Consider the following 56,702-nt stretch of genomic DNA (forward strand, 5'->3'; position numbering starts at 1 on the left):
TTACCCGGCCGCCGGGACGGACTCCCGGCAATGCAGCGATGAAGCACATGCTCCGCCAAAGCAACCCACGCGAGTAGCGAGCCCATGAAACTCGACCCCCGCCCCCTCGCACTGCTGGCAGCAATCATGCTTCTAGCCCNGCGGCGCCGCGATCGTGTGCGGTTCAGGGCCTCTTCTTTGGTGACTTTCTTCTGGCCCCGCAGAAGAAAGTTACCCGGCCGCCGGGACGGACTCCCGGCAATGCAGCGAGCAGACGCGCCCTACGAAAAGCAACCCGCCAATCCACCAACCCTCACATCTGCCTAAACAGATGCGCACAGCTCTCCGCAACCAACAGCATCTCCGAGCCATGCTTCAACTTGATCTGCATGCGCCCCCGAAAGTCCCGGCTGACGGTGGCAATCGAGTTCACATTGACCAGCGTCGAGCGGTGGATCTGCCAGAACTGCTGCGGGTCGAGCTCGTCGATGAGCTCCTTCAGCGGCTTGCGGATCAGCGCCTCACCGTCTTTCAATCCCAGCCGCGTGTACTTGTTGTCGCTCTGGAAGAACATGACTTCGTCGACCGTGATGAGGCGCAGCGTCTGGCCCACCGAGGCATTGATCCAGCGCAGCGGCGCCCGTGTGGCGGACGGCATGGCCGCCGGGCGGGCCACGAGCTCGTCCAGCACATTGCCCAACGGCGCCGGTGCCTGGCCCAGCCGCGCCTTCAGCCGCGTGATGGCGGTGAACAGACGCGCGCCGGCGAGCGGCTTGAGCAGATAGTCGACAGCGCCCTGGTCAAAGGCGGCGATGGCGTACTGGTCGTAGGCGGTCACGAAGACGACATGGGCGCGGCCATTGACCTGGCGGGCCACTTCGATGCCGGTGGCGCCAGGCATCTCGATGTCCAGGAAGAGGATGTCGGGCTGGTGCCGGTCCAGCAGGCGCAGCGCCTCCAGGCCGTCGGCCGCTTCGCCAACGATGCTGAGTTCAGGCCACAGCTTGCCCAACTGCTCGACAAGCTCGCCGCGCAGCGCGGCTTCGTCTTCTGCAACGACCGCAGTGGGAGCGAAGAGACTCATGCAGGTAGATCCAGAATGAATTCGGTGCGGCCGTTGCCGCTCGTGCAGACAAGTTTCGCGCCGAGCACGGCCAGGCGCTCGCGCAGTGACGCGAGGTCGGCGTCATCGCTGCACAGGCCCTCCTGATCGAAGCCCAGCGTGATGCTGCCATCGACGCTGAGCCAGCAGCGGCCCGGGTGGCCCAACCGCACCGCGCGCTGCACCAGGGGCAGCAGCAGCATCGGTGGCAGCTGGGTCGCGCCGCGCGGGCCGAGCTCGCAGTCGAAGGCGGGTGGGTTGCCGTTGAGATCGCGCAGCAGGTCAAGGTAGCTGGCGATCAGCTCGGCCTCGCTGCCCAGCGTGGCGCCGGCATCGCGAAGCCGCGGCAGGGCCACACGCAGATGGCGGATCAGCCGCTCCAGCCGTGCGCTGGCAGTCGGGTCCTCGCGGCCATAGGCCTGCTCGACAGAGACGAGGGCGTCGAACAGCAAGGCCGGGTCGACCTGGGCCTGCAGGGCGGCCAGGCGCGAGGCCAACGCGTGGCGACGCAACTGGCTGTGCTCGCGCAACAGGTCCTGCGCCGCCTGGTCCTGGCGGCGGCGCAGCGTGCGGAACTCCAGCACGCCGACGATCATCAGTGCCGGCATGAAGACCCACAGCGTGTCGCCGATGACGGCGTTGACGCGGAACATCGTGCACTTGATCTTGCCGTGCGTCTGCGCATAGATGTCGCACAGCGACGGCCAGGGCAGGGCGGCGGCCAGCGGGTAGATGACGGCCATGGCCAGCACCGAGCCCAGCAAGGTGGCCGCCACGAGGCGCTGGCGGCGTGCTGGATGGATGGGGCTGCTGCGTGCGGCCGGCAGCCAGCACAGCAGCAACACGGCGCAGCTGATCAGGGGCAGGCTGAGCTGGCGGGCCAGCACCTGGGGCAACTGGTCGCCGACGCGCAGCTCCAGCAGCGAGGTCAGGTCGATGGCGCCGAACAACAGGGCCGCGGAGACGAAGACCACGGCTTCGTTCAGGCGTAGCGAACGCCAGGACTGCAGCACGTGACGGAGTGCGTTCATGCCAGGGCCTCCGCTGGCAGGTGCACGCGGGCAACGACGCCGCGCGGCTGGGCGGCCTCCAGCGCCAGCGTGGCTGCGTCGCCAAAGCGCGCCGCAAGCCGTGCGCGCGTGTTGGCCAGGCCCACACCGGCACCGCCACTGGCCGTGCCGAAGCCCTGGCCGTTGTCGGCCACTTCGACGGTCAGGCCGCCGTCGGCCGCGTGTGCCGCACGGATCTCGATGCGCCCGCCCTCGGGCAGCGGCGAGAGGCCGTGCTTGATGGCGTTCTCCACCAGCGTCGGCAGCACCAGCGTCGGCAGGCGGGCCGCCAGCAGTTCGTTTGGCGCGCTGATGTCGAAGGACAGGCGCTCGCCCATGCGCATCTGCAGGATGGCGAGGTAGTGGCGCACCAGCTCCAGCTCTTCGGCCAGCGTGGACTCATGCCGGCGCATGCCGGGCAGGGCGGCGCGCAGATAGGCGATCAGGGCCACCAGCATGTTGCGGCCTCGCTCGGGCTGGGTCTCGTACAGGCGCTTGACGTTGGCCAGCGTGTTGAACAGGAAGTGGGGCTCGATCTGGGCGTTCAGCGCCGACAGCTGGGCCTCGGTCTGCTGGGTCTTGAGCGCCTCGCGCTCGCGGAACAGCTGGGTCAGCTCGTCGCGGCCCTGGCGCTGGGCCCGGCTGACGAGCAGCAGCGCATAGGCGATGCCGCCGAGCAGGGCCCACAGCAAGATGGTGGACATGACCCAGGCGGGCTTGACCTTGTTGCCGGGATCGCCCATCGACGAGACCACATAGCGCAGCCATGTGCCAAGGGCCGCGCCGAAACCAACGGCGCCGGCCTGCACCGTCAGCGCGGCCGGCAGCTTCCAGCGCCGGCCGGCCAGCAGTGCTTCGGCCAGGGCCACCATCAGCAGCAGGGAGATGCCGGTCAGCAGGCATTGGCGGCTGAAGCGGACCAGATCGAAGAGGGCTTCGTCCAGGCCGCCGTCGCCCTCGCCGAACCAGGTCAGTGCACGTGAGATGGCGTAGAACAGGCAGAAGTAGTAGACGCCCGCCAGCATGCGCAGATTGCAGACGCGGCGAAAGGCTTGCAGCGGGCTGAGGTCCTCCATTGGGGCGATTCTCGGCGGGCCACCGCCGCCCGGGGGGGGGATGCGACGAACTGCCCTCAGGCGCTGCCGGCCGCGGCAATCAGCGCCTTGAGTTCCCGCTCCGATGCCGACGGATCGCCGAGGTTCACTTCGATGAGGCGGCGCAGATGAGTGATGGATTCAATGTCGATGCTGCGGCACTGCACGCCGGCATGGCTGCCTTCGACATGGGCCAGCTCGCCGGCCATCGAGATGACGATGTCACCCGGCGCGTCAGTGCCTTTGCTTTCGCCCAAAGGCAGCTTGACGAGGCAGGGCATGCCGACCTGGGGCGGATGCCCAGCCGGCAGCTGCAGCAGCACGCCTTTGAGGGAGATGTCCAGCACCTGGCAAAGCAGATGCTCCTGGGTCGTGATCAGCTCCGCGCCGGAGGCGAAGGCGACGCGGGTAAATTGGCGGCGTTCGGTGCTGATGATGGTCTCCCTGATCGGGCGAGCCCGGGCGAATGGGTTGCGCTGATCCTAGACGAAAGGTTCCAGCGCAACGCCGCTGCTGAAGACGGTGCTGTGCTCCACGGCCTGCTGCAGCCGCTCTGGCGCCAGCGAGGCCAGGCCCATGGCTTCGAGCATGAACCAGGCGGCGCGCAGCAGGGCGACGATCTCGTCGCGCGTGCCGTCGACCTCGACCGGCGAGTCATCCCAGCCGCGCTCCTGCTGGGCCTGGCGCGGCGCGACCACGGCGGGCCGGTGCGCCCGCGCAATGCGGGCCAGCAGCTCGCGGGTGTCGACCGTTGCACTGGGGGCATCAATGAGCCGGACCAGATCGCCGAGCTGCTGCTCGGCCGCGGCGGCCAGCAGGCGTGCGGCCTGGTCGGCTCCGCCCGCCAGATAGAGGCCGGCGGCGAGGTCGGCGTATTCGAGGGCGGCAGACAGCCGCTGGAGGTCGGGGTTGGACGACATGATCGTCGAGTCTAGGTTGTGTGCAGGGGCAACGGGCGGCCAAACTTCACGCTGCTTTGTTTATGCTGCCCCCTCCAATGAGGGCCTCAAGGAGAGCTGAAGTGATCGATCGTCGCCAGCATCTGCAACACCTCGCCGCCCTGGCATCCGCCACGGCCCTGCCTGCTTTTGCCGCGGACGACAAGGACAGCACCTATGACGAGGAGTCCGTCCTGAAGGCTGCAACCGATTTCTTCGGCCAGACGACGGAAGGCCTTGCCAAGGTCATCGAGAAGGCCTTCAAGGAGCAGGGGCGGCCCAATGCCTACATCAAGGGCGAGGAAGCCGGCGCGGCCATCACCGTGGGCCTGCGCTATGGCGACGGTGAGTTGCTGATGAAGGGCGGCGGCGCGTCCAGGGTCTACTGGGCCGGCCCGTCCATCGGCTTCGACCTGGGCGCCAACGCGTCCAAGGTCTTCACGCTGGTCTACAAGCTGCCCAAGGTGAGCGCGATCTACCAGCGCTTCCCGGGCGTGGATGGCAGCCTCTACTACATCGGTGGCGCCGGCATCAATTACCAGCGCCTGAACGGCATCACGCTGGCGCCCATCCGCCTGGGCGTGGGCCTGCGCGCCGGGGCCAGCGTCGGCTACATCCATTACCGTCGCGAGAAGAGCATCAATCCGTTCTGAAGCGAAGCCGACGGCTAAAACGCCGTGCCATGCGGGCCGTCAAAGCGCCTTGCAATTGCCGCAGGCAAGCTCGCTTTCCCAGTTCTACCGCCTGTGCGACAAGGCGTAGACTGTAAATTCATCCAGTATTCGAGGTCCATCTTGAGCAGCACCACCGACCTGCCCGTGCAGGACATTTCCAGCGAAGTCCTGATCGAGAAGTACGCCAAGGGCGGCGAGCAGACGCCCGACGAACTGCGTGAGCGCGTCGCCCGGGCCCTGGCCCAGGCCGAGAAGCCGGCCGATCGCGTGCGCTGGGCGGCCGCTTTCCTCGATGCGCAAAAGCGCGGCTTCGTGCCCGCCGGCCGCATCATGTCCGCAGCCGGCACGGAGTTGTCCGCCACGCTGATCAACTGCTTCGTGCAGCCCGTCGGCGACTCCATCGCCACGCCCGAGGACGGCGTGCCGGGTATCTATACCGCGTTGACCGAAGCCGCCGAGACCATGCGCCGCGGCGGCGGCGTCGGCTACGACTTCAGCCGCATTCGCCCGATGGGTGCCTGGGTGGGCTCAACGCGCAGCCATGCCTCCGGCCCCATCAGCTACATGCGCGTGTTCGACCGCAGCTGCGAGACGGTGGAGAGCGCCGGCAGCCGCCGCGGCGCGCAGATGGGCGTGCTGCGCTGCGACCACCCCGACATCGAGGCCTTCATCCACGCCAAGGACCAGGGTGACCTGCGCAACTTCAACATCTCCATCGGCGTGACCGACGCCTTCATGGAGGCCGTGCAGTCCGACGGCACGGTGGAGCTGGCGCACAAGGCGCAACCCAGCGCCGAGCAGATCGAGGCCGGCGCCTACCAGCGCGGTGACGGCCAATGGGTCTACCGCAAGGTGCGCGCCCGCGAGCTGTGGGACCAGGTCATGCGCTCCACCTACGACCACGCCGAGCCGGGCGTGCTCTTCCTGGACCGCATCAACGCCGACAACAACCTGCATTACTGCGAGACGATTGCGGCGACCAACCCGTGCGTGACGGGCGATACGCGGCTGGCGACCCAGCACGGCCTTGTGCCCATCGCCTGGCTGCAAGCCAATGGCGCGGCGTTGGATTGCACGGTGGACCGGCGCGCCCTTGGCGCCGAAGAACGCGGCACCGTGGTTCGCCCCGCCGTACCCGCCTTCCTGAGCGCCGGCCAGGCCGAGGTCTTCAAGGTCACGACAGCGGAAGGCTATGAGATCAAGGCAACGGCCTGGCACGAGTTCTACACAGCACGCGGCAAGCTCAAGCTGTCCGAGTTGAAGCCGGGCGACGAGCTGTGGGTGCAGTCCGGCAAGGGCCAGTTCGGTGCCCAGGGTAGCGAGGCACTTGGCACGTTGCTCGGCTTGATCACCGGCGACGGCCATTTCACCAATCGCGGCAAGGGCGAGCAGGCCGCAGTCGTCAACCTGTGGAACGAAGAGCGCCAGCTTGCCGACGGCATCGCCGGCTTCGTCAACACCTTGATTGCTGGCATCGCCCAGGCACCGCGTGAGTACCACGTCAAGCCGGTCGCCATTGCCGAACGCAATCTGGTGATGATTCGCTCCATCATGCTGGCCCGCGTGCTGGACGGCTATGGCTTCAACGCGAAGACCAAGCTGGCCGTGCCCGAGGTCGTCTGGCAGGGCAGCGAGGACTGCATGCGCGGTTATCTGCGCGCGCTGTTCCAGACCGACGGCACGGTCAATGTGTCTTCGTTCAGCCAGAGCTGCTCGGTGCGGCTGTCGTCCATTCATCGGCGCCTGCTGCAGGACGTGCAGGTGCTGCTCGCCAACTTCGGCGTGTTCTCGCGCATTCACGAGCGGCGCCAAGGCGGCGCGCGCAGCCTGCCGGATGGCCACGGTGGCCGACGCGACTATCTCTGCCAGACGCTGCATGAGCTGATCGTCGATGGCGAGTCGCGCGAAGTCTTCATGCGCGAAGTCGGCTTCCTGCTACCAACCAAGCGAGAGAAGTACGAGGCCTGGGTTGAAGGCAAGGCGCTGCTGAAGACCCAGCGCTTCGCCGCGAAGATCACATCCATCGAGGCTGCCGGCATCGAGCCCGTCTACGACACGACGCAAGCCGACGGCAACACGGTCATCTTCAATGGCCTGGTGACCGGGCAATGCGCTGAACAACCGCTTCCGCCCTACGGCTGCTGCTGCCTCGGTTCCATCGACCTGACGCGCTTTGTGCGCGACCCGTTCAGCGCCAAGCCGGTGTTCGACGAGGCCGGCTTTGCCGAGGTCGTCGCCGTGGCCACGCGCATGCTGGACAACGTGCTCGACGTGACGCCGTGGCCGCTGCCCGCGCAGGCACAGGAGGCGTCCAACAAGCGCCGCGTGGGCCTGGGCTTCACGGGCCTGGGCGATGCCCTTGTCATGCTCAACCTGCGCTATGACACGCAGGAGGCGCGCGACATGGCCAGCCATATCAGCGAGGTCATGCGCGACGCGGCCTACTCGGCCTCCAGCGACATCGCTGCCGAGCGTGGCAGCTTCCCGCTGTTCAATGCCGATCTCTATCTCTCCGGCGGCAGCTTCGCGTCGCGCCTGCCGCAGGGGCTGAAGGACAAGATCCGTTCGCAAGGGCTGCGCAACTCCCATTTGCTGTCCATTGCTCCCACCGGCACCATCAGCCTGGCCTTTGCCGACAACGCCAGCAACGGCATCGAGCCGGCGTTCTCGTGGACCTACACACGCAAGAAGCGCCTGCCGCAGACCGAGGGTGGTGGCTTCAAAGAGTATGCCGTCGAGGACCACGCCTGGCGCCTGTACCGCCACCTGTTCGGCGCCGACGCGCCACTGAGCGACGCCTTCGTCACTGCGCTCGAACTGAGCGCGGCCGACCATGCCTCCATGGTTGCGGCCGTCGCCCCGTACATCGACACGTCGATCAGCAAGACGGTCAATGTGCCGGCCGACTATCCCTATGAGGACTTCCAGAATCTCTACATCCAGGCCTGGCAGACCAAGCTGAAGGGTCTGGCCACGTATCGGCCCAACAGCGTGCTCGGTTCGGTGCTGTCGGTCACGCCGGAGGTCAAGCAACCGGAGCCATTGCGAGCCGACGTGGGCGGCGCCAACCAGCGCCTGCGCGTCGAGCGCCTGCCCAATGCCGTCGTCGCTTCGCTGCGCTGGCCCAGCCGCCCCGACATGCCCGGCGGCAACCCGGCCTGGAGCTATCTGATCCAGCATCCACACGGTGACTTCGCCCTCTTCATCGGCGAGCTGCCGCTGGAGGGGCCAGACGCCGGCCTGTTCGGGCGCAACCTGCCCTTCGAGGTGTGGGTCAACGGTGCCGAGCAGCCGCGTGGCCTGTCGGCCCTGGCCAAGACCCTCTCCATGGACCTGCGCACCAACGACGCGGCCTGGCTGCGCCTGAAGCTCGACGCGCTGGCCACTGTCGCCGAAGAGCGCGCCTTCGAAATGCCCATGCCGCCCAGCGGCGAGAAGCGCCTCTTCCCCGGCGTCGTCGCAGCGACCGCCGCCGTCATCCGCTGGCGCTGCGAGCAGCTCGGCGCGCTGGCCGAAGGCGGCGCCACGCCGGTGGTGGACGCCATGTTCAGCCGCAACGAGCCGCGCACCGGTGTGTCCGGCACGCTGGCCTGGGCCGTGGACGTGGACAACCCGGCCACCAACGAGCAGTTCACGCTGACGCTGAAGGAAGTGGTGTTGCCCACGCCCGAGGGCGGCAGCGTCATGCGGCCTTGCGCGATGGGCTTCTCGGGCAACTATCCCAAGGCCCTGGACGGCCTGGCCCGCCTGCTGTCGCTGGACATGCGCGTGATGGACCCTGGCTGGATCGCGATGAAGCTGCGCAAGCTGCTGAACGTCGGCGAGCCGCTGGGCCACTTCATGGCCCCGGTGCCGTCACTGAACGGCGAGCGTCGCCAGCAGGTCTGGCCGTCGACGGTGGCCTATGTGGCCCGCCTCGTCATCCACCGCTACGCCATGCTCGGCATCCTCGACGAAGCCGGCCAGCCACTGACCGACATGGGCCTGTTGCAGACGCCCGCTCCGAAGCTCGCCGCGGCGGCCGGCTCGCTGCAGGTCCAGGCCGGCAAGCCCTGCCCGGAATGCGGCAACGCGACCATGATCCACAAGGATGGTTGCGATTTCTGCACGGCTTGTGGGTATGTGGGGCAGTGCGGGTGAGGGTACGAGGGTACGCGCTGGACCAATTTATGAAAGCACGACGCATGACGCGAAAGTGCTTTTCCAGGAGGCTGAGGGCGAGCAACTAGCCAAACTGTGAAAGTTGCTCTGCGGCCAACTCGAACTTACACATTTTCGGGTCAGGTACACCCTGCAAACCCATGGACGAAAGCCCTCTGTTCTTCTTCTTCTGCGACGCCAATTCGGCGGTTTATGACACCCATCTGCTCGTGAAGCGAGGCGGGCTTCAGGTCGTGCGCCTGCTTCGCGAGTTGCGGGGGCAGATTGCCTTGCCGGATGTATCTCAGACGGAATATCTGTCCAACTATGCGAAGGGGGCAGTAAAGGCGCTCAAAGACGCAGATGTGGCGCTGTCGCAGCTTGAGACGTTGAGTGGCCAGCGGATGAGGCATGTCCTACCGCAGGGCAAATTTTGGGAGTCACGGGGGCCGAAAATCCTGGAAGCGCTGAAGGACGTCACCTTTGAAATCGTGGCCACACACGCTTTGAAGGCTGCTGCCCTGGACCGCGCCGTTGAAGGCCGTAAGCCAGCCAGAAGCCCGAACCAAGACATCAAGGATTGCTTGATCTGGGAGTGCATCCTGAGCGTGCCTCGGGGCTCAGAAATCATTTTTGCGTCTCGCGATCAGAAGGCGTTCTATCGTGATGGCAAGTTCGATGAGTCCTTGCTCGCGGAAGCCGAGGCTAGAGGACTGCGGATAACACCTGTCGACCCAACTCGGCAGGATCTATGGGCAGTAGTGGAGCTGCTCAAGTCGCGGGTTGCAGATGTTGACTCGCTCAGGCTCAACGAGTTGAGGTTCGAGGATCCGCATTTGGAGCCTGAGCCGGACGTCAATTCGGGCCCCGTCGTGCCGGTCATCCTGCCGGACGAGGTCAATCCGAACCCGGTCGGAGAAATAGCTGAGGTTGAGAAGCGTGGAGACGGGCTCGATGCCGTCGCACCGGCGAGAGACTTTTTCCGGTCACTGGAAGAGAAGGCGCTTGGTTTTGTCAGCTACCTTGGCCGTACTGGCAAGCAGGCGGTCCTCACGCTGCTCGTTCAATCGGGCGCGCCTGCGGACGCTGCGCGAAACGTGCTGGAGCGGCTCGCACTGGCCGGCATGATTCGAGACACCGGCAACAACTACCTGCGTGTTGACGGCCCCCATGCTCAGCGAGCAGTGGAACTCGTCGAGGAAGAGATGATTAAGCTCACTGGTCTGGGAGGCTGACGCAGTGGATTTCGAAACGCGCATCAAGGTACTTGGGCGTCTGGCCCAGTCGCGAACGCCTGCCGCTGAGGAGGCGGTGGGTCGAGCCTGCACAGAAGCCTTCGCTGTGTTGAAAGAAGGCACTGACTACGACCTACTTGAGTTCGCCCTCGAAGTACTCGGCGTTGTGGGATTCCGCCGGAGCGAACAAGCGGTGGCCACGCTGAGCCAGTTCCTACGCTCCGTTGGGAATCGTGAGCTGCAGCACCCTGAGCACTTAAGTGGCTGGGGCGACTCGCTGAGCAAATATCGCGGTCCGCACACGCTGATTTCCAAGGCCATCAAGGTTCTGTCTGGGCTTCGGTACTTGGAGACACGGGCGGTCACTGACGTCCTGCTGTGGGCTGCTGCTCACTCCGAAGAGTCTGTGAGGAAGAGCGCCACCGAGGGTCTGCGTACTCTCGCGAAGTACAACTTGTCCGTGTTCTATGGGACTGAAGACGACTCGAGACAAGGGATGGGCGCGGCGCCTCAGATCGCGGTGCTGAACACCCTTGAGAGCAAGGAGTCCGAGTTCCTGATAGAGAACCTGAGTGCTGTCCTGACGCTGCTAGAGGGGTTGCTTTCAACTTCGATGGAGTCCGCCAGGTGGTCCTCAACCGCAGTCACTCTGACGCGCGCGGTAACCCCTGCAGAAGGTGAGATTCCTTCGGTAAGGCGCAGAAGCCTGGACCTGCTGAAGCGCATCTACGGTCTTGCTGAGACCAAGAGCCAAAAGCTCGCTGTTATCAGGACGCTGAACGCGGCGACGCGTGCGGAGAGCCGTTCCGCGGTCGACAAAGACTACGCGGAAATGATTGCGACCAACGCTCAAGAGGTCCTTGGCGTCTTTGCGCAGATCGCGGAGCGGGAGCCGGATTTACAGATAGTCCAGAAGATTGAGCACGACAGCTACTGGATTCACTATCACAGCCCTTCTGGTGAGGTGAGGTCAGCTGCACTAGCGGTCAAGGCAATCATTGATGCCAACGCTGAGTACGCCATCTACAAGGTTCTTGTAGGGTTCGAAGGAATCTTCTCGGATTGGTCGGACTCTCGACGAGAAGGTTCGTACTCTGTCGCGGGCCAGGACCGAAGAGTGGAAGACGCCAAAGCTATGGCGTCTCGAATCCCCGACGACGGATTCGATGTCTGGAAGCAAAGAGTCCTGACGTTTGCTCAGACCGAGTCGAACGACATGGCGACCTTCCCGGTCTTTTATGAGTTCCTTGCAGAGGTCGCGGGGCTTCACCCGGATTTCGCTTTGAATCTGCTCGCATCCGAGTCAGAGCGACTCTCTAGGTTCTTGATTCCGCTTCTTCGTGGAGTCTGGGATGGCAGCAAGAGGAGTGAGCTGCTTCCGCTCATGGAGACTTGGATTCAGAACGCTTCGTTGAGCAACACGTCGCCTCTGTACGCGTGCGCGAAACTGTTCTTGTCGACAAAGACTGTGGACATGGATGTTCTGGAGCGAATTCTTGTCAAGGCCGTTGAGCTGAAAGATCCCCATGTAATGCGCCAGGTTGCATCGGTTGGAATCGCCAGGTCAACCGACAGCGACCAACGCGAAGAGCTGAAGAATCTATTTCTGAGTGCCCTCGACGAGCTGACTAAGCTTCGGAACGCTAACTGGGTCAGTGACATCTGGTACCGCAAGGAGGTGAAGGAGGCCGTTGCAGAGTTCTCCATGTCCGAGCGGCAACGGGTGCTGAACAACCTGCGGTTCCTTCCGCTGATCGACTACCAAGCCGAGGATGTGCTTGCGGTCATTGCTCGGCGCGAGCCAGCTGACGTCGTCGACTTCCTGTGCGCGCGGGTCTACAAGTCTGACGAGATGGCCAAAGCCGAAGCAGAGAACGACGGTGACCGGTACGAAGAACTGCCTTATCAGTTCCATTCACTCAATGAGCCGCTGGCAGCAAACCCGGCGATGGTCGTCCAGAAGGTTCTGGACTGGTACCGCAGGGACTCGTCGCTGTTCCTGTACCGAGGTGCCAAGCTGCTCCAGCTGGTTTTCCCAGAGTTTCCCGAAGCCTTTCAGGCGTCTCTGGTTCGGCTGATACGCACTGCGGGCGGGCCAGAGCTTGAATTTGTGTCTAACGTGCTTCGCGCCTACAACGGGCAGAGCTTCATCCTTCCTGTTGCCAGGCAGCTCATCCAGGCACTCTCCCCTGAGAGCGAGCTCGTCAACGAGGTCGAGATTGCTTTACAGAGCACAGGAGTGGTCTCGGGTGAGTATGGGATGTCAGAGGCTTACGAGCGTAAGCGCCTGGAGGTTTTGGATTGGCTCCAGGATCCGCATGAGCGAGTCCGCGCGTTCGCGGCAAAGTACATCGCGGATTTGGAGGCAATGAGGGACGCTGAGCGCCGCCGTGCCGACGAGTCCATAACGTTGCGGAAGTTTGAGTACGGCGAGGAGTAGCGGCAGGCTAGGCCTTAGGTTGTCACACCGAGGCGGGACTGCTCGAGCCCTGACGGCTAACCGACCTGCCGGATCAGATTCACCGCCACCGGCTGCCGCCCGTCCAGCACATCCGTGGTGACCTCTCGCAGCACCACGGCGCCATGCTGTTTGCGCCAGCTGTCCCAGAGATGGGCTGCATCGGCATCGATGCTGGACGGCCCGCTGAGCGCATAGGTGCGCCCGGTCTTGGTGGTCACCTCTCCGGTGTCGATGTGCACAAAGGCCACGGCCGACGAGACCTTGGCGGTAAGCGCTCAATAAACCACGTCCTTGCCTCTCCCGAGGCAATCGGGCACGTGAGCGTCAGACCGTGCTGACGTCGATGTTCCAGGGCAGCAACGAGGCGTAGTCGTCGACGGTCTGGGCGTTGGGCAGCGCGGCGAAGAGCGCGCGCAAGTAACGGTAGCCGTCGATGTTGTTGACCCGGCAGGTCTGCAGCAGCGAGTACAGGTTGGCGCTGGCGTTGGCGCCATGCACCGTGTCGGCGAACAGCCAGTTGCGCCGGCCCACGCAGAAGGGCCGGATGGCGTTCTCCTGCGCGTTGTTGTCGATGTTGTACCGGCCGTCCTCGACGTAGCGCTTGAGCTTGCTCCACTGCGACGAGAGGTAGTGCAGCGCCTGGCCCAGCAGGCTCTTGGGGAGCACGCCGTGCAAGTTAGCCAGCAGCAGCGCCTCGATGTCCGCCAGCACGGGGGCGCTGTCCTGCTGGCGTCGTCTCCCCAGTTCAGTCGCGTCGACGCCGTCGCGCCGGGCTTGCGCCTCGACGTGGTACAGCTGGCCGATTAGCGCGATGAAGCGCGCCGCGAGCTGGTGCGGCCCGCGTTGGTCCTTCGGCAAGCCCTGCAGCGCTTCGAAGAAGTACCTGCGGCAGTGCGTCCAGCAGGCCAGGTGCACAAGCTGGTGCGCCTGGGCCACGGTGTCGTAGACCTCGTAGCCGTCGGTCATCAGCACGGCCCCGGGGCGGATGCCGGCATACAACTCCATCGCCGCCCTTGTCGAGCGGCTGGGTGAGTAGGCGAACAGCCGTATCGGTGGCCCCGTGCCGTCCCGGCCGCTGCCGTCGGTCATCTGCGCCCAGATGTAGCTCTTGGCCTGGGCGCTGCGCCCGGCTTCCTTGAGCACCTGCAGCTCGGTCTCGTCGCCGAACACCAGAGGTGAGTCCAGCAGCAGGTCGCGCAGCAGGTTGATCACCGGCTGGACTGAGATTCCTGCGCGCACCATGCTGCCGGCCACGGTGTTGCGCGCAATGTCGGTGCCGCCGAAGCGGCCCAGCAGCACCGCCTGGCGGTACAGCGGCAGACCGTCCAGGTACTTGGAGGTGGCGATCCAGGCCAGGGCGGCCTCGGTGAACAGGCCCCTGGGGATGATCTGCGCCGGGCGCGGGGCCAGGCGCATGCCGCCGTCGCAGCAGGGGCAGGCGTACTTGACGCGCTCGTGGCGGATGACGCGAACCTGCTGCGGGATGATGTCCAGCTGCTCGCTGGCTTCCACGCCGATCTCGCTCAGGCGCGCGCCATCGTGCGGGCACACGCGCTGGTCCTCGGGCAGCTCATGGCGGATCACCTCGCGCGGCAGCGCCGGGTCCAGCGGCTTGCGGCCGCGCTTGACGCGCTTGTGGCCGGGCACGTCAATCTTGTCGTCGTCGGTCTCTTCGAGCGCTGGCTCGGCATGCGCGCCGAGGTGCTCGGCCTCGTTGAAGAACATGTCCTTCTGCAGCGCCGCAGCCTCGCTGCTGGCAGCGAACAGCTGCCGCGTGAACTTGCTGAGCTTCTCTTTGAGCAGGTCGCGCTCGGCTCGTGTCACACGCAGCTCGCCGGCCAACGACTCATTGCGATCGAGCGCCTCGGTCAGCGCCTGCTGCAATGCGATGACTTCGTCGGGCGTAGGCATGCTGACCATCGAGGGGCAGTGTCCCCACCCCATCTGCGCGGCGCCATTCGGATCAGCAGCAATGGCGCGTGCCGGCGCTGCTGTTCTCAGCCGGCGTGCTGGTACATGCGCTGGGGATGACGCTGCACGACGCCGATGTCGATGCCCTCCAGCAGCCAGTGCAGTTGCTCCACCGTCAGGGTCGGCGCGGCCGTCTCGCTGGGCCAGATGAAGCGGTCTTCCTCCAGCCGCTTGAGCAGCAGCCAGAAGCCGTTGCGGTCCCAGCCGAGGATCTTCACGCGGTCGCGACGCCGGTTGCTGAACACGTACACGCAGGCCGCGAACGGGTCCAGGCCGAGGGCTTGCTGCACCAGGGTGGCAAGGCCGTTGATGTTGAGCCGGAAATCCACCGGCGCCCGGTGAAGGTAGACCTTCAGATCGTCGTCGAAGCGGAACACGCCACCCTCCCGAGCGCTTGGATCACGTCCTCGATCTGGCGCAGTCCGGCGCCGCACAGCTCAATGCTCACGCCGTTGGGCAGTCGCGCCTGCAGGGTCATGCTGACCGTCTCGCTGGCATCCTGTGCGGCCGACACCGCCGCAGGCGGCAGCACCGGCACGGCCACAAAGGGCGACGCCACCGGCGTGCAGCGGGCGAGCAAGGAGCGTTTGTGCTTCTGGGCATGTTCTCGCAGCCACCGTGAGACCTGATTGGCGTTGATGCTGCACTCTCGTGCCAGGAGCGACACCGAGGCGCCTGGCTGTCGGCACATCTCGACCAACTCGGACTTCGCCGCCTCGTCGTAGATGCAGCGCCCGCCGCGTTTATGACCTACGACGAGGCGTCGCTTGAGATCTTCCAGATCACCCGCCATTACGTTCCCACTTCGATGTACGTGGGAACGTAGGCTCTCAGCTCAGGCTTGGTCGAGCAAGGGCGTGGTTTATTGACCGCTTACCCTTGGCGCAGTGCTCGTCCTCGATGTAGCCGACGAGATGCCAGGTGGGGGCGTCGTAGCTGGGCACCTGCACCTCCCAGGCCCGCCAGCGGACCAGCACGATGCGCGGCTCCTGGGAGAAGGGCGTGGAGATCCAGAAGCCGCTCATGGGCGTGCCGGCAGTGGTGGTTGCGTGCGAGTGGTGGCCGCCGGCGCCAGTCGGCGCGTTCTACGGCGCTGTTCAATGGCGCGACGCCGCAGCGGCCTCGGCGCCGCGTGCGACCGGAGCAACTCGGAGCCGAGGTTGTCGAACCAATTCGGCACGTTCAGTCGGAAGGGGGTTCTCATGCCTGAGACCTGCACTGCTCAACCTTGAGCGCCCCTCAACAATGTCCTCAGCGCCAGCGCGTGGCTGTAGGACGTTGAGCCGCTTACATACCGGCGGGCCGGCAACGGGGTAGTCCGAACTGCCGGTGCACCCCTGGTGCGCTACCGCACCGACACGACCGCAGCGCGTGGCTACCTTGCGCTGGAGCACCTCCCGGTGTGGTCTGTCGCAAAGGAATCTTCATGTCTTCACGCTCAACAGCGCTGGTCCTGTGCTTGCCCATGCTGACGCTGCTGCTGGGCGGTTGCCAGCGCAATGAACCACCGCCCACGGTCATCGTCGCCCCCGGCCCTGCGGGCGAACCGGGGCCACCCGGGGCCACCGGCGCCACGGGCGAGGCCGGCAAAGCAGGCGCCGCCGCCGTTGTCGTCGTGACACCCGCCGCTTCGGCGGCGTCGGCATGAATCAGGCCGAGCGCCTTCGCTCAAGGAGAACGTCATGAGCATCTCAACCATTCTTTTGATCGTGCTGATCCTGCTGCTGGTCGGCGCCTTTCCGACCTGGCCGCACAGCCGCAGCTGGGGCTATATGCCCTCGGGCGGCATCGGCTTGCTGCTGCTGATCCTCATCGTGCTCTGGCTGATGGGCCGGTTGTAGGCGCGCGCCATGCCTTGCACGCTTCAGGTAGCGCCCCTGAAGGGTGCGTGCGTCGCTGACGGTTGCACCGTGATGCAGTTGTTGACGCCGGCAATTCCCGGCAGATGGCGCACGCAGTTGACCGCGTCCTGGCGCTGGCAGTGCCAGCGCACTTCACCCGACAAGGTCAGCCAGCCGGCTTCAACGCGGGCCCGGACCCCGCCCGGGGGCAGGGATGGGTTCCACGTCAATGCCGCCTGCGCCATATAGGCGAGATCGGCATCGCTGGGTGCGGGCATCGCGGGCGGACGGCGCTGTGGCTCTGCTTTCATGGGGGCCTGTGCAGCAAGGGCACTGGGAGCTTGGGTGTGCACGCCGCGGCGGGTCTGTGCGGCGGCGCACGCAGCGCGGCGGCATGCCACGGGTGCGCTGCCGCACAGTCAAGCGCGCGCGGCTGCCCTAAGGTCTCGGCAGTCCCGGCAAGAAATCCTTCGTCGCCTGGACTTCAATGTCGGAGCACCCCATGAAGCAGTCGATGAAGGCCAAGAACAAGCCCGCGGAACCCGTCGGCCATCCGCCCGTGCTGGATATCAAGCCCGAATTGCCCAAGCCGTCGACCCACATGCCCGAGCGTCACAAGCACGCCGGCCGCAAGGGCCAGAAGGGGTCGCGATGAACGCCAGCCTTCCATCAAGCGCTGAAGCGGTAGCGCAGCTTGCCCAGGCGTCCGCGCCAATAGGTCTGGCGCCCGCTGAGCAGCAGCCAGGCCACCTCGCCGGCCAGAGGCACGCGCATGCCGTCGCGGGTCGTCCACTCCTTCCAGCGCCCTTCCCAGGGGGCCATTTCAATCATCCGGCCCATCTTGCGCCCGCGCGCCTCGGCGCGCACCGTGTCCACCAGGCCGGCATCGCCGAACTTGAAGCGCAGCGTCACGGAGACGGCGCCGTCGGCCAGCGTGGCATCGGCTTGGCGCGCGTCCACCGCCGCCCAGCTCACGCCCTGGCTGGGCAGCAGGGCCGTGGGGTACCAGGGCGCCTCGGCCAGGAAGCGCATCAGCTCCCCGCGCGCCAGCTCGCCCCCGCCTTGCTGGTGAGCCATGTCGAGCACGCCAAGCAGGGCCGCATGCAGCAGGCCCGCGCCGGCCAAGTAACTGTCCTGCACGCGCACGCTCAGGCCGGAGAACAGCCCGACACGGGCATTCCAAAGAAAGCCCGGCCCGCGCGTGGCGACCTGCTGCTCGGCCGTGAAGGGCTGCCAACGGTCGCCGGCGGGCGACAGGTTGAGGAAGCCGCTCTGCGTCAACCTCACGCCGCGCACCAGTGGCTGGCCGGCGGTCAGCGCGATGCGCAGATAGCGCTGCACCGGTGCCGGCAGATGGATGAGCTCCGCGGGGTCGAAATGGGTGACGCCCGCCGGGCCCGGCTCGGCATTGAGCTTGGCGATCAGAGCGCTGGACTGTGAGCGCCAGCGGCGCTGGCGACGCGCTCCCAGCAGCGTGATCGCGACGGCCAGGGCGGCGAGAAGGGCAAAAGCGGCGGGTAGCCAGTCCATGTGGTGTTTGCGGGTTCTTCGGGTGACGGGTCGCAAGGCTCCCCGAGCCTGGCGCCGACGGTCTGTGCGCTGCCGAACGCAGGGGCGTTCACGCGTCAGCGCACCAACGTCGCTGAGTCCGCCACCGTACAGACGGGTTGCCCGACACGGCACAGACTTTCCTCACGGGCCTCGCCCCGACACCGGAGAACGCCATGCATACCCCCCAAACACACTCCCTGCGCCGCAACGCCCTTGGCCTGCTGCTGGCCCTTTCGGCCAGCACGTCCGCGCTGGCGCAGATCACCTTTTATGAGCAGGCCAACTTCCAGGGCCGCTCCATGACCAGTAACGGCAGCGTCAGCAATTTCAGGAGCAACAACTTCAACGACAGGGCCTCGTCGGTAGTGGTGCGCAGCCAGCGCTGGGAGGTCTGCGTGGACCAGCGCTATTCGGGCCGTTGCCGCGTGCTGCGACCCGGCCAGTACCCGTCGCTCGAAGCCATGGGGCTGGACGAGCAGATCTCGTCGGTGCGCGCCGTGCAGCGCAATGCCCGCGATGACGAGCTGAGCTATGCGCCCTACCCGAGCGTGCCGGCCGACTACCGCCGCCGCGACCGCGAGCGCCTGTACCAGGCGACCGTGAGCGATGTGCGGGCGATCTACGGCGAGTCCGGCCAGCGGCGCTGCTGGACGGAGCGTGAGCAGGTCGGCGACGGCCGCCGCAGCGACGTCAACGTGCCCGGCACCGTCATCGGCGCGGTCATTGGCGGCATCCTCGGCCATCAGGTCGGCGGCGGCACGGGGCGCGTGCTGGCCACGGCCGGCGGTGCAGTGGCCGGTGGCGTGGTGGGCAACAACATCGGCCGCAACAACAGTGGCGAATCGGTGGTGACCCGCGACGTGCAGCGCTGCGATGACCGGCCGGTTGCGCAGAACCCCGCCTACTGGGACGTGACCTACAACTTCCGCGGCCAGCAGCACCACATGCAGGTTGCCACGCCGCCCGGCGCCACCGTGACGGTCAATGCCAACGGCGAGCCGCGCGCCTGATCCGCGGGCGGGTGCTCCAGCGCACAGACCCCGGCAATCCTGAGGGGCAGCATTTGCATGCATCCCTCCACCAGAAAGCGCTCATGATTGCTGCCGTCGTCACCCACAACCCGAGCAAGGCCGCCCTGCAGGACAACCTGCTGGCCACGCTCCACCGGACCGGCCACTTCAAGCACCTGATGGCGGCCGTCAAGGCCACCGGCCTGGCCGACATGCTCGACGGCGCGGGCCCCTACACCTTCTTCGCGCCCAACGACAAGGCCTTCGATAGGCTCGCCAGGAACGAGCTGGTCGACCTGCTCAAGCCCGAGAGCAAGGCCAGGCTGACGGCCATCCTGCTGCTGCACGTGGTGGCGGGCCATGTGAAGGCCGCTGCGGCGGGCAGCCAGCCCGCCACGCTGAAGTCGCTGCAAGGCGAAGACCTGGCCATCGACATGACCCCGGCCGGCCTGCGCGTGAACAAGGCCCGCGCCGTCGAGCGCGACATCGAGGCCACCAATGGCGTCATCCATGTGATCGACACCGTGCTGATGCCGGCCGCAAGCTGACCCGCCCCGGCTTCGCCGCAGTGCCGCCGGCGCAGTTGCGGGATGCGTGGCCTCATGAGGGAACTCCGCAGCGTCATGGGGCGACGTGGCTTGCGGATAACGCGGCCATCGGCGCATGTTCGTCAGCGTGCGGAGCGCCGTTTCCAGGGGGGAATTTCATGCCAGCGCGGTAGCTCGCCCGGTCCTGCGCATAGCAGCCGCAGGCCGCCGCCTCCAGGCCGGCGCGGTCGCTGACCGTGACCCAGCCCCGGTGGTAGCGGATCAGGCCGGCCTCCTGCAGCGCGCCCGCCGCAACCGTGACGCCGACGCGCCGCACGCCCAGCAGATGGGCCATGCCTTCCTGCGTGACCGCGAAGCCGTCGCCCCGCGCCCGGTCCTGCCCCATCAGCAGCCAGCGTGCCAGCCGCGCCTGCAGGGCATGGAAGTGCAGGCAGCCCGCGGCCGTTGCTGAAAGCCTCAGCTGCACCAGCAGATAGCGCGTCAGCAGCCGGCGCAGCCCCGGGCTGTCGGGCAACTGGCGGCGCAGCGCAGCGGCGGGCAGGCTCCAGGCCTGGCCGTCCTCTTGCACCATCACGCTCACCGGGCTGGCAGCCACGCCCAGCAGCAATTGCGCGCCCACCACGCCCTCGCAGCCCACCATGCCCACCTGCAGCGGCGGGTGAGCTTCCATGGGTGTGACCAGCGAAAGGAAACCCTGTAGCGGGAACAGCAGCACGCGGGCAGGCTGGTCCTGGGTGCCGAGCTTCTGCCCGCTGCGCAAGGGCACCTGAATGCTCTGCGCCAGCAGGCGCCGCAACTCGGCGGCGGGCAGGTGATCGAGCAACTGGTTGGCAGTCATGCACCAGTCTGCACATCACTTGTTGATTGCCGCTGTGCGCCAGCACACGCTGAGGGTCAGGGCAAGGGAATTGCCGGCCAGTTCAGCAGCCGGTCGTACTCCTGCTTGACGACGCCATAGCATTCGCAGCTGCGCTGTTCCAGCCCCGGGCGGTCCAGCACGGTGATGTGGCCCCGCGCGTAGTCGATCAGGCCGAGCTTTTGCAGGTTCAGCGCCGCCTCGGTGACGCCTTCACGGCGCACGCCCAGCATGTTGGCGATCAGCTCCTGCGTCATCACCAGCTGCTCGCCGGTAATGCGGTCCAGGCTCAGCAGCAGCCAGCGGCAAAGCTGCTGCTCCAGCAGATGGTGGCGGTTGCAGACCGCCGTCTGCGCCATCTGCGTCAGCAGCGCCTGCGTGTAGCGCAGCAGCAGGTGCATGCCCACGCCGTAGCGGTTGAACTCCACCTTGATGGCCGCCGCGCGCAGCCGGAAGGCGCCGCCGGCGCTTTGCACCACTGCACGGCTCGGGGTGGTCTCGCCGCCCATGAAGAGCGATACGCCGACCACGCCTTCGTAGCCCACCACGGCGATTTCGGCCGAGGCGCCGTCCTCCAGCACATAGAGCAGCGACACGATGGCCGTGGTGGGGAAATACACATGGCTCTGTGGCCGGCCGGACTCGTAGATGACCTGGCCCAGTTTCAATGGCACGAACTCCAGCTGGTCGGCCCAGCGGTCCCATTCCTCGCCAGGCAGGGCGGCCAGCAGGCGGTTGCTGCGAGGGGCCAGGGCGTCAGGCGGTGCAGACATCTTTCCTCCCGCGCTGGCGCGCTTTCGAAGCAGTGACTCTATCCAGCGCCTGGCCTGCCGTGTGTGCAGCAGCGAACATAAACATTTCTGGCATGCGGGGGCGTCGCCCTTATTGCGCCAGCGCCAGCGCCAGCGGTAGCCGAGGGTCGATGAAGGTGCTCACCGGCGTGCAGGCCAGCAACAGAGGCTCCACGCCGTTAGGGCGTGGCTGGACGACGTACATGGGCTGACTCCCGCAAAGACGTCGATGCTGACGGTGCCTGTTGGGCAGGACCGTGCGCCAGCGCACAGAGGCGCCGCCGGCCGCCGCGCTACGGCTGGGCAAACCAGGCACGGTTCCCAGGCTCGTTCGTGGGGCCGACGGCGCCGTCATGCTGCAAGGGCAAGGCCGCCGGCGTCTGTGCGGTGTCGCACATGGCCGGCAGGCCGGCCGCCAGCGCGGCCAGCAGGCGCATCTGTTCGGCCTGCAGCGCCAGCAGTTCGCTCCATTGCTGCTGGCGCAACTGATCCAGCTTGTCGTGCAGCAGCATGATTTCAAGTTCGGCCTTGAGGTTGACCTCGTAGTCGTGCCCTGCCGTGACGCGGTCCTTCTCGGACTGGCGGTTCTGCGACATCAGGATGATGGGCGCCTGCACCGCCGCCAGCATGGACAGGAAAAGGTTGAGCAGGATGAAGGGATAGGGGTCGAAGGTCTGGCCTCGTGCGGCCAGCAGCACGACGTTCATGCCCACCCACACCAGCATCACGGCCGCGAACAGGCCGACGAACAGCCAGGAGCCGCCAAACGCGGTGACCGCATCGGCGGCGCGCTGGCCCCGGGTCGATGGCACGGCTGCAGCGGCTTCCGGGTGCTGCGTGATGGGTTGGCGCAGGCCGATATGCCGGGCCACGCGCTGCGCGCGCACGTCGAGCTCCGCAAACGGCCGGCCCAGCAGGGCGGTGGCCTGCGCGTCGTGGGCATCGTCTGGCGGGAGCGACATGGGGGGCGAGGAAGCTGGGGGCGACGGCGAGTCTGGCCGCGGCCTGGCCGGCGCACCGTCTGCTGGCGCACACAAGAGGGCGCCTGGCCGGGCCGCTGGTGGCCGAATCCCAGGGGGTTCTAGGCACTTATTACGGCGCTTTCGCCGCGCTCGGCGGGCTGACCGACCATTGCTGCCGGTACTCGGCCCGGTAAGGCAGCAGGTCATCGACCTCCAACTGCCCGAGTTGTCGCAGCAACTCCGTCGTGACGGCGATCGGGCGGGCGACGCGGCCGCTGGGGGGCTGCCTGGCGAAGGCGCGCTTGAGCTCATCGGCCAGTTGCCAGCCGTGCTGGCCAGTGGGCTCGGCGATGGTCGCGAGCTGCTGTGAGCGACCCGAGCGGATGCGGCTCAGTGCCGTGCGTGAGCCGTCGCCGGCCGCGATGCCGACGATGTCGCGGCGGCCCAGGGCCAGCAGCGGGAAGTGCATGGAGTCCATGTAGACGTCGTTGATCGCCAGCACATGGGTCCAGCGCGTGCCGAACTGCCGATGCAGCCGCTCCAGCGCGGCCGGCATGTCCTTGGAGGCGTTCGAAATCGGCAGGTCTTCCACAGCGAGCAGTTCGCATGAGGCGCAACGCGACAAGGCCTCGCGCATGCGCAGGGTCTTGACGTTGGCGATGTCGAAGCGGCTGTCGTTGAAGATGACGACGCCCGCCCGGGCACCGCCGGGCTGGGCGACCAAGGCCGCGGCCATGTCGGCCACGACCGCGGGGTCGGTGCTGACGTTGGCGAACAGATGGGGCGTCGACCCATGGCGCGGGGCCGCGTGCCAGCCCACCAGCACGGGAAGAGGCCGCGAAGACAGGGCCAGACGGTCGGCGATGTCGGCTTCGTCAAAGCCGCCCAGCACGATGCCGTCAGGGCCGGCGCGCAAGGCTTCGTCGAACTGACGCCTGATCGTCGCCTTGTCGCCCTTGCCGTTGACGACGCTCAAGGTCCAGCCGAGTTCCTGGCAGGCCTGCTCGAAGCCACGGTAGACGGCGGTGATGCCGCCGTTGCGGAAGTCCTGGGCCAGGAAGACGACCCGCTTCGGGGCCTCGGAGGGCGGTTCGGCATGCGCTGCCGATGCCATGGCCGCGCAGGCAGCGAACAGGATCAGCACCGGGCGGCGCAGCCACCGCGGCGGCAGGCGGGGCGCCGAACGCGGTTCGGGAGAAGGGGCAGCCATGGGCGCAAGCCTAACGTGCCATGGCCCGATATGCGCGCTTGAGCACCGGACCTGGGGTAAATCACGTCGCCCGACGGCGAGCCAGTGCTTGCCCGACCGTCAATTCGCGACCAGCGGCGTGAACAGCGGCGCGGCCATGCGCACCGGGATGACGTCCAGGCGGGCCTTCAGCACCGTGTAATCCTCGCCGCCGAGGGCGCCGCTGAACCAGCCGACGAGCCCGGGCCCCTTGTAGAGACGGAACTCGAAGCCGAGTTCGGGGGAGAGGTCACCGGGGCGGGGTTTGGCGCGGTAGGCCAGGCCACGCACCTCGGGCGCGCGGCCGTCCAGCAGCTGGGCCATGGCCGTGACGATGGTGTTGTCGGCCAGGATGTCGAGGAAGTAGTTGTCGTTCTGCAGATAGGGCTTGTAGTCGCTCGCGGCCGGGTCGATCTTGGGCTCGCGCAGCTTGTGTGCGGCGGGTATCGTGACGCCGGTCTTGAGGTCGTGGCGGTCGCCGCGGTCCAGGTAGCTGATCAGCGCGCCACGCAGGTTGAAGGCCGGCAACTTGGTGTCGGCGCTGGCCTCGGACAGGTCCACCAGCAGTGCACCGCGCGCGCCGACGATCTCGACCTCGCTGCCCTTGACGACGGCCGCCGTGTTCTCTTCCACGCCCAGGCCCAGCGTATAGCCGAGTGCCCGCATGGCTGGCAGCATGCGGCCGATGCGACCGCGCTTGAGGAAATGCTGGTCGACGAACAAGTCCGGCCCGATGAAGCCCAGGCCGCGGTCGAACTCCCGCCTGTCGCGCCACTGGCCCTTGAGGACCTGCATGTTGTCCGGTGCGTCGCGGAACATCATGCGGCTCATGATGGCCGCGCCGGCGCTCGTGCCGGCCACGACGCCGCCGCCATCGAACACCTGGCGGATGGCCAACAGCATGGCCGTTGGCTCGCCGCCGGGCTGCAGCGTGTCGACGATGTGCTCCTGCGCGCCACCGGAGAAGAACACGGCTTTCGAGGCCGCGACCTTGGCGATCAGTACCGGGTCGTTGAGGTTGGCCTGCAGGTCGATGTCCTTCTGGCGCGGCGCAACGGGAATGGCCTCGGCATTGGCGCCGTGGCGGTTCAGCGCGGCAACGATGAGGCCGGCGCTGCGCTCCGGGTTGGCGGCCGCCGTGGCGAACACGGCGATGCGGGCGCCGGCGCCGCCGGACTCATCGACGACGCGCTGCCAGACGGCATCGTTGTCGTTCTTCAGGGCGCCGCCGATGACGATGGCGGTGCCGGCGTGAGCGGTGGCGCTCAGCGCGAGCGCGGCAGACAGGAGCAGGGCGGCAAGGAATCTCATGCGCCCATCTTGTCAGCGCCGGGGCAGCTGAACCAGCGGGTCAGGCCCGGGCGGCAGCGGTCGGCGAGCCTGGAAGTGGTGAATAGCCCTGCAGCCAGGCGCCGAAGTCCGCGGCCGGCATGGGCCGCGACACGAGATAGCCCTGGATGACGTCGCAGCCCAGGCTGGCCAGCTGATCCCAGTGCGCCTGCGTCTCGACGCCCTCGGCGACGATGCGGCGGCCCAGGTCGTGCACCAGGTCGATGGTGGAGCGCACGATGGCAGCCGAGTCCCTGTTGCTTGACATGTCGCGCACGAACGACTGGTCGATCTTGATGCATTCGACCGGCAGGCGCTGCAGATAGCTCAACGACGAATAGCCGGTGCCGAAGTCGTCGATGTGCAGCGGGATGCCCAGGCCGCGCAGCCCGTGCAACACGCCCAGCGCAAACTCGGCGTCGTCCATCACCGTGCTTTCGGTGATTTCCAACTCCAGCAGGCCCGGCGCAGTGCCAAAGCGGGCCAGCTGCTGGCGGATGCGGTCCAGCAGGTCTTCATCGCGGAGATTGCGCGCCGACAGGTTGACGGCGATGGGCAGCGCCCGGCCGGCAGCCGCCCAGTCGCGGCTCAGCGTCAGCACCGACTCCAGCATCCATTCGGTCAGTGGCTTGATCAGGCCGGTGTGCTCCGCCAGCTCGATGAACTCCAGCGGCGGCACCAGGCCGCGCTGTGGATGCTGCCAGCGCACCAGGGCCTCGGCGCCGCAGACCCGGCCGCTGCGCACGTCGACCTTGGGCTGCAGGTACACGCGCAATTGATCGCCGTCGATGGCGCGCTTGAGTTCCGACGCCATGCTCAGGCGGATGGGCTGGTCCCGGTGCCGCTGGGCGTCGAAGAAGGCGTGCCGGGCCCCGCGCTGCTTGGCCTGGTGCAGCGCGATGTCCATGTGCCTGAAGACGTCATGTGGCGTTGCACCGTGCTCGGGGAACAGCACGATGCCGGTCTTGAAGGACACGTCCAGCGGGATGTCGGCCACCCCGAAAGGCAGGGCCAGGCACTCGTCCATCTGCAATGCCAGGGCCGTCGCCGCGGCCCGGTCGCCACCAGGGATCAGGATGGCGAACTCGTCGCCGCGCAGGCGAGCGACCACGGCGCCTTCGGGGACGGCCGCGCGCAGCCGCTCGGCAAACTCGCGCAGCATCGCGTCGCCATGGGCAAAGCCCAGCGCGTCGTTGACTTCGCGCAGGCGATCGATGTTGGTCTGCAGCGCCACGAAGGGCCGGCCCTCGCGATGACCGGTGTCCACGGCGGCCTCCAGAGCCGCAGCGAACTGGGTGTGGTTGGGCAGGCCGGTCAATGCGTCGAAATGGGTCAGGCGGTACATCGTCGCCTGCGCGCGCTGCTGCTCCGCGGCGGCGCGCAGCGTGGCGATGCCGAAGGCCAGGTCGTCGGCGGACTCCGTCAGCAGCGTGACCTCATCGGCGTCAAAGGTGTCGGGCTCGCCGTGATAGATGGTCAGGGCGCCGATGACCGTGTCGCCCGCGCGCAGCGGGCAGCCCAGCGCAGAGCGAAAGCCCGACAAGTGCTGGCGCCAGGCGGCATAGGCTGGGTCGGCGGCCATGTCGGCCACAGTGCTCGTCTGGCCCGTGCGCACCGCGACGCCGGCCACGCCGGCGCCGAACTCACCCGGCGCGCAGCTGACGGTGACGGACTGCAAGAGCTTCAGGGCGCCCCGCCTGCCGCATTCGGCCACCGCCCGCAGGGCGTCGCTGCCGTCGTCTGCCCGGTACCAGATGACTCCCATGCCATAGCCGCCCGCGGTGACGATGGCCTGGCACATGCTGTTCAGCAGCTCGGTCTCGTCCCGGGCGCGCAGCATCGTGCGGTTGCCGGCGCTCAGTGTGCGCAGTGCGCGGGTGGTGCGGTCGAGGGCGTGCACCTGCTGCCAGAGCTCGCCGTTGAGGGCGTTGATCCTCGCCTCGGCGCGCTTGCGCTCGGTGATGTCGGTGCCCATCACGTAGTAGCCGACGACATGCTCCGCTGCATCGCGCTGGGGCACGTAGCTGACCACCTGCCAGACACCTGGGAAAGGCTCCCAGTCGTAGGTCTGCGCTTCGCCCTGGAGCACCTTGTCGATCAACGGCGCGGCGATGGCATAGCGAGCCTCGCCGAGGATGTCGCTGACCGTGCTGCCGACGATGTCGCTCCGCTGCGGCGCAAAACGCTCGCAGTACTGCTGGTTGGCGTAGACGTAGTGCTGCTCGGCATCGACGTAGGCGATCAGCGCCGGCACGTTGCTCGTCACGCTTTGCAGATGGGCCTGGCTTTCGCGCAGTGCGCGGTGCGCTCCTGCACGCGCTCGGCCAGCGCAGCGTTCTGGGCCTCGATGGAGCGCTGGGCCTGCCGCTCCAGCGTCACGTCACGGAACACCAGCACCGCGCCGCGCAGGCGGCCCTGCATGTCGCGCTTGGGCGTGGCGCTCAGGGCGATCGGGCAGCGGTCGCCGCCGCGTGCCAGCAACAGCACGTCGCCTTCGTTGACCTGGGGCTCGCCGCTTTGCAGCACCTCGCCGACCGGGCAGCCCAGCGGCGAGCCGGTGACCCCTTCGGTAGCGCGGAACACCACGTGCACGGGCCGACCGATGGCCTCATCGGATGGCCAGCCGGTCAGGCGTTCGGCCACCGGGTTCATGCGGCTGACACGTCCGTCCACATCGGTCGCCGTGACCGCTTCACCGATGGAGCGCAGCGTGATGGACAGCCGCTCCTCGCTGTCTTCCAGGTCGCGGCGGCTGCCGGCCGCGGCACGCAGCTGCCGGCGCAAGATCAGATAGGTGGAGATGAGCTGTGCCAGCAGGAGGGCCGTCACGGCGGCACCCAGCGGACGAATCAACCGGCCCGTGCGATCGCGCTCGGCGCTGTGCTGCTCCAGCAGCAGGCGTTCATCGGCCTCCATGGCGTCAATCAGCCGGTGCGTGCGCACCCGCGTCTCCTTCAAGGGCGCCGCCGCGACAACGACACTGGCGACCGCCGCGCCCTGGTTTCTTCGCGCAGCCTCGATCTGCCGGGTCAGGGCTATGCGCTCGTTGACGACGGTTCGCAGCGCCGTCCAACGCTCCTGCTGCGCCGGATCGCCCTGGGTCAGGCGCTTCAGCGACCGCAGCGTCTGCTCGCGTTGCGCCAGTGCGGTATCGCGCTCAGCCAGATGCTGCTCATCGCCCGTGATGCGGAAATTCTGAGTGCTGAGCTCGGCCTGCAGCGTGGTCGTGCGCACCTGGGCCAGCGCGTGCAGCGCCTGCTGCGTTTGCTCGACCTGCAACGCGGCCTCGGCGGCACCGTCTGCCAGGCGCCAGGTGATGGCGAAAAGCACCAGGACGACCAGCATGGCGGTGCCGAATGCCAGCAGCACCTTGGCTTCGAAGCTCGAGCGCAAAGACACGTCCTTGGCCTCCCTGGCCTGCCGGAGCGAGTGATGCCGCAACGGGCGCCGTGGTGTCCTCGCCCTCGAGTGGCGGGCCTAACGGTGCCACCAGAGGACGTTACACCGTTGCCGCGCCGACGCAATGCGCAGCGTCACCGGTTTGAACAGCGCGCCGAAGCTGGACAGGCCGTAGCAAGCAGATGATGGCGCTTCAGATGCCGATCAGGCGCCTCAGCCAGGGCCTGAGGCTAAAAAGCGCCGCGCCCGTGGCCAGGCTGCCCACGGCCAGCTGCGTGAACAGCGTCGCGTAGGCCGCATTCGTCGTCAGCGGCGAGCCATCCACTGGCTGGGACACCACGCCCGAGAAGTCGCCGGCGAAGAGGGATGCCAGCCCCGTCACCAGCATCCAGCTGCCCATCATGACGCCCTGGTACTGCCGGGGCGCCAGGCGCCCGATCATGGCGTAGCCGATGGGCGAGATCAGCAGTTCGCCCACCGACTGCAGCACATAGCTGAGGAAGAGCCAGGAGAAGTCCGAGCGCCCCGTGGTGTCGGCGAAGTGGATGCCGATGGGCAGCACGCCAAAGCCCAGGCCCATCAGCACCAGGGCGGCGGCGAACTGCATCGGGATGTCCACCGGCCAGCCGCGGGCGCGCCAGCGGGTGAAGAGGGCAGCCAGCAGCGGCCCGCCGATGACGATGGTGACGGTGTTGATGTTCTGCACCCACTGCGGCGCCACGGGCACGCCCCAGACATTCATCAACACATTGCCCACTGCGTAGAGCTGCAGGCCGTTGGGTGCCATCTGGTAGAGCGACCAGAACACCAGCGAGCCCAGGGTCAACACCAGATAGGCCTTCATGCGCTGTTTCTCGGCCGGCACCGGGTGGCGCACGGTGATGACGACGAGGGCGATGGCCACCAGGGCGCAGAAGGCCTTCATGCCGATGGCGGTGTCGCCCGGCTGCTTCAGCAGCCAGACCAGCAGCGGCACCAGCCCCACCAGCACGGCGGCGCCGGCGGCGAAGCGGCCCCAGAAGGCCAGGCCACGGCGGTGGGCGAGCGGCGTGTTGCGGTCGGCCAGCGTGCGCCAGAAGACCAGCGCCACAGCGATGGCGGCGGCATTGCCCAGCGTCGCGAACCAGAACAACGACGGGTAGTCCTCACTGAGCTGGAACACGCCCGAGACCGTGAAGCCGATGAAGAAGCCGACGTTCATGCCGGCGTAGTTCCACAGGAAGGCGGCCTCGCGGCGGTTGTCCTCGGGCGTGAAGCGCTGCGTCAGCATCATGTTGACGCAGGTCACGTTCAGGCCGCTGCCGGTCAGGAACAGGGCCATGCCCCAGTACAGGCCTTCCAGGCTGCCGCCAGCGACGGTGCCGCAGCCCAGCACCTGCAGCAGCATGCCGCCCACGAACAGGTTGCGGTTGCTCAGGAAACGCCCGCCCAGGTAGCCGCCGAACAGGTGCAGCCCGTAGTTGAAGGCGCCGAACACGCCGGTGATCAGTGCGGCCTGTTCGCTGGTGAATCCGTGATGTCGCGTCGTGTACAGCGTCAGCGTGAACTGCAGGACTGCGAAACCCAGCGTCGCGAAAACCTGGATCAGGAACAGCACGGCAGACCCTTCGGGAATGCGTGCCTGGAGTTGTTGGAGTCGGCTCATGGGGCGCGGATTGTCCTGGCGCGAAGGCAAGGTTCGCCTGGGTGTCATCCCGCGGACAGGAATTCACCGGGCCGGGCGGCCGACCGCGGCGACGACTGAGCCGCCGCAGGCACGGCCCCGACGCACCGCTCGGCTCAGCGAGACGCCGCCGCGTCCGGCTTGTAGTCCACGCCATGCGCGGCCAGGTAGTCGCGAATCAGGCGCCTCACCACCTGCGAGGGTGTCTGATCCTGCTGAGCGCACAAGGTCTCGAAGGCCTTCTTCTTGTCCGGATCGATCAGCACCGTCAGACGAGCGGTCTTTTGTTCCATGCCGGCTCCTTATGTTCATTAAATGATAATTGCAATCATATTGAATTCAAACTAAATTAGCGTTGTGACCATCAGCTTCCTGCACCGCCTCACCGGCCGGCACCGCACGCGGTCGGCCAACCGGCAGCTCGGCGCGGTGCTGGCCTTCGTGGCCGGGGCGGTCAACGCGGGCGGCTTCCTGGCCGTGCAGCGCTACACCTCCCACATGACGGGCGTGATCTCCGGCGTGGCCGACGATCTCGCCACCGGCGGGTTTGCGCTGGCGTTGGCGGGGCTGGCATCGCTGCTGGCCTTCATGGCGGGAGCGGCCTGCACGGCTCTGCTCATCAACTGGGCGCGTCGGCGCCACATGCACAGCAAGTACGCGCTGGCCCTGCTGCTGGAGGCGGTGCTGCTGCTGGCGTTCGGCCTGGTGGGCGCCCATCTCGACACGCTGGCCAACCTGCTGGTGCCGACCGCCGTGCTGCTGCTGTGCTTCATCATGGGCCTGCAGAACGCCATCGTGACCAAGATCTCCCAGGCCGAGATCCGCACCACCCACATGACGGGCGTCGTGACCGACCTGGGCATCGAGTTGGGCCGGCTGCTGTACTGGAACCGCAGCACGTCGCCCGACTCGGTGCACTTCGTTCGCGCCAACCGCGACAAGCTCTTCATCCACAGCGTGGTGCTGGGCCTGTTCTTCGTCGGCGGCCTCGTCGGCGCGCTGGCCTTCAAGCACTTCGGTTTCTCGGCCACCCTGCCCATCGCGCTGCTGCTGGTGCTGATGGCCTCGCCGCCGTTGATCAATGACCTGCAGCGCGCCTGAACGCCGCTGCCTCTCACCCACACCATGCCCGACACCGCCGACTCCCACCAGTTCGTCAAGCCCTTCGTCTACGAGACGCTGGATACCCGGGCCATGCATTTCACGATCTGCGAAATCCAGAGCCGCATGAAGGTGCAGCACCCCCATGCGCTGGACCTGGCCTACACGCGCACGATGATGGCTTTTCTGCTGTTCGTGCCGCGGCCCGAGACGCTGGCCATGATCGGGCTGGGTGGGGGTTCCATGGCCAAGTTCTGCCATCGTCAGCTGCCGGACACGCGCATCGAGGTCGTCGAGATCAACCCCCACGTCATCGCGTTGCGCGAGCAGTTCCAGGTGCCACCGGACGATGCGCGCCTGCGCGTGCGGCGCGGCGACGGGGCCGACTTCGTGCGCAACACGCAGGACCGGCTGGACGTGCTGCTGGTGGACGGCTTCGACCATGAAGGCCAGCCGCCGGCGCTGTGCTCGCAGGCCTTCTACGACGACTGCCGCACGGCGCTGCGCGAAGACGGCCTGCTGGTGGTCAACCTGCACACCGCCCACCCCGAGTTCCAGCGCCATGTGGCCCGCCTGGAGCGTGCCTTCGATGGCGAGGTCCTGCTGGTGGGCGACAAGGAATGCAGCAATACCGTCGCCTTCGCTGGCCGGCGCGCGCTGCGGGCGCCCTCGCAGGCCGGCGCGATGCGCAAGCCGCGGCCGCTTGCTCGCCAAGCCTGGGACGAACTCCTGCCGGCGTTTGCCAATGTCGCCGCTACGCTGCAACGCCAGCGCGAGGGCGGCTGAGCCAGAGGCCGGGCAACGTCTGGATGCCGCCCTGCAGTCAGCGGGGCGGTGATGCCGGCCTGACGGAGCGATACACGCCGCGCCGTTCCGGCCGGCTCAGCACCAGCTGCCACAGCTGGCCCTGGCGGGAGCGGAAGAAGCCGGCGCAGCTCAGCAGGTAGTAGCGGAACATGCGCCGGAAGCCTTCGTCGTAGCGGGCGGCAAGTTGCGGCCAGGCCGCCTCGAAACGCTCGGCCCAACTCATCAGCGTGCGGTCATAGTCGGGGCCGAAGTTGTGCCAGTCCTCGATGATGAAGCGGCCCTCCAGCGCGCCGGCCAGCTCGACGGGCGAGGGCAGCTTGCCGTTGGGGAAGATGTAGCGCTCGATCCAGGGGTCGGTATGTGGCGCGCGCTGGTCCACGCCGATGCTGTGCAGCAGGAAGAGGCCGTCCGGCGCCAGCAGCCGGCGGGCGGTGTCGAAGTAGACGCCGTAGTTCTTCAGCCCCACGTGCTCGAACATGCCGACCGAGACGATCTTGTCGAAGCGGCGGTCATCGGCGCATTGGAACGAGCGGTAGTCCTGCAGCAGCAGCGTGACGGGCAGGCCTTCGCAACGCTTCTCGGCCAGGGCCAGTTGTTCCTTGCTGACGGTGATGCCGGTGACGCGCACGCCGAAGCGCTCGGCCGCAAAGCGCGCCAGGCCGCCCCAGCCGCAGCCGATGTCCAGCAGCGTCTCGCCGGGCTTCAGTTCGAGCTTGCGGCAGATCATCTCCAGCTTGTGCGCCTGAGCCTGCTCCAGGTCCTCGGCATGCTCCCAGTAGGCACAGGAATAGATCATGCGCGAGTCCAGCATGGCTTCAAAGACATCGTTGCCGGCGTCGTAATGGTGCTCGCCCACCTGGTGGGCACGTGCCTCGCTCTGCAGATTGAACAGGCGATGGCGCAGGCTCTCCAGCAGCAGCTTCCAGCGTGCCGAGGCCGGTGCGGTGCGGTCGAGCTGGGCGCGCAGCAGGCGCTCGAACATCATGTCCAGGCGCTCGCAGTCCCAGTCGCCATCGACATAGGCCTCACCGGCGCCCAGCGACCATTGCGTCAGGATGCGGCGGTAGGAGCGGGCATCGTTGACGCGCATGTCCCAGGGCCGTGTGCCGTTGATCTGCACGTCGGCGCGCGCCAGCAGTTCACGCAACACAAGGGGCGGCTGCGGTGCCGATTGCGGCTTGGGGCCCTCGGGGCGGGATAACGTGGCTTGCTCCGATGGCATGCGCAACGACTCCTTTCAACGACGCCCTCAGTGTGCCGTCGCTTTCGCCGCGGTGCAGCCCCAAGTTTCAATGACTCACGAAAGCACGGGGATATCGCCGGGGCCGCTGTCGACGCTACGGCAGGCCCCAGCCGAAGGGGTCATCTGGCGCGATCAGCAGCGTGGCCTCGGCGCTGATGAAGGCCTGGCCGCGGATGGTGGGGACGATGCTTGCTCCGTCCTTCTCGAACCAGCCGTCGAAGACGCTGCCGATGACGCTGGCCTGGCGCCACACCTCGCCTGCCGTCAGCTTGCCGGCTGCGGCCAGGCAGGCCAGCTTGGCGCTGGTGCCGGTGCCGCAGGGCGAGCGGTCGTATTGGCGGCCGGGGCACAGCACGAAGCTGCGCGAGTCGGCAAGCGCCGGGTCGACATCGGCAAACAGCTCGATGTGGTCGATGACGGCGCCGTCCGTGCCGCGGTGGCCCTGGTCCAGCAGGGCCTGGCCGAGCATGGCGGCGTAGTCGGTCAGTGCCGCGACATGCGCGGGCGCGATGGCCTGGCCATGGTCGGCACAAAGGAAGAACCAGTTTCCGCCCCAGGCGATGTCGCCCGTCACGGTCTGGCCCGTCGGCAGGTTGACGCTGACACCGGCTGCCAGGCGGTAGGCCGGCACGTTGCGTACGCTGACGCGCCCGTCGGCGTGCAGCGTCGCCCGCACCTGACCCACTGGCGTCTCGATGGTGTGCTCGCCGGCTTCGATGCCGCCCAGGTGGGCCAGCGTCGCCATCAGGCCGATGGTGCCGTGGCCGCACATGCCAAGGTAGCCGGCGTTGTTGAAGAAGATGACGCCGGCGGTATGGGCCGGGTCCTGTGGCGGGCAGAGCAGGGCGCCGACGAGGACCTCGCTGCCACGCGGCTCCAGCAGCGTCGCACGGCGGTAGCGGTCGTGCTCGCGGGCCAGCAGTTCGCGCCGCTCGGCCATGGTGCCAGCGCCGAGATCGGGAAAGCCGTCGATGACCACACGTGTCGGCTCGCCGCCGGTATGCGAGTCGATGATCTGGATGCGCTTCATGGTTGCGACTGGCAATGAGCCGGCCGTGTCGCCAGTGCCTTCGCGACGAGGGCCTCGATGCGCTCCCGCTCGGCGCCGATGACGGGCAGCCGTGGCCGGCGCATGTGCTCGCTGCCCACGCCCACCAGCAGGTCGATGAGCTTGAGGTTCTGCACCAGCTTGGTCGACACATCCAGGTGCAGCAGCGGCGTCATCCAGCGGTAGATGGCGCGAGCCTCGTCCCAGCGGCCTTCCTGCATCAGGTTGAACAGGGCCACCGTCTCGCGCGGGAAGGCGCAGCCGACGCCGGCCAGCAGCCCGTCGCAGCCCAGCGCCAGGCCCTCGAAGGCGAGATCGTCCACGCCCATGAAGAGCTGGTAGCGGTCACCGAGCAGGTTGCGCAGATCGGTGATGCGGGTCACGTCGCCGCTGCTTTCCTTGATGGCGGCGACATGTTCACAGTCGGCCAGTTCGGCGAAGTGTTCGGGCTTGAGGTCGACGCGGTAGGCGACCGGGTTGTTGTAGACCATCAGCGGCCGCTGGGCGGCATGGGCATAGGTGCGCACATTGGCCATCGCCTCGCGCGCATCGGCCACGTAGATGACCGAGGGCATGACCATGTAGCCGGCCACGCCCAAGGCATTGGCGCCTTCGATGAAGCGCAGCGCTTCGCGGGTGCTCGCCTCCGACACCGTGGCCAGCACCGGCACGCGGCCGTTGGCTGCATCCAGCGCGCAGCGGGCGACGGCCAGCTTCTCGTCCAGCGTCAGCGTGCTGGCTTCGCCCAGCGAGCCGCAGCAGACGACGCCATGGATGCCGTTGCGGATCTGGAAGTCGATGTGGCGTGCCGTGCCTGTGAAGTCGAGGCTTTCGTCGGCATGGAACTTGGTGGTGACGGCGGGGAAGACGCCGCGCCAGGGGACGTTGTGCATCTCTGGGGCTCCTGGATGGGGAGCCCCATGTTCGCTCAACTAGAACGACGTCCAGTCGTCGCCGTCGGCGGCCACCGCAACGGCGGCTGGAACCGCAGCAGCCCTGGGCGCCACCGCGCGCGCCTTCGCCGGGCGCGCGGGCGCCGGCCTGGCCACGCTGGCAGTCCTGGCCCGGCTGACGGGCGCCGCAGCCGGACGGGCCGCGTTGACGGCGTCGAGCTTGAAGGCCGCCACCGTCTCGGCCAGCTGGCCGGCCTGGATACGCAGGCTCTCGGCGGCCGCCGCGCTCTCCTCCACCAGGGCAGCGTTCTGCTGCGTGACCTGGTCGAGCTGGTTGACGGCATCGCCGATCTGGCCGATGCCCTTTCCCTGCTCGCTGCTGGCGGCGCTGATCTCGCTGATCAGGTCTGCCACGCGGCGCACCTGGCCAACGACCTCGTCCATGGTGCTGCCGGCCTCGCCCACCAGCTTGTTGCCGGCCTCGACACGTTCGACGCTGGCGCCGATCAGCGCCTTGATCTCCCGCGCGGCCTGGGCGCTGCGCTGTGCCAGGGCCCGCACCTCTCCGGCCACGACGGCGAAACCGCGCCCCTGCTCGCCGGCCCGTGCCGCCTCGACCGCCGCGTTCAGCGCCAGGATGTTGGTCTGGAAGGCGATGCCGTCGATGACGCCGATGATGTCGGAAATCTTCTTCGAGCTGGTCGTGATCTCGTCCATGGTGGACACCATCTGGCCCATGACCTGGCCGCCGCTCTCGGCCACGCGAGCCGCGCTGCCTGCCAGCTGCGCGGCCTGGTGGGCGGTGTCGGTGTTGTGCTTGACCGTAGCGCTCAGCTCCTCCATCGAGGCTGCGGTCTCCTGCAGGTTGCTGGCCTGCTGTTCGGTGCGCTGGCTCAGGTCGGCGTTGCCCTGGGCAATTTGGCCGCTGGCCGTGGCGACGCTCTCGGCATTGCCGCGCACCGCGCCGACGATGCCCACCAGGGAGTCGTTCATGCGCTGCAGTGCATTGAGCAACTGGCCGGCCTCGTCTGAGCGGTCGGTGGACAGATGCAGGCGCAGGTCGCCCGAGGCCACGGTTTCGGCGGCGGCGACGGCCTGGCGGATCGGGCCTACCACCGAGCGGGTGATCAGCAGGGCCATGGACACGCCGAGGGCCAGCGCGGCAGTGGCCGCGACGATGACCGCGATGCCGGCAAAGTCGACAGTCGCATTCGCCGAGGCGGCCGCGGCGTGCATCAAGTCCTTCTGATAGGCGATCAGCGCGTCGAGCTGCTCGAAATACTTGAGCTGCAGCTGATGCGTCTCGCTGAGCAGCAGGTTGCGGGCCTTCTCGGTGTCGTCCTTCAGGCCCAGATCGATGACCCTGCGCACCGAGGCCACGAACAGCTGCCTGGCCTGCACGACGCCGCCCAATATTTCGCGCCCACGCCCTGGGGGCACGCTGGCTTCGAGCTTCTCGAACAGCTCGGCCGTGCGTTTGGCAGCGGCGTCGACATCGCCCAACTGCTTGCGTTTGCCCTCGGCATCAGACAGCAGCAGCACATTGCGCACGGCCAGTGCGTTGATGTTGACGTTGTCCTTGATCTGTTCGAGCTGCTCGACCTTGACCATCCGGTCTTCGACCATCACCTCGAGCTCGTGGTCGATGCCAAGGAGCGCCGTTCGCGCATAGGCAGCCAGCAACACGGTGAAGGCGATGGAGATGGCGAAAGCCAGACCGAGACGCTGGCCGATCCGCAGGCGCGTGAGGAGGTTCATGGTGGGTCTCCTTGTGGGTGACGCTCCCTGACCGGCCTGGGCTTCTTGATCGAACCCGATCCGTGCCCCAGAGTCTGTTCCTTCAGGGCGGCGCCGCGCAAGGCGTTTTTAGCAGCGTTACCGCCGCGAAAAGCCAACAACTACCGCCAGTTGTCATGCTGCAGTGCCTTCTGAGCGTCCGTCGCCAGACTTCATCTGGAACAGAAGTGGCACGAGGATGTGAAACTGTGCGAATCTTTGATGCCGCGCAAGGGACAGTGCACATGGTGTGCAGTTCGCGGCACTGGAGCAAAGGCATGGAGACGCAAGCCAACCTGGGCGAACGGGTGCTGGCGCTGGTGGCGCAGCCGCCTGACGCCGGATGCACGCCCAGCGCGCGGCCCCGGGATGCGGCGGCGCGCGCCATCGAGGGCGCGGCAGCCAAGGCCGGCCTGGCCGCCGGCACGCTGGCCCTGCCGCCGGGGCCGCTGGGCTGGGCCACCATCGCGCCGGAAATGCTGGCCGTCTGGCAGATCCAGCGCCAACTGGTGGCCGACATCGCCGCCCTCTATGGCCGCAGCGCCGACCTCGGTCCCGCGCAGATGCTGTGGTGCCTGTTCCGCCACACGGCTGCGCAGGCCCTGCGCGACCTGACGGTGCGCGTCGGCGAGCGTGTGGTCGTGCGCCCGGCCGCCCAAGTCCTGCTGCAGCGCGTGGCCGAGGCCATCGGCGTGCACCTGGGCAAGAAGGCCGCCAGCCGGATGCTGTCGCGCTGGGTGCCGCTGATCGGCGCAGCGGGAGTGGGCGCCTATGCCTATTGGGACACGCGCCAGGTCGGGCGCGCGGCGCTGCAGCTGTTCGAGAACGAACAGGTCATTGAGAACGAGCCGGGCTAGGCAGCGTTTAAAACCACTCGGCGACAACCCTGTGTAATTTGCGCATCCGGCCGTTTGATACTCAGCCCATGCAACTGCCGGCCATTCTCGACATCGAGGCCTCGGGCTTCGGCCGCGGCAGCTACCCGATCGAGGTCGGATTCGTCGCGGTGGACGGCGGGCTGTTCTGTGGCCTGGTCACACCCGAGCCCGATTGGCAGCATTGGGACACCAGCGCCGAGGCCCTGCACGGCATCAGCCGCGAACTGCTGCGGCGCCATGGCAGACCGGTTCGCTGGATGGCCGAGCAGCTCAATCAGCGGCTGGCCGGCCAGACCGTCTATTGCGATGGCTGGGGCCAGGACTACCCCTGGCTGGCGCGGCTCTACGACGCCGCGGGCATGCGGCAGAACTTTCGCCTGGATGACCTGCGCCGGCTGCTCGACGAGCAGGAAGCCCAGCGCTGGCGAGGTGTCACCGAAGTCGTGCGGCAGCGACAGCGCCTGACCCGCCACCGCGCCAGCAGCGATGCGCGCGTGCTGCAGCTGGCGCTGGACGAGATCAAGAACGGCGTGGCTGTTTAGGCGGGCCTAGATTTCGCCGCCGCGCCAGCGGCCGCGGCCGGCGCGTTTGGCTTCGTAGAGGCTGGCATCAGCCTGAGCCACCAATTGCTCCAGGCTGACGGCGCCCGTCGTCGCGACGCAGTAGCCGATGCTGACGCCGATCTCCAGCTCCAGTTCACCGATGTGATAGGGCGTGGAGAGGGCATGCAGCAGTTTGCCGGCCACGGTGGCGGCGTCGCTGGCCTCGTGCACCTGCGGCAACAGCACGGCGAATTCGTCGCCGCCCAGACGGGCCACCAGGTCGCCCGGGCGCAACGCATGGCGCAGGCGCAGCACCACGGCCTTCAGCAGCGCGTCGCCCGTCGGGTGGCCGTGCAGGTCGTTGACAGGCTTGAACTTGTCCAGGTCGAGGTAGAGCAGGGCCAGGCGCTGGCCCGGTGGTGCTGCCAGCAGGCGGCGCGCGCCCTCCTCGAAGCCGGTGCGGTTGAGCGCCTGGGTCAGCGCGTCGGTCTGCGAAGCCAGCCGCAGCCGCGCCTCCTCGCGCCGGGCTTCGGTCACATCGACCTCGATGCCGATCAGGCCCTCGATCTTGCCGCTCTGCACGCGCAGCGGTGCGTACTGCGCATCGAAGCTGTGGCCGTCGCGTTCGCCGTGTTCGACGAGATCCAGCCGGCGTGTTTCGCCGGCCAGGGCGCTTTCGATCAGCGGCGCGCGGGCCGCGTAGTCCTGCGCACCGAACAGCTCGGCCAGCGGTCGGCCGACCCAGTCCTTGAGCTCGACGCGGCGCTGCGCCTCGAAGGCGGCGTTGAAGAAGATCACCCGTGCCTCGGTGTCGCCGACGAGGAACTGTGCTCGCGCCGTGTGGGCGACGGCCAGCAGCATGGCTTCGCTGCGTTCTCGCTCGCGCTGGGCGCGCAGCTGTTCGGACATGTCGCGCAGGATGACCGACACGGTCTCGACCCGGCCGCGCACGTCACGGTGCATGATGACGAGGCAGTCCATCGGCAGCTTCGCATCGCCCAGCTGCAGGCCGATGCGGCCGCGCCAGTGGCCCTCGCGCATGGCCGCGGGTAGCACCAGCTTCTCGTAGCGGTCGAGCTGCTCGGCCGAGAAGTAGTCGGCGATGTGAGCGCCGCCCAGCGGCGCGTCGGTGGCCAGCCCCAGGCGGGCCCGTGCAGCCGGGTTGAGATAGGTGACCTGGCCATGCTCGCGGGCCTGGCAGACGAAGTCGGGCGTCATGTCGAAGATGGCGGTCAGCGTCTGCAGGGCCTTCTCCTGCTCGCCGCGCTCGGTCACGTCCTCCACGGTGCCGGCCTGGCCGGCGACCCGGCCGTCGAAGTACAGCGGCGCCGTGCGCACCGCGATCCAGCGGATGCGGCCGTTGTCGCCGCGCTTCATCTTGCGCACCATGTCGATAGGCTCGCCGGTGGCCATCTGGTGTTTCCAGCGCTGGATCAGCATGTCGCGCTGCTCGGGCTGCACGAGGGTGGTCCAGCCCCACTCGACGTCCTCGCGCCTGAGGCCGTGCACGCGCAGATAGCTGTCGTTCACGTAGACGATACGGCCGGTCTCGTCGGTGCGGAACAGGCCCAGCGGCATGGCGTTGCTGGTGGCCTGCAACGTCGCTTCGCGCAGCCGCGCGGCACGCTGCAGCTGACCCAGCCAGCGTGCGAGCAGCACCAAGCCCAGCGTGGCCAGCGCCGCGGCGGCCACCACCAGGCTGCGCTGGCGCCAGAAAGGCACGAGCACGTCTTCCTCGGTGCCGGACAGCAGCAGCCTGAGGCCATAGTCCGACAGGGTGACGAAAGCGCCGGTGCGGGGCCGGCCGTCGGTGGCCGCGCCGCTGCTGACGTAGAAACCTTCTTCACCGCTGAGATTGCGGCGGGCGGCGGGGAATTGCTCGAAGAGGTTGCGGCCGACGAATCCCGGCACCTCAGGCCGGCGCGACAGGGCCAGGCCGTCGGTGCGCAGCATGACGAGGGAGGACGGCGGCAACGGAACGAACAGGCCCTGAATGTCATGCAGGCGCTGCAGGTCGATGGTGGCCATGACGAACTCGTAGTCGTCCAGGGGCCGCGACAGCCGCATCAGCAGCGGCAGGCGCAGCCGGCCGTCGTCGGCGCGGCCGCCCAGGCGCAGCGGCAGTCCCAGGGCGATGCCCCCGGGCACCAGGCCGGCGATCTCGCCGAAGGCCGCGGTGCCGGCGATGCTGGCGTCGTCGCCCTCAGCGCCCGCCTGCAGCCGGCGCACCTGGCCGGTGGGCGCCACCAGCACGATGTCGACCATCTGGCGCGAGCCGCTGCGCACGCTGTCGACGAACTGGCGCAGCATGGCGTCGGCCTGCGGCAGCCCCTGTTGCCCATCGGCGCGACGCGTCAACAGCCACAGGTCGACGACGCGCAGCGCGCTTTCGGCCTGGCGCAGCACGGGCTCGGTCTGCATCGCGACGGCGCGAACGCCGGTGGCCAGCTCCTGGCGCTGCTGGGCCAGTAGTTCACGGGGCTTCTCGACGGCATACCAACCCACCAAGGCCCAGATCGTCAGCACGACGGAACCGAAGGCCAGGGCGGGCGCCAGCAGCAGGGCACGCTCGCGCCAGCGGCGGAGGCGGGCCTGCTTGAGCGGCTCGGTGGGCGGGGTGGCGGCGCTCATCGGGGGCAGGGGTTGCGGGCCATTGTGCGCCGCGGCTCCCGCCGTCGGGTCCCGCTATTTCGGCGCGAACAGCGCCGCCTGCTGCTCGCGCAGCAGCTTCTTCTGCACCTTGCCCATGGCATTGCGCGGCAGCTCCGGCACGACCAGGATGCGCTTGGGCACCTTGAAGCCGGCGATGCGGGCCTTGAGGGCCTGGATCAGCGCTTCGGGGTCGGGCCGGCCGTCGGGCGTGATGACGGCAATGACGGCCTCGCCGAAGTCTGGATGCGGCACGCCGATGACGGCCGATTCACCGACGCCGGGCAGTTCGTTCAGGAAGCCCTCGATCTCGGCCGGGTAGACATTGAAGCCGCCGCTGATGATGAGGTCCTTGCTGCGGCCGATCAGCGTCAGATAGCCATTGGCGCCGACGCGGCCGACGTCGCCGGTCTTGAACCAGCCGTCCGCGGTGAACTCCTCGGCCGTCTTCTCGGGCATCTGCCAGTAGCCGCTGAAAACGTTCGGCCCGCGTACCTGCACATGGCCGATCTCGTCCGCCGCGCAGGGGCGGCCCTCGTCATCGACGATGCGCAGGCCCACGCCCGGCAGCGCCGGGCCGACGGTGCCGCCGATGCGTTCGCCGTCCTCCGGGCGGCAGGGGTTGGAGGTCAGCATCAGCGTCTCGCTCATGCCGTAGCGCTCGAGGATCAGATGGCCGGTGCGGGCCTGCCACTCGCGCCAGGTCTCGATCAGCAAGGGTGCCGAGCCGCTGATGAAGAGGCGGATGTGGTTGCAATCCAGCGTGCGCTCCTGCAGCAGCCGCACGTAGAGCGTGGGAACGCCCATGAAAACCGTGGCCTCGGGCAGGCGCCGCGCCACGGCACCGGCGTCGAACTTGTTGAACCACAGCATCTTGCTGCCGTTGAGCAGCGCGCCATGTGAAGCGACGAACAGGCCGTGCACGTGGAAGATGGGCAAGGCGTGCAGCAGCACGTCATCCGGCTTCCAGTCCCAGAAGCTCTTCAGCGTCTGCGCGTTGGAGAGCAGGTTGCCGTGGCTGAGCATGGCGCCCTTGCTGCGCCCGGTCGTGCCGCTGGTGTAGAGGATGGCAGCGAGATCGCTAGCGGCGCGCTCGACCGGTTCGTGAGCCAGCGGCATCTGCGCGGCGCGGTCCAGCAGCGTGCCCGTGCGATCGTCGTTTAGCGTGAAGACCCAGCGCACGCCGCGCTGGAAAGCCAGCTTGCTGACCCAGCCGAAGTGCTTGCCCGCACAGACCACGACGCCCGGTGCTGCATCGCTGATGAAGTGCTCCAGTTCGGCCGCGTGATAGGCCGGGTTCAGCGGCAGGTAGACCAGGCCGGCACGCAGCACCGCCAGGTAGAGCATCAGGTTCTCGACGCTCTTGTCGGTGTGGACGGCGACGCGGCTGCCAGCGGGCAGCTCCAGCCGGCCCAGCCAGTTGGCGAGCATGGCGCTGCCGTTGTCGAGGTCGCGCCAGCTGTAGAGCAGGCCGTCGGCGTCGATGGCGGTCGCGTCCAGGTCCGCCGGGAAGCCGGCGCGCAGGGCCGAATACAGGTTCATCGCGGCTCAGTCCATCTTTGCGCCGGAGCGCTTCACCACTTCCGCCCAGCGCTTGACTTCAGAGCTGACGAATTGCCCGAAGGCGTCGCCATAGAGATTGGGCGTCTCCGCGCCCAGGCCGTGCCAGATGTTGCGGATGTCGTCCGTTGCGAAGGCCTTGCGCAGTTCGGCCTGCATGGCGGTGATCGCTTCCTTGGGTGTGCCCTTGGGCGCCCACAGGCCGTACCAGGTCGACACCTCATAGCCCGGAACGCCGGCCTCTGCGGCCGTCGGCACGTCGGGAAAGCCGACGGCGCGCTGCTTGCCGGCGACCGCAAGCGCCTTGATGCGGCCGCTCTTGATGTGGTTGGCCGAAGAGCCCAGGCCGTCGAACATCAGGTCCACCTGGCCGGCGATCAGGTCCTGCAGGGCCGGGCCGGCGCCGCGGTAGGGGATGTGGGTGATGAAGGTCTTGGTCTGCAGCTTGAACAGCTCGCCGGCCAGATGGTGGGAAGTGCCGTTGCCGGCCGAGCCGTAGTTCAGCTTGCCGGGCTTGGCGCGCACCGTGGCGAGCAGACCCTTGAGATCGCTGACAGGCACCTGGCCCGGGTGCACGACGATGACCTGGGGCACGCTGGCCAGCAGGGCCACGGGGATGAAGTCCTCTTCCAGCTTGTAGTCCAGCTTGGGGTACATGGACGGCGCAATGGTGTGGTGCACGGCGCCCATGAAGAAGTTGTTGCCGTCCGGCGCCAGCTTGGCGGCGATGGTGGCACCCACCGTGCCGCCCGCGCCGCCCTTGTTGTCGATGATCACCTGGCGGCCCAGCTGCCGGGTCAGCAGCGCGGTCAGCGGTCGCGCGAAGGCGTCGGTGCCGCCGCCGGCAGGAAAAGGAACGATCCAGGTCTGGGGCTTGTTGCCTTGCGCCAGCGCCAGCCAGGGGCTGCACAGCGCGGGCAGCAGCGTGCGTCGCTTCATCGCCTTGTCTCCGTCAGTGTTGTGCGGCAATTATGGTTGCAGCAATGCGGTCACACGTGCCAGCAGTTCAGGCTTGGAGAAGGGCTTGTTGAGGCTGTCGCAGCGCGCCTCTTGCAGGAACTGGCGCGCGATGGGCGACAGCGTATCGCCGGTGACGAACAGCATGCGCCGCGCCAGCGACGGGTGCTGGGCCTTGACCTCGCGCCAGAGCTGGGCGCCGTCAATGTCGGGCATGTGCAGGTCGCTGACGATGGCGTCAAAGCGCGCCTCGGCGAGCATCGCCAGTGCCACCGCGCCGGACTCGGCCGTCATGACCTCATAACCCGCGCCCGACAGCATCTCGCCGATCAGCTCGGCAATCTCGGTCTCGTCATCGACGACGAGGACGCGGGCGCTGCACTCGTCGGTCGCCGGCAGCGGTACGGGTTCGGTCTCGCTGGCCTCGGGCTCGCCGCTGACGGGCATCTGCAGGCAGAAGCAGGCGCCGTCGCCGCCCTCGTCCTGGATGTTGAGCTCGCCGCCGTGGTCGCGCGCGATGGAGCGCGACACGGCCAGGCCCAGGCCGGTGCCGACGCCCTCGCTCTTGGTCGTGAAGAAGGGTTCGAAGATGCGATCGCGCAGCTCGGGATCGATGCCGGGGCCGTTGTCGCGCACGCGCATCCAGACACGCGGCGTGCGGCGGCGGTCGCCGTCGGTCATCGGCGCCACGCCGGTGGAGACGGTCAGGCGGCGGCCGTTGTCGCGCGCACCCAGGGCCTGTTGGGCGTTGACGATGAGGTTGAGCACGATCTGGCCGATCTGGTCGGCGTCGGCCTTGACGGGCGGCAGGCCCGGCAGCAGGTCCAGCGTGACGGCGATGCCGTGGCTGCGCAGCACATAGCCCAGCATGTCGACGGCGGCCGTGGCCAGGTCGTTCAACGCCACCTCGCTGCGGTTGGCTGGCCGGCTGCGCGCCATGTTCAGGAAGGTGCGCACGATGCGGCCGCAGCGCTCGGCGGCCTCGTGGATGCGCTGGGCATCCGCGGCGCGCGGGTCGCCGCTCATCTTCTCGGCCAGCAGCGACGCGCGGCCCATGACGATGGACAGCGGGTTGTTCAGCTCATGGGCCACGCCGGCCAGCAGGCTGCCCATGGCGGTCAGCTTCTCGCTCTGGCGCAGGGCTTCGCGCTGGCGTTCGATCTCGCCTTGCGCCGTCTGGCGCTCGGACAGGTCGAACAGCGACGCGGTATAGAAGGCCTGGCCCGCCACGTCGGTGCGCCACAGCACCATCTCGACGGGAAACTCGTTGCCGTCGGCGCGCTGGGCCTGCATCTCGACGCGCTTGCCGATGATGCGCTGCTCGCCGCCGGCCGAGACGCGCGCCATGCCCGCCTCGTGGGCCGCGCGCAGCCGGGCCGGGATCATCACGTCGGATACCGAGCGGCCCAGGGCCTCGGCGCGCGCCAGCCCGAACATGGCCGCGGCGGCGGGGTTGAACTCGACGATGTGGCCGGTCCTGTCGGTGGAGACCAGGGCCGCCATCGCGTGGTCGAAGATGGAGGACTTCAGCGCCTCGCTGGCCTGCAACTCGGTGACCTTGGCCGACAGCTCTGCGTCGCGCCGCTTCAGCTCGGTCAGGTCCAGGCTCATGACGACGGTGGCCTGCGGCACGCCACCCTGCACGTCGACGGGAACCAGGTGCTCGCGCATATAGCGCCGGCCGGCACCGGCCAGCTCGGTCCAGCCCTCCCACGCGACGGTCTGGCCGCTGGCCAGGCGCGAGCGCACGGCACCGTAGTCGGCATAGGCGGCGTCACCAATGATGCGGCCGATGGGCTGGCCGAGCACCTGCTTGGGATGCAGGCCGGTGAACTTGAAGAACTCGTGGTTGGCCCAGACGAAGCGCTCGTCCACGTCGATGACGACGACGCGCGCCGGCACCGCTTCCAGCAGTTGCGACAGCAGCGGCAGTGTCGCCTTGAGCACGCTGCCGAGTTCGCCCACGCCGGCGTCCGGTGTGGGATGGAATTGCAAGGTCTCTGTCATGCGGCGCGCTCCCTGGGCGGCCGATGATAAGGACGGTCAGGCGGCCAGCGCCTCGGCGGCAGCCCCCTTTTGCATCGTCTGCGCGACATGGCCATACATGACGGTCCAGGCTTCGCGCACTTCGGCCGTGAAGCCGTCGCCCAGGCCGGCGGCCAATGTGTCCAGCAGCGCGGCACCGACGCTGGCGTAATGGGCCTCGACGACACCATAGCCAGCATGGCGCTGACCGAGCTTGAGCAGCACGGGGTTCAGCGAGGCGGGGCGGTCCAGCAGGTCGATGGCGGCGCCGATCATCTGCATCAGCCGCGCCCCCTGCTCGACCATGGCGCTGCCACGGAACAGTGCGCGCAGGGCGGGGTCACGGGCAAACAGCTGGGCGTAGAAAGCCTCGGCGACGGTGGGCGCCAGGGGCATGAGCGGCGCGAAGCTGCTGCGGATCAGGTGGATCTGGTGCGGGGTCATGGCAGCCTCGGTGTCAGTGGATGAGGTAGGCGTCGGCGACGGGTGCGAACACGCACAGCATGGGCAAAGCCATGATGAGGCGCTCGAGCAGGTTCCAGCGGGGCGCGGGCGCCGGGGCGTGTTCGAGGTCCTCGGCGAAGGCTTCGCTGCGGTAGCCGACGAGCATCGTTTCGGGCCAGTCGGTGGAGGGGTTGTCGCTGCGGTAGTGCATGGGGGTCTTCCGGTTGGTGTGTCGCCACTGTCGGACGCGCCGGTTTCAAGCCCGCTTCACGCCGGCTCGCCTGTGTTGCGTTTGTTTCAACACCACGCCGCCTTGCCCCGAACAAGGCCAGCCTGCCTATCATTCGCCGCCATGTCAGACACTTCGCCCACCGTGCTGCTCGTCGACGACGAGCCTGAATTGCGTGCCTTGCTGGCCGAGTATTTCGGCCGCAACGGCTTCGAGGTCATGCAGGCCCAGGACGCCGCCGCGGCCCGCGCCCGCGTCGCCGAGCGAGTGCCCGATGTGGCGGTGCTCGACATCAACATGCCGGGCGAGAACGGTTTGTCGCTGGCCCGCGCGCTGCGTGAGGCCCATCCGCGCCTGGCTGTGCTGATGCTGACGACGGCGGGCGAGGCCATCGACCGCATCGTCGGCCTGGAGGTGGGGGCGGACGACTACATCGCCAAGCCCTTCGAGCTGCGCGAACTGCTGGCCCGCGTGCGCGCCGTGCTGCGGCGCCTGCAGGTGACGGCCGCGCCTGCGCCCTTGCTTGCACCGGAGGATCCCGAGCGGGTCGCCTTTGGCCTGTGCGAGCTCGACGTGGCCCAGCGCAAGCTCTTCGGCATGGACGGCACCGAGATCGACATCACGGCCGCTGAATTCGACCTGCTGGCACTGTTTGCGCGCCACCCCAATCGCCCGCTGAACCGCGACCAGATCATGGAGCAGGCCCACAACCGCGGCTGGGACGTGTTCGACCGCAGCATCGACCTGCGCGTCATGCGCCTGCGTCGCAAGGTGGAGCGCAACCCCGACAAGCCGGAGGTCATCAAGACCGTGCGCAACGTCGGTTACGTCTACGTGCCGGTGGCGGGCTGAGCGGACCTTTTCACGGCGCTGGCTGCAACAAGTCCGTGGTCCCTGGCGCCGCGGTGGTTTTGTACCTTATCCTGGCTGTCAAGGACGCGCGAAGTGCGCCGCTGCGCGCAAGCTGCAGCCGTGCATGCGCCTTGCGACGGCATGGGTCACTTTTTCTCGCTGATCAACACAGGGCGGCGCTTCGTCGCCCTGCTCGGGCTTGCGTTGGGCGGTGGCGCAATGGCGGCGAACGAGCCCGCCCCCACGCCTTGGGCCGCCCGTTCGGATGCGGTGTTCCACCAGGTGCTGGTCGCACCGATGTCCTTCACCACGCTGGCCCAGGACGGCGAAGGCTTCCTCTGGATCGCCACGCAGTCCGGGCTGTCGCGCTGGGATGGCTATCAGCTTCGCAGCTATGTCAGCGACATGGCCTCGTCCGGCGCCCTGCCCGACAGCTACGTGCAGGCGCTGCATGTCGATGACCAACGGCGTCTTTGGGTCGGCACCAGCGCTGGTGGGCTGGTGCGCTATGAGCCGCGCACCGACCGTTTCATCGCCGCATTGGCGGCCGGCGCCGCGCTGAGCCGCAAGAGCGTGCACGCCATGCTCGACGAGGGCAATGGCCAGCTGTGGGTCGGCACCGGTGCTGGTCTGGACCTGCTGGATACCCGCCGCGGCACGGTGCAGCGCCACGCGGTACTGGCTGGGGCGAAAGGCCTGCCCGATGGCGCCGTGCTGGCGCTGCTGCGCGACTCGACGGGTGGCCTGTGGGTGGGCTCCGACAAGGGCCTCTTCCGCCGTGCCGCCGGCAGCGATCGCTTCATGCAGGTCGGGCTGCCGGCCGAAGAGCATGCGCCGTTCGTCGCCAGGCTGCTGCTGGACAGCCAGCGGCGGATCTGGGTCGGCACGCGCTCGTATGGCGTTTTCGTGATCGAGCCCGAGGCCGAGGCGGTGCCATTGCATCGCTTGTTGCAGGCGGCCGGCGCCGACGCGACGGGGCTGGGCAACGTGCCGATCCGCGTGATGGCCGAGGCCGCGCCGGGTGACGTCTGGCTGGCCCCTGATGGTGGCGGCATCCTGCGCATCGACACCCGTCGCTGGGAGATGCGCCGCGTGCGGCACCGCTCGGACAGCGCGGCCAGCCTGCCCGACGACGACGTCGCCGCGATGTACCGGGATCGCAGCGGGCTGCTCTGGGTCGCCACCGACACGGGGCTCAGCCACCACGACGCGCGCCAGGTCACCGTCAGCACCTGGTTCGGCGGCCCCGGCGCAACAGCCGGCATCAGCCACCCCAACGTGCCGTGCGTGCTGCCCATGCCCGATGGCAGTGTCTGGCTCAGCACGGGCGACGGCGGCATCGACGTCGTCAGGGCCGATCAAGGCCGCATGGCGGCGTTGCGGCCCGACGCTGCCACACCGGCCACCGCGCTGCCGCCGGGCCGTGTGCTGAGCATGGTGCGTGCGCCGGACGGTGTGGTCTACCTTGGTACCCAGCGCGGGCTGTATCGCGCCACGGCCGATGGCCGTGCGGTGCAGCGGTTGTCTATCCCTGGCCGCTCACCCACCGCGTCGGTCTGGGCCATGGCGATGCAGGATGGCCGGCTCTGGCTGGGCGGTCTCGACGGCCTGTGGGCAGTCGCCCCGGCCGATGGCCTGCAACTGGGCGTGCTGGCGCATGAGGACGGCAGCCGCTTGGATGAGCAACGCGTCACCGCGCTGCTCGCGGGCCGGGACGGTGTGCTGTGGGTGGGAACGCGCACGGGCGTGTTGCGGCTGGATACGGCCACGATGGCGCTGAGCCGGCTGGCGCCCGACGCACCTGGCCGGGTCGGCTTTCCCGTTGGCTATGTCTCCTCCATGCTGCTGGACCGCCTTGGCCGCCTGTGGGTGGCCAGCTTCGGCGCCGGCGTGCGCGTGATGGAGGCCGCGCAGGCGCTCCAGGCCCAACCGCAGGTCAGGCGCATCACCCTGGCCGAGGGACTGCCGCACAACGGCGTCGACGCGCTGGTGCTGGCGCCGAACGGCGACGTCTGGGCGAGCACCGACAGCGGCATCGCCCACATTGCGCAGGACAGCCTGCGCGTGCGCAGCCTGCGTGCGGCCGAGGGGGTGGGCATCCCCACCTACTGGACCAATGCCGGCGCGTCCAGTGCCGACGGCATGCTGCTGTTCGGCGGCATCGGCGGCTTGACCATCGTGGACCCGCGTCAGCCCGAGGCCCGCGCCGAACCGGCGCCGCTGGTGATCACTGAAGTGCGGCTGGGCGGTGTGCGGGCCGTGGTGCCACCGGCCTCTCCCGGCGACGAAGCCCTGACCCTCGAGCCGGAGCGGCGCAGCCTGCTGGTCGAGTTCTCGGTGCTCGACTACGGCGCACCCGAACGCAACCGCTACGAATACCGGTTGCCGGGCGTGGACGCCGATTGGGTCGCCACCGAGCCGAACCGGCGCATCGCCACCTACACCAACCTGCCGCCCGGCGACCATGTGCTGGAGTTGCGCGGCGCCGGCGCGCAGGGCGGGTGGTCCGAGGTGCTGCGGCTGCCGCTGCATGTGCGGCCGCGCTGGCACGAGATGCTGTGGTTTCGCATCGGCCTGGGCGTGGCGGTGGCTGCGCTGCTCGTGGCGATGATGCAGGCGCGCACGCTGATCCTGCGGCGGCGCCAGCGCACGCTGGAGTTGCTGGTGGCCGAGCGCACGATGGCGCTGGAGCAGCGCACGAGTGAGCTCCAGAGAAGCCAGCAGCAACTGGAGCAGCTCGCCTATTACGACGGCCTGACCGGGCTGGCGAATCGGCGCCTGTTCAACGACGACCTCCGCCACCTGATGGCCCAGGCGCAGCGCAACGGCCTGGGCCTGTACCTGCTGTTGATCGACCTGGACCATTTCAAGCAGATCAACGACACCCAGGGCCACGATGCCGGCGACGCGGTGCTGAGGACGGTCAGCGCCTGCCTTGGGCTCGCCGTGCGGGAGGCGGATCGCACGGCCAGGCTGGGCGGCGACGAGTTCGCCGTGCTGCTGCCCGACACCATCGAGCCGGCTGCAGCGGAAGCGGTATGCCGCCGTATTGCCCAGGCGCTGGCCCAGGTGCTGCCTCAGGGGCAGTCGTCGTTGACGCTGCCCAGCGCGAGCATCGGTGCCGCCTGCTATCCGCGCGACGCGCAGGATGTCGACGGGCTGTACAAGGCGGCCGACCTGGCGCTGTACGACGCCAAGCGTGCGGGGCGATCCCGCTGGCATTTGTATGCGGGGCCGCGGGTCTAACCCTGGCCCCGCTCCCGTCAGTTCGGCTCGGGCAGCTGGAGCCAGCGTTGCAGCCGCGTGCGCAGTGCGACGAAGTCCAGCGGCTTGGTCAGGTGCTCGTCCATGCCGGCCTCGAGGCTGGCGGCCACGTCCGCATCCAGCGCATGCGCCGTCAGGGCCAGGATGGGGAACGCGGGCAGCTTGCCCTCGCGCTGCTGGCTGCGGATGCGGCGGGCGCATTCCAGGCCGTCCATGCCGGGCATCTGGATGTCCATCAGCACGAGATCCGGGGCCGATTCGGCACAGGCCGACAGGGCTTCGAGGCCGTTTCTGGCCAGGCGGGCCTGAACGCCCATCAGCGCGAGGAATTCCAGCGCGACGACCTGGTTGATGTGGTTGTCCTCGACGAGCAGGACCTGGGCTTGTCGTTGGCTCGGGGCGGCACCGCCCTCGTCGGGCTCTGGCGCGTCAACACCCGCACCATCGGTGGCGGCATTGAGCCAGAAGGGAACCAGTACCTGCGCCGGCTCGGGCAACCTCGACTTGTCCATCCCCATGTCCTTGTGTCAGCTTGTTCTTTTCTTATGCGGCCCTCGAGGAGCCGTGAGCTATTGTTGCCTCAGGGGGCGCTGTAGCGCAACCAGATGCCCCATGAATGCAGTGCGGCTTGGGCCGCCCATGTCGCCTGAAACAACCGCTCGTCGGTCGCGGGTGCTGACAGTTTTGGTCCCTGCGTCTCCCTACACTGCTCGCCTTTGTCGTTTTGGCCCCCATCAATGTCTGACGGTCTGATCCGCATCCGAGGCGCTCGGCAGCACAACCTCAAGAATCTCGACCTCGATCTGCGCACTGCCGAATTGACCGTTGTTACAGGTCCCAGCGGCTCGGGCAAATCCAGCCTGGTATTCGACACCCTCTATGCCGAGGGCCAGCGTCGCTACGTGGAGACGTTTTCCGCTTACGCGCGCCAGTTCCTGGACCGCATGGACCGCCCGGCCGTGGACAAGGTCGACGGTGTGCCGCCCGCCATCGCCATCGACCAGACCAATCCGGTGCGCACCAGTCGCTCCACGGTGGGCACCATGACGGAGCTCAATGACCACCTGAAGCTGCTTTTTGCGCGCGCAGCGGAGCTGTTTGACCGCAAGACGGCGCTGCCGGTCAGGCATGACACGGCCCAGAGCATCTATGTGGAGCTGCTCGCTCGCGGCGAAGCAGCCGACGACCCCAGGATGGCGCTCAGCTTCCCGGTGGAATTACCCGGCAACACGAGCGCGGAGCAGGTGCAGCAGTGGTTGTCCGCCAGCGGGTTCACGCGGGTGCAGGGCGAACGCGAGGTTGAAGGCAAGAAGGTGTTAGATGTGGTGGCCGATCGCTTCCGCATCCAGGGGGCCGACAAGCAGCGCGCGATGGAGGCCATCGAGCTGTGCCTGAAGCGCGGCGCGGGTCGGGTGAATGTTCACGTCGGTGACGACGGCGCCACACTCTGGCGGTTCTCGACCGGCCTTCACTGTCCCGAAAGCGACATCCGCTACGCCGACCCGCAGCCGGCGCTGTTCTCCTTCAACTCCGCTTTCGGCGCCTGCGACAGCTGCCGCGGCTTCGGCCGCGTCATCGGCGTCGATCTTGGCCTCGTCATTCCCGACGACCGCAAGACCCTGCGCAACGGCGCCATCAAGCCCATGCAGACGCCGGCATGGAAGGATTGCCAGGAGGACCTGCTGAAGTACGCCGGCGAGGCCGGCATCCCACGCGACACGCCGTGGAAGGACCTGTCCGCCGCCCACCGCGAATGGGTCATCAACGGCACGCCGAACTGGAACGGAAACTGGAACAAGCAGTGGTACGGGGTCAAGCGCTTCTTCGACTACCTGGAGAGCAAGGCCTACAAGATGCACATCCGCGTGCTCTTGTCCAAATACCGCAGCTATACCGAATGCCCGGCCTGCCGCGGCGCGCGGCTCAAGACCGAGGCGCTGTTGTGGCGCGTCGGCGCCAAGCCGTTGGCCGACGCCGCGCTGCCGGCGGCGCAACGCTTCCTGCCCGTCGGCGTCGATTGGTCGCGTGAGCAGCTGGAGACGCTGCCGGGCCTGGCCCTGCACGACCTGATGCAGCTGCCCATCCAGCGCCTGCGCGACTTCGTCGACGGCCTGCAACTGCCGAGCACGATGCTGGACGAGGCGCTCAAGCTGCTGCTGGACGAGATCCGCCACCGCAGCCGCTACCTCTGCGACGTCGGCCTGGGCTATCTGACGCTGGACCGCCAGAGCCGCACCCTGTCCGGCGGCGAGGTGCAGCGCATCAACCTGACGACGGCGCTGGGCACCTCGCTGGTCAACACCCTCTTTGTGCTGGACGAGCCCAGCATCGGCCTGCACCCACGCGACATGGGGCGCATCGTGCAGGCCATGCAGCGGCTGCGCGACGCGGGCAACACGCTGGTCGTCGTCGAGCATGACCCGGCGGTGATGCTCGCGGCGGACCGTTTGATCGACATGGGCCCCGGCCCCGGCGAGCGCGGCGGCCAGATCGTCTACGACGGCACGCCCGAGAGCATCCGCTCGGCTGACACGCTGACCGGCGCCTACCTCGGCGGGCGCAAGCATGTCGGCATGGGACTCAAGCGCCTGGTGGACGAATCGACGCCCAAGCTCATCCTCGAAGGCGTGCGCGAGCACAACCTGCGCGACGTGACCGTCGAGTTCCCGCTGCAGCGCCTCGTCGTCGTCACCGGCGTGAGCGGCTCGGGCAAGAGCACGCTGATGCAGGACGTGCTGTATCCCGCGCTGGCCCGCCAGTTCGGCAAGGCGACCGAGACGCCCGGCGCGCACGAGCGCTTGCTGGGCGGCGACTTCCTCGCCGACGCGGTGTTCGTCGACCAGTCGCCGATCGGCAAGACGGCCCGTTCCAACCCGGCCAGCTATGTCGGCGCCTGGGACGAGATCCGCAAGCTGCTCGCCGATGCGCCGCTGGCGCGCGAGCGCAGCTACACCGCCAGTATGTTCAGCTTCAACGCCGGCGACGGCCGCTGCCCGACCTGCGGCGGCTCGGGCTTCGAGCATGTCGAGATGCAGTTCCTCAGCGACGTCTACCTGCGCTGCCCGGACTGCGACGGCAAGCGCTTCCGTGCCGAGATGCTGGATGTGAAGCTGGCGTTGAAGGACCGTGACCTCAGCGTGTCCGACGTGCTGGAGCTGACGGTGGCCGAGGCGGTGAACCTGTTCAGCGAGCACCGCGGCGTCATCGCCAAGCTGCAGCCCATCGTCGACGTGGGCCTGGAATACGTGCGCCTGGGCCAGCCGGTGCCGACGCTGTCGGGCGGCGAGGCGCAGCGCTTGAAGCTCGCCGGCTTCCTGGCCGAGGCGGCAGCGTCGCCACGTTTCGGCGTCGCCAAGAAGGGCACGCTCTTCCTGTTCGACGAGCCGACGACGGGCCTGCATTTCGACGACATCGCCAAGCTCATGCGCGCGTTGCGCAAGCTGCTCTCCGCCGGCCACTCGCTGATCGTCATCGAGCACAACCTGGACGTCATCCGCGCGGCCGACTGGCTCATCGATCTCGGCCCCGAAGGTGGCGAGACCGGCGGCGAAATCGTCTGCGTCGGCACGCCCGAGGAGATCACCAAGCATGCGAGCTCGCACACCGCCGCCGCGCTGCGCGACTATGCGCTGCACATGGACCGCCCGGCCATGGCCGTCGAGGAAGGTCGGCCGCTGCAGTCCATCGTGCTGGCGCGCCGCCAGACGGACGAAGCCATCAAGATCGTCAACGCCCGCGAGCACAACCTCAAGGGCCTGAGCGTTGACATCCCGCGCGGCAAGTTCAACGTCGTCACTGGTGTGTCGGGCTCAGGTAAGTCCACGCTGGCCTTCGACATCCTGTTCAACGAAGGCCAGCGCCGCTATCTCGAATCGCTGAATGCCTATGCGCGCTCCATCGTGCAGCCGGCAGGCCGGCCCGAGGTCGATGCGGTCTGGGGCATCCCGCCGACGGTCGCCATCGAGCAGCGCCTGAGCCGCGGTGGCCGCAAGAGCACGGTGGCGACGACGACCGAGGTGTGGCACTTCCTGCGCCTGCTTTACGTCAAGCTGGGCGTGCAGCACTGCATCAACGATGGCGCACCGGTGCGCCCGCAGAGCGTCGAGTCGATTGCCGCCCAGTTGATGCGGGACTACCGCGGTCAGCATGTGGGCCTGCTCGCACCGCTGGTTGTGAATCGCAAGGGCGTCTACACCGACCTCGCCAAATGGGCCAAGGGCCGCGGCCATACGCACCTGCGTGTCGACGGCGAGTTCCTGCCGACCTCGCCGTGGCCGCGCATCGACCGCTTCAAGGAGCACACGCTGGAGCTGCCGGTCGGTGACCTCGTCATCGAGCCCGCACGCGAGGCCCAGCTGCGCGAGCTGCTCGCCAAGGCGCTGGACGTGGGCAAGGGCGTGCTGCACCTGCTGGCACCGCTGGATGGCCTCAGCCTGGAAGAGGGCGGTACCGGCGCAGGCGTCGGCACCGTCAAGGTCTTCTCCACCAAGCGCGCCTGCCCGGTCTGCGGCACCAGCTACCCCGAGCTGGACCCGCGCCTGTTCTCCTACAACTCCAAGCACGGCTGGTGCACCGGCTGCGTCGGCACCGGCCTGGCGCTGACGCGCGAGCAGCGCAAGGCGCTGGACGACAGCGTGCAAAGCGACGACAACCGCGGCCGTGAGCAGAGCTTCCCGTCCGAGGAGGCCGAGGTCGAAGGACTGACCGATGCGGTCTGCCCGGACTGCCATGGCACGCGCCTGAACCCGACGGCGCGTTCGGTCGAGTTTGAGGACAAGGGCATCGGCGAAGTGGCCGCCTGGAGCGTGGGTGAAGCGCGCGACTGGGTGCGCGGCCTTCACCTGCATGGCCGTGATGCCGACATCGCGCGTGACGTCGTCAGTGAAATCCTCGGCCGGCTGGAGTTCCTGCAGGAGGTTGGCCTGGGCTATCTGACGCTGGACCGTGCGGCACCGACGCTGTCGGGCGGCGAGGCCCAGCGCATCCGCCTGGCCGCGCAGCTCGGCAGCAACCTGCAGGGCGTCTGCTATGTGCTGGACGAGCCCACCATCGGCCTGCATCCGCGCGACAACCAGATCCTGCTGAAGGCGCTGGCGACGCTGGGCGACAAGGGCAACACACTGGTCGTCGTCGAGCATGACGAGGACACCATCCGCCGCGCCGACCACATCATCGACATCGGCCCTGGCGCCGGTAAACGCGGTGGCCGCGTCGTGGCCGAGGGCACGGCGGCACAGCTGGCGCTGCAGCCCGAATCGACGACGGGCCGCATGCTGGCCCACCCGCTGATCCACCCGTTGCAGGCCCGCCGCCCTATCGAAGCGGACGCGCCCAGGCTGACCGTTCTGAACGCAGCCCTGCACAACCTCAAGGCGGTGACGGTGGACGTGCCGCTGCATCGGCTGGTGGCGGTGACCGGCGTGTCGGGCTCCGGCAAGTCGACGCTGGCGCGCGACGTGCTGCTGGCCAACATGGCCGTCGCCGTGCCGCTGCGCAAGGCGCCGGCCAGGTGGACGGGCTGCGACGGCATCGAAGGCCATGCCCAGGTGGACCGCGTGCTGGAGGTCGACCAGACCCCCATCGGCAAGACACCGCGCTCCTGCCCGGCCACGTACATCGGCTTCTGGGACGCCATTCGCAAGCTCTTTGCGGAGACGCTTGAGAGCAAGGCGCGCGGCTATGCGCCGGCGCGCTTTTCCTTCAACACCGGGGCGGGCCGCTGCCCCGGCTGCGAAGGCCAGGGCATGAAGACCATCGAGATGAGCTTCCTGCCCGACGTGAAGGTGCCTTGCGACCAGTGCCATGGCCAGCGCTTCAACCCCGAGACGCTGGGCGTCAGCTGGCGCGGCAAGAGCATTGGTGACGTGCTGGCGATGGAAGTCGACGAGGCCGTCGAGTTCTTCGCCTCGATGCCGTCGATCGCACACCCGCTGCAATTGCTCAAGGACGTGGGCCTGGGCTATCTGACGCTGGGCCAGCCGTCACCAACGCTGTCGGGCGGCGAGGCGCAGCGGATCAAGCTGGTGTCGGAGCTGGTCAAGGTGCGCGACGACGTGACCCGACGCGGGCAGAAGGCGCCGCACACCCTCTACGTGCTGGACGAGCCGACCGTGGGCCTGCACATGGCCGACGTGGAAAAGCTGATCCGCGTGCTGCACCGGCTGGTGGCGGGCGGGCATTCGGTCGTGGTCATCGAGCATGACCTGGATGTGATCGCGGAAGCGGACTGGGTGCTGGATCTCGGGCCGGAGGGCGGCGATGCGGGTGGGCGTGTGGTCATAGAGGGCACGCCGGAGCAGGTCGTGGCGAGCGGCAGTCACACGGGCGTGGCCTTGAAGCCGGTGCTGGCACGGTTGGGCTGACTCGGCCGCGCTTCGGTTTTCCAGAAGTCCGGTTGCGGCTCCGCCTGCTTTGTCCGGGGCATCGGACCGGACAAACTGCACCGTTCAATTGACCGGAGAGGTTTGCGATGGCGTTCGTTGTGGGCTGGGTGCTGGTCTTGCTGCTGCTGGCCCTGTGGTCCAGCCTCGTGTGGGCGGTGCAGTCGTTTCTCACCGGCCTGCTGGCCCACGCCGGCAATGTCGGCTCGGGTGGCTGGAGCTTGCCGGAATCG

Annotated in this window: 48 protein-coding genes and 1 pseudogene (1 of these 49 cut by a window edge); 17 read left to right on the forward strand and 32 right to left on the reverse strand. The window is 67.9% G+C overall.

The annotated features are described in order from the left end of the window. Positions 1-292 precede the first annotated feature (292 nt). Genes ASC95_RS05300 through ASC95_RS05320 form a run of 5 tightly spaced genes read right to left on the reverse strand, consistent with a single transcriptional unit; the run spans position 293 to position 4,144 of the window. Entirely contained in the window at positions 293-1,063 is a 771-nt protein-coding gene (locus tag ASC95_RS05300) for a LytTR family DNA-binding domain-containing protein (protein ID WP_057296680.1), read from the reverse strand. Beyond that, positions 1,060-2,112, reverse strand: coding sequence for a sensor histidine kinase (locus tag ASC95_RS05305; RefSeq protein WP_157255958.1), 1,053 nt, complete (start codon positions 2,110-2,112; stop codon positions 1,060-1,062). Before ASC95_RS05305 ends, ASC95_RS05300 begins: the two co-directional genes overlap by 4 nt. Then, positions 2,109-3,206, reverse strand: coding sequence for a sensor histidine kinase (locus tag ASC95_RS05310; protein WP_057296682.1), 1,098 nt, complete (start codon positions 3,204-3,206; stop codon positions 2,109-2,111). The genes ASC95_RS05305 and ASC95_RS05310 overlap by 4 nt, the downstream gene beginning before the upstream one ends. A 56-nt stretch (positions 3,207-3,262) precedes the next feature. Continuing rightward, positions 3,263-3,673 (reverse strand): PilZ domain-containing protein, encoded by a 411-nt coding sequence (locus ASC95_RS05315; RefSeq protein WP_369820591.1) that lies wholly within the window; start codon positions 3,671-3,673, stop codon positions 3,263-3,265. A 33-nt stretch (positions 3,674-3,706) separates the two neighbouring features. Continuing rightward, positions 3,707-4,144 (reverse strand): hypothetical protein, encoded by a 438-nt coding sequence (locus tag ASC95_RS05320; RefSeq protein WP_057296684.1) that lies wholly within the window; start codon positions 4,142-4,144, stop codon positions 3,707-3,709. Between the two features lie 101 nt (positions 4,145-4,245). Between ASC95_RS05320 and ASC95_RS05325 the strand changes: the two genes are divergently transcribed. From ASC95_RS05325 to ASC95_RS05340, 4 genes are all read left to right on the forward strand, one after another. Then, a complete protein-coding gene (locus ASC95_RS05325; RefSeq protein ID WP_235537695.1) occupies positions 4,246-4,815 on the forward strand; it encodes a DUF1134 domain-containing protein in 570 nt (189 codons plus the stop codon). A 141-nt stretch (positions 4,816-4,956) separates the two neighbouring features. After that, complete coding sequence (locus tag ASC95_RS05330) at positions 4,957-8,976, forward strand: LAGLIDADG family homing endonuclease (protein WP_235537696.1); 4,020 nt, start codon at positions 4,957-4,959, stop codon at positions 8,974-8,976. Positions 8,977-9,137: 161 nt separating this feature from the next. Next, positions 9,138-10,211, forward strand: a complete 1,074-nt coding sequence (locus ASC95_RS05335) for a PIN domain-containing protein (protein WP_057296686.1) — start codon at positions 9,138-9,140, stop codon at positions 10,209-10,211. Between the two features lie 109 nt (positions 10,212-10,320). Then, complete coding sequence (locus ASC95_RS05340; protein WP_162250720.1) at positions 10,321-12,651, forward strand: hypothetical protein; 2,331 nt, start codon at positions 10,321-10,323, stop codon at positions 12,649-12,651. A gap of 56 nt (positions 12,652-12,707) precedes the next feature. Here the strand turns inward: ASC95_RS05340 and ASC95_RS05345 are convergent, their stop codons facing one another. The 5 genes from ASC95_RS05345 to ASC95_RS05365 form a co-directional block, all read right to left on the reverse strand. Further along, a complete protein-coding gene (locus ASC95_RS05345) occupies positions 12,708-12,890 on the reverse strand; it encodes a hypothetical protein (protein ID WP_157255959.1) in 183 nt (60 codons plus the stop codon). Between the two features lie 106 nt (positions 12,891-12,996). Then, entirely contained in the window at positions 12,997-14,583 is a 1,587-nt protein-coding gene (locus tag ASC95_RS05350) for an IS66 family transposase (protein WP_235537748.1), read from the reverse strand. Positions 14,584-14,669: 86 nt separating this feature from the next. Next, positions 14,670-15,020 (reverse strand): IS66 family insertion sequence element accessory protein TnpB, encoded by a 351-nt coding sequence (gene tnpB, locus ASC95_RS05355; protein ID WP_057296690.1) that lies wholly within the window; start codon positions 15,018-15,020, stop codon positions 14,670-14,672. Then, the gene (locus ASC95_RS05360) at positions 14,996-15,436 is read right to left on the reverse strand and encodes a transposase (protein WP_057296691.1); all 441 of its coding nucleotides are present in this window, start codon (positions 15,434-15,436) and stop codon (positions 14,996-14,998) included. The genes tnpB and ASC95_RS05360 overlap by 25 nt, the downstream gene beginning before the upstream one ends. A gap of 37 nt (positions 15,437-15,473) precedes the next feature. Next, positions 15,474-15,668 (reverse strand): hypothetical protein, encoded by a 195-nt coding sequence (locus tag ASC95_RS05365; protein ID WP_057296692.1) that lies wholly within the window; start codon positions 15,666-15,668, stop codon positions 15,474-15,476. A 401-nt stretch (positions 15,669-16,069) separates the two neighbouring features. Here ASC95_RS05365 and ASC95_RS05370 point away from each other — a divergent pair, with 401 nt between their 5' ends. After that, positions 16,070-16,291 (forward strand): hypothetical protein, encoded by a 222-nt coding sequence (locus tag ASC95_RS05370; RefSeq protein ID WP_157255960.1) that lies wholly within the window; start codon positions 16,070-16,072, stop codon positions 16,289-16,291. 34 nt (positions 16,292-16,325) lie between these two features. After that, positions 16,326-16,484, forward strand: a complete 159-nt coding sequence (locus tag ASC95_RS29740) for a DUF3309 family protein (protein ID WP_082532942.1) — start codon at positions 16,326-16,328, stop codon at positions 16,482-16,484. Between the two features lie 23 nt (positions 16,485-16,507). Here ASC95_RS29740 and ASC95_RS05375 read toward each other — a convergent pair whose 3' ends face one another. Beyond that, entirely contained in the window at positions 16,508-16,795 is a 288-nt protein-coding gene (locus ASC95_RS05375) for a BON domain-containing protein (protein ID WP_082567495.1), read from the reverse strand. Between the two features lie 191 nt (positions 16,796-16,986). Here ASC95_RS05375 and ASC95_RS30385 point away from each other — a divergent pair, with 191 nt between their 5' ends. Then, the gene (locus ASC95_RS30385; protein ID WP_157255961.1) at positions 16,987-17,139 is read left to right on the forward strand and encodes a hypothetical protein; all 153 of its coding nucleotides are present in this window, start codon (positions 16,987-16,989) and stop codon (positions 17,137-17,139) included. A 14-nt stretch (positions 17,140-17,153) separates the two neighbouring features. Here ASC95_RS30385 and ASC95_RS05380 read toward each other — a convergent pair whose 3' ends face one another. Then, positions 17,154-18,014 (reverse strand): DUF6544 family protein, encoded by an 861-nt coding sequence (locus ASC95_RS05380; RefSeq protein WP_057296695.1) that lies wholly within the window; start codon positions 18,012-18,014, stop codon positions 17,154-17,156. A 194-nt stretch (positions 18,015-18,208) separates the two neighbouring features. Between ASC95_RS05380 and ASC95_RS32315 the strand changes: the two genes are divergently transcribed. Beyond that, positions 18,209-19,045: a beta/gamma crystallin-related protein gene (locus tag ASC95_RS32315; protein WP_057297062.1), complete on the forward strand. Its 837-nt coding sequence runs from the start codon at positions 18,209-18,211 to the stop codon at positions 19,043-19,045. An 83-nt stretch (positions 19,046-19,128) separates the two neighbouring features. Beyond that, positions 19,129-19,593 carry a fasciclin domain-containing protein gene (locus ASC95_RS05390; protein ID WP_057296696.1) on the forward strand — a complete coding sequence of 155 codons (465 nt, stop codon included), beginning with the start codon at positions 19,129-19,131 and terminating at the stop codon, positions 19,591-19,593. A 73-nt stretch (positions 19,594-19,666) separates the two neighbouring features. Here the strand turns inward: ASC95_RS05390 and ASC95_RS05395 are convergent, their stop codons facing one another. From ASC95_RS05395 to ASC95_RS05430, 9 genes and pseudogenes are all read right to left on the reverse strand, one after another. Then, positions 19,667-20,431, reverse strand: a complete 765-nt coding sequence (locus ASC95_RS05395) for a Crp/Fnr family transcriptional regulator (protein WP_082567496.1) — start codon at positions 20,429-20,431, stop codon at positions 19,667-19,669. A gap of 56 nt (positions 20,432-20,487) precedes the next feature. Next, positions 20,488-21,222, reverse strand: a complete 735-nt coding sequence (locus ASC95_RS05400) for a Crp/Fnr family transcriptional regulator (protein WP_057296697.1) — start codon at positions 21,220-21,222, stop codon at positions 20,488-20,490. Between the two features lie 434 nt (positions 21,223-21,656). Continuing rightward, positions 21,657-22,202 (reverse strand): annotated as a pseudogene (locus ASC95_RS05405) (DUF1003 domain-containing protein); the annotation flags it as partial. Between the two features lie 130 nt (positions 22,203-22,332). After that, a complete protein-coding gene (locus ASC95_RS05410) occupies positions 22,333-23,412 on the reverse strand; it encodes a substrate-binding domain-containing protein (RefSeq protein ID WP_157255962.1) in 1,080 nt (359 codons plus the stop codon). A 99-nt stretch (positions 23,413-23,511) separates the two neighbouring features. After that, complete coding sequence (locus ASC95_RS05415) at positions 23,512-24,741, reverse strand: cyanophycinase (RefSeq protein ID WP_057296698.1); 1,230 nt, start codon at positions 24,739-24,741, stop codon at positions 23,512-23,514. Between the two features lie 40 nt (positions 24,742-24,781). After that, the gene (locus ASC95_RS05420; RefSeq protein WP_235537697.1) at positions 24,782-27,025 is read right to left on the reverse strand and encodes an EAL domain-containing protein; all 2,244 of its coding nucleotides are present in this window, start codon (positions 27,023-27,025) and stop codon (positions 24,782-24,784) included. Then, positions 27,022-28,158, reverse strand: coding sequence for a CHASE3 domain-containing protein (locus ASC95_RS31670; RefSeq protein ID WP_235537698.1), 1,137 nt, complete (start codon positions 28,156-28,158; stop codon positions 27,022-27,024). Before ASC95_RS31670 ends, ASC95_RS05420 begins: the two co-directional genes overlap by 4 nt. Positions 28,159-28,351: 193 nt before the next feature. Then, positions 28,352-29,803 carry a peptide MFS transporter gene (locus ASC95_RS05425; protein WP_057296699.1) on the reverse strand — a complete coding sequence of 484 codons (1,452 nt, stop codon included), beginning with the start codon at positions 29,801-29,803 and terminating at the stop codon, positions 28,352-28,354. A 134-nt stretch (positions 29,804-29,937) separates the two neighbouring features. After that, on the reverse strand, positions 29,938-30,114 hold the full coding sequence (locus ASC95_RS05430; protein WP_057296700.1) for a ribbon-helix-helix protein, CopG family: 177 nt from the start codon (positions 30,112-30,114) through the stop codon (positions 29,938-29,940). A 64-nt stretch (positions 30,115-30,178) separates the two neighbouring features. Between ASC95_RS05430 and ASC95_RS05435 the strand changes: the two genes are divergently transcribed. Both ASC95_RS05435 and ASC95_RS05440 read left to right on the forward strand, forming a co-directional pair. Further along, positions 30,179-30,922 carry a YoaK family protein gene (locus ASC95_RS05435; protein ID WP_057296701.1) on the forward strand — a complete coding sequence of 248 codons (744 nt, stop codon included), beginning with the start codon at positions 30,179-30,181 and terminating at the stop codon, positions 30,920-30,922. A 24-nt stretch (positions 30,923-30,946) separates the two neighbouring features. Beyond that, entirely contained in the window at positions 30,947-31,708 is a 762-nt protein-coding gene (locus tag ASC95_RS05440; protein ID WP_057296702.1) for a hypothetical protein, read from the forward strand. Positions 31,709-31,745: 37 nt separating this feature from the next. On the opposite strand, the gene cfa is transcribed toward ASC95_RS05440, so the two are convergent. The 4 genes from cfa to ASC95_RS32320 all read right to left on the reverse strand — a co-directional run bounded on the left by cfa (position 31,746) and on the right by ASC95_RS32320 (position 36,671). After that, positions 31,746-32,951 (reverse strand): cyclopropane fatty acyl phospholipid synthase, encoded by a 1,206-nt coding sequence (cfa, locus tag ASC95_RS05445; protein WP_057297063.1) that lies wholly within the window; start codon positions 32,949-32,951, stop codon positions 31,746-31,748. A gap of 115 nt (positions 32,952-33,066) precedes the next feature. Continuing rightward, entirely contained in the window at positions 33,067-34,002 is a 936-nt protein-coding gene (locus ASC95_RS05450; protein WP_057296703.1) for a 4-hydroxyproline epimerase, read from the reverse strand. Beyond that, positions 33,999-34,913 (reverse strand): dihydrodipicolinate synthase family protein, encoded by a 915-nt coding sequence (locus tag ASC95_RS05455; protein WP_057296704.1) that lies wholly within the window; start codon positions 34,911-34,913, stop codon positions 33,999-34,001. Before ASC95_RS05455 ends, ASC95_RS05450 begins: the two co-directional genes overlap by 4 nt. A 39-nt stretch (positions 34,914-34,952) precedes the next feature. Then, positions 34,953-36,671: a methyl-accepting chemotaxis protein gene (locus ASC95_RS32320; RefSeq protein ID WP_082567498.1), complete on the reverse strand. Its 1,719-nt coding sequence runs from the start codon at positions 36,669-36,671 to the stop codon at positions 34,953-34,955. Positions 36,672-36,967: 296 nt separating this feature from the next. On the opposite strand from ASC95_RS32320, the gene ASC95_RS05465 reads away from it, so the two are divergent. Together ASC95_RS05465 and ASC95_RS05470 are read left to right on the forward strand one after the other, a co-directional pair. Continuing rightward, on the forward strand, positions 36,968-37,546 hold the full coding sequence (locus ASC95_RS05465) for a hypothetical protein (protein WP_200960071.1): 579 nt from the start codon (positions 36,968-36,970) through the stop codon (positions 37,544-37,546). A 68-nt stretch (positions 37,547-37,614) separates the two neighbouring features. Then, positions 37,615-38,109, forward strand: a complete 495-nt coding sequence (locus ASC95_RS05470) for a hypothetical protein (RefSeq protein WP_057296706.1) — start codon at positions 37,615-37,617, stop codon at positions 38,107-38,109. Positions 38,110-38,115: 6 nt separating this feature from the next. Here the strand turns inward: ASC95_RS05470 and ASC95_RS05475 are convergent, their stop codons facing one another. The 6 genes from ASC95_RS05475 to ASC95_RS05500 are packed head-to-tail and all read right to left on the reverse strand — an operon-like array spanning position 38,116 to position 45,955. Next, on the reverse strand, positions 38,116-40,740 hold the full coding sequence (locus tag ASC95_RS05475) for a diguanylate cyclase domain-containing protein (RefSeq protein WP_057296707.1): 2,625 nt from the start codon (positions 40,738-40,740) through the stop codon (positions 38,116-38,118). A gap of 54 nt (positions 40,741-40,794) precedes the next feature. Beyond that, on the reverse strand, positions 40,795-42,300 hold the full coding sequence (locus ASC95_RS30390; protein WP_057296708.1) for a malonyl-CoA synthase: 1,506 nt from the start codon (positions 42,298-42,300) through the stop codon (positions 40,795-40,797). A 6-nt stretch (positions 42,301-42,306) separates the two neighbouring features. After that, positions 42,307-43,257, reverse strand: coding sequence for a tripartite tricarboxylate transporter substrate binding protein (locus tag ASC95_RS30395; protein WP_057296709.1), 951 nt, complete (start codon positions 43,255-43,257; stop codon positions 42,307-42,309). Positions 43,258-43,287: 30 nt separating this feature from the next. Beyond that, the gene (locus ASC95_RS05490; protein WP_057296710.1) at positions 43,288-45,282 is read right to left on the reverse strand and encodes a PAS domain-containing sensor histidine kinase; all 1,995 of its coding nucleotides are present in this window, start codon (positions 45,280-45,282) and stop codon (positions 43,288-43,290) included. 36 nt (positions 45,283-45,318) lie between these two features. Further along, positions 45,319-45,744 carry a globin family protein gene (locus ASC95_RS05495; protein ID WP_057296711.1) on the reverse strand — a complete coding sequence of 142 codons (426 nt, stop codon included), beginning with the start codon at positions 45,742-45,744 and terminating at the stop codon, positions 45,319-45,321. Positions 45,745-45,757: 13 nt separating this feature from the next. Further along, positions 45,758-45,955 carry a hypothetical protein gene (locus ASC95_RS05500; RefSeq protein ID WP_057296712.1) on the reverse strand — a complete coding sequence of 66 codons (198 nt, stop codon included), beginning with the start codon at positions 45,953-45,955 and terminating at the stop codon, positions 45,758-45,760. A 141-nt stretch (positions 45,956-46,096) separates the two neighbouring features. Here ASC95_RS05500 and ASC95_RS05505 point away from each other — a divergent pair, with 141 nt between their 5' ends. Both ASC95_RS05505 and ASC95_RS05510 read left to right on the forward strand, forming a co-directional pair. Then, a complete protein-coding gene (locus ASC95_RS05505; protein ID WP_057296713.1) occupies positions 46,097-46,825 on the forward strand; it encodes a response regulator in 729 nt (242 codons plus the stop codon). A gap of 141 nt (positions 46,826-46,966) precedes the next feature. Next, a complete protein-coding gene (locus ASC95_RS05510) occupies positions 46,967-50,071 on the forward strand; it encodes a ligand-binding sensor domain-containing diguanylate cyclase (RefSeq protein WP_057296714.1) in 3,105 nt (1,034 codons plus the stop codon). A 17-nt stretch (positions 50,072-50,088) separates the two neighbouring features. Here the strand turns inward: ASC95_RS05510 and ASC95_RS05515 are convergent, their stop codons facing one another. Continuing rightward, positions 50,089-50,601, reverse strand: coding sequence for a response regulator (locus ASC95_RS05515; RefSeq protein ID WP_057296715.1), 513 nt, complete (start codon positions 50,599-50,601; stop codon positions 50,089-50,091). Between the two features lie 225 nt (positions 50,602-50,826). On the opposite strand from ASC95_RS05515, the gene uvrA reads away from it, so the two are divergent. Together uvrA and ASC95_RS05525 are read left to right on the forward strand one after the other, a co-directional pair. Continuing rightward, positions 50,827-56,451 carry an excinuclease ABC subunit UvrA gene (gene uvrA / locus ASC95_RS05520; protein WP_057296716.1) on the forward strand — a complete coding sequence of 1,875 codons (5,625 nt, stop codon included), beginning with the start codon at positions 50,827-50,829 and terminating at the stop codon, positions 56,449-56,451. Between the two features lie 107 nt (positions 56,452-56,558). Beyond that, positions 56,559-56,702, forward strand: the beginning of a protein-coding gene (locus ASC95_RS05525) for a hypothetical protein (protein ID WP_057296717.1). The gene runs 249 nt beyond the window's last position; only the first 144 of its 393 coding nucleotides appear in the window; the start codon lies at positions 56,559-56,561; its stop codon lies beyond the right edge, outside the window.

This window comes from Pelomonas sp. Root1217 (genome assembly GCF_001425705.1).
Classification (GTDB): domain Bacteria; phylum Pseudomonadota; class Gammaproteobacteria; order Burkholderiales; family Burkholderiaceae_C; genus Pelomonas.

What these genes read in the sequence shown, in the direction of transcription:
- ASC95_RS05375 (WP_082567495.1), bottom strand. Translation starts at nt 16,795, where the DNA reads ATGAAAGCAGAGCCACAGCGCCGTCCGCCCGCGATGCCCGCACCCAGC.
- ASC95_RS05430 (WP_057296700.1), bottom strand. Translation starts at nt 30,114, where the DNA reads ATGGAACAAAAGACCGCTCGTCTGACGGTGCTGATCGATCCGGACAAG.
- ASC95_RS05400 (WP_057296697.1), bottom strand. Translation starts at nt 21,222, where the DNA reads ATGTCTGCACCGCCTGACGCCCTGGCCCCTCGCAGCAACCGCCTGCTG.
- ASC95_RS05450 (WP_057296703.1), bottom strand. Translation starts at nt 34,002, where the DNA reads ATGAAGCGCATCCAGATCATCGACTCGCATACCGGCGGCGAGCCGACA.
- ASC95_RS30395 (WP_057296709.1), bottom strand. Translation starts at nt 43,257, where the DNA reads ATGAAGCGACGCACGCTGCTGCCCGCGCTGTGCAGCCCCTGGCTGGCG.
- ASC95_RS05415 (WP_057296698.1), bottom strand. Translation starts at nt 24,741, where the DNA reads ATGAGATTCCTTGCCGCCCTGCTCCTGTCTGCCGCGCTCGCGCTGAGC.
- ASC95_RS05360 (WP_057296691.1), bottom strand. Translation starts at nt 15,436, where the DNA reads ATGGCGGGTGATCTGGAAGATCTCAAGCGACGCCTCGTCGTAGGTCAT.
- ASC95_RS05365 (WP_057296692.1), bottom strand. Translation starts at nt 15,668, where the DNA reads ATGAGCGGCTTCTGGATCTCCACGCCCTTCTCCCAGGAGCCGCGCATC.
- ASC95_RS05515 (WP_057296715.1), bottom strand. Translation starts at nt 50,601, where the DNA reads ATGGACAAGTCGAGGTTGCCCGAGCCGGCGCAGGTACTGGTTCCCTTC.
- ASC95_RS29740 (WP_082532942.1), top strand. Translation starts at nt 16,326, where the DNA reads ATGAGCATCTCAACCATTCTTTTGATCGTGCTGATCCTGCTGCTGGTC.
- ASC95_RS32315 (WP_057297062.1), top strand. Translation starts at nt 18,209, where the DNA reads ATGCATACCCCCCAAACACACTCCCTGCGCCGCAACGCCCTTGGCCTG.
- ASC95_RS05455 (WP_057296704.1), bottom strand. Translation starts at nt 34,913, where the DNA reads ATGCACAACGTCCCCTGGCGCGGCGTCTTCCCCGCCGTCACCACCAAG.
- ASC95_RS05305 (WP_157255958.1), bottom strand. Translation starts at nt 2,112, where the DNA reads ATGAACGCACTCCGTCACGTGCTGCAGTCCTGGCGTTCGCTACGCCTG.
- ASC95_RS05500 (WP_057296712.1), bottom strand. Translation starts at nt 45,955, where the DNA reads ATGCACTACCGCAGCGACAACCCCTCCACCGACTGGCCCGAAACGATG.
- ASC95_RS05310 (WP_057296682.1), bottom strand. Translation starts at nt 3,206, where the DNA reads ATGGAGGACCTCAGCCCGCTGCAAGCCTTTCGCCGCGTCTGCAATCTG.
- ASC95_RS05320 (WP_057296684.1), bottom strand. Translation starts at nt 4,144, where the DNA reads ATGTCGTCCAACCCCGACCTCCAGCGGCTGTCTGCCGCCCTCGAATAC.
- ASC95_RS05335 (WP_057296686.1), top strand. Translation starts at nt 9,138, where the DNA reads ATGGACGAAAGCCCTCTGTTCTTCTTCTTCTGCGACGCCAATTCGGCG.
- ASC95_RS05300 (WP_057296680.1), bottom strand. Translation starts at nt 1,063, where the DNA reads ATGAGTCTCTTCGCTCCCACTGCGGTCGTTGCAGAAGACGAAGCCGCG.
- ASC95_RS05495 (WP_057296711.1), bottom strand. Translation starts at nt 45,744, where the DNA reads ATGACCCCGCACCAGATCCACCTGATCCGCAGCAGCTTCGCGCCGCTC.
- ASC95_RS05390 (WP_057296696.1), top strand. Translation starts at nt 19,129, where the DNA reads ATGATTGCTGCCGTCGTCACCCACAACCCGAGCAAGGCCGCCCTGCAG.
- ASC95_RS05470 (WP_057296706.1), top strand. Translation starts at nt 37,615, where the DNA reads ATGCAACTGCCGGCCATTCTCGACATCGAGGCCTCGGGCTTCGGCCGC.
- ASC95_RS05410 (WP_157255962.1), bottom strand. Translation starts at nt 23,412, where the DNA reads ATGGCTGCCCCTTCTCCCGAACCGCGTTCGGCGCCCCGCCTGCCGCCG.
- ASC95_RS05465 (WP_200960071.1), top strand. Translation starts at nt 36,968, where the DNA reads ATGGAGACGCAAGCCAACCTGGGCGAACGGGTGCTGGCGCTGGTGGCG.
- ASC95_RS05350 (WP_235537748.1), bottom strand. Translation starts at nt 14,583, where the DNA reads ATGCCTACGCCCGACGAAGTCATCGCATTGCAGCAGGCGCTGACCGAG.
- ASC95_RS05395 (WP_082567496.1), bottom strand. Translation starts at nt 20,431, where the DNA reads ATGACTGCCAACCAGTTGCTCGATCACCTGCCCGCCGCCGAGTTGCGG.
- ASC95_RS05440 (WP_057296702.1), top strand. Translation starts at nt 30,947, where the DNA reads ATGCCCGACACCGCCGACTCCCACCAGTTCGTCAAGCCCTTCGTCTAC.
- ASC95_RS05370 (WP_157255960.1), top strand. Translation starts at nt 16,070, where the DNA reads ATGTCTTCACGCTCAACAGCGCTGGTCCTGTGCTTGCCCATGCTGACG.
- ASC95_RS05425 (WP_057296699.1), bottom strand. Translation starts at nt 29,803, where the DNA reads ATGAGCCGACTCCAACAACTCCAGGCACGCATTCCCGAAGGGTCTGCC.
- ASC95_RS05505 (WP_057296713.1), top strand. Translation starts at nt 46,097, where the DNA reads ATGTCAGACACTTCGCCCACCGTGCTGCTCGTCGACGACGAGCCTGAA.
- ASC95_RS30385 (WP_157255961.1), top strand. Translation starts at nt 16,987, where the DNA reads ATGAAGCAGTCGATGAAGGCCAAGAACAAGCCCGCGGAACCCGTCGGC.
- uvrA (WP_057296716.1), top strand. Translation starts at nt 50,827, where the DNA reads ATGTCTGACGGTCTGATCCGCATCCGAGGCGCTCGGCAGCACAACCTC.
- ASC95_RS30390 (WP_057296708.1), bottom strand. Translation starts at nt 42,300, where the DNA reads ATGAACCTGTATTCGGCCCTGCGCGCCGGCTTCCCGGCGGACCTGGAC.
- ASC95_RS05475 (WP_057296707.1), bottom strand. Translation starts at nt 40,740, where the DNA reads ATGAGCGCCGCCACCCCGCCCACCGAGCCGCTCAAGCAGGCCCGCCTC.
- ASC95_RS05490 (WP_057296710.1), bottom strand. Translation starts at nt 45,282, where the DNA reads ATGACAGAGACCTTGCAATTCCATCCCACACCGGACGCCGGCGTGGGC.
- ASC95_RS05380 (WP_057296695.1), bottom strand. Translation starts at nt 18,014, where the DNA reads ATGGACTGGCTACCCGCCGCTTTTGCCCTTCTCGCCGCCCTGGCCGTC.
- ASC95_RS05510 (WP_057296714.1), top strand. Translation starts at nt 46,967, where the DNA reads ATGGGTCACTTTTTCTCGCTGATCAACACAGGGCGGCGCTTCGTCGCC.
- ASC95_RS32320 (WP_082567498.1), bottom strand. Translation starts at nt 36,671, where the DNA reads ATGAACCTCCTCACGCGCCTGCGGATCGGCCAGCGTCTCGGTCTGGCT.
- cfa (WP_057297063.1), bottom strand. Translation starts at nt 32,951, where the DNA reads ATGCCATCGGAGCAAGCCACGTTATCCCGCCCCGAGGGCCCCAAGCCG.